Consider the following 57671-nt stretch of genomic DNA (forward strand, 5'->3'; position numbering starts at 1 on the left):
ATACCTACGGCAAGGCGAAGCTGATGTGGTTTGAAGAGATTTTCGAAGAGTATAAACTGCTTATAAACTAAAAAGGAGTCCTGATGGAACACATTATTTATCAGCTTGAAGAGGATTTGGCAATTATTACTTTAAACCGTCCTGAGGTTGCAAATGGCCTTCATATTCCTATGTGTGAGGAGATTTTAGAAGCGCTGACTCTGGTAGAAGAGAATCCAGCTGTGCATTTTATCTTAATCAATGCCAATGGCAAAGTCTTCTCAGTTGGGGGAGATTTGGTAGAGATGAAGCGAGCAGTGGATGAGGATGATATTCCATCATTGACAAAAATCGCAGAATTGGTCAATACGATTTCCTATAAAATCAAACAAATAGCCAAACCTGTTTTAATGGAAGTTGACGGTGCTGTTGCAGGTGCCGCAGCGAATATAGCTGTTGCGGCAGATTTCTGTCTTGCAACGGATAAGGCTAAGTTTATCCAAGCCTTTGTTGGCGTTGGCTTGGCTCCAGATGCAGGTGGGATTCATCTCTTGAGCCGCAGTATCGGTGTGACGCGTGCTGCTCAATTAGCTATGACAGGAGAGGCTTTGACCGCAGAAAAAGCTCTGGAGTGGGGGCTAGTTTACCGTGTTTCCGAAGCTGATAAACTTGAAAAGACGAGAGAACAGCTTCTTAAAAAATTAAGACGTGGTTCAAGTAATTCCTATGCTGCCATTAAGAAGTTGGTTTGGGAGAGCCAATTTAAAGACTGGCAGGATTACGCTACTTTAGAACTGAATCTACAGGAATCCTTAGCTCAAACAGAGGATTTCAAAGAGGGAGTTCGAGCTCATTCGGAGAGAAGACGGCCTAAATTTACAGGAAAATAAAAAAATACTTGCATCATTCTTTGAACTTTGATATAATTCTCTTGTCAAATGTTTTGATTGTAAAAGTTTTTTTGAGAAGGAGGGATATGAAAAATGGACTACCAACGAATTAATGAATATTTAACATCTATATTTAACAATGTCCTTGTCATTGAGGAAGTGAGCTTGAGAGGTAGTCGTTTCAAGGATATCTCCATCAAAGAAATGCATACGATTGATGTGATTGGGAAATTCCCAGACGTGACACCAAGTCAAGTGTCAAAAGAGTTGATGGTGACTCTTGGGACAGTTACGACTAGTTTGAATAATCTCGAACGCAAGGGTTACATTGAACGCATTCGCTCAGAGCAGGATCGTCGTGTGGTGCATCTACATTTGACAAAGAAGGGTCGCTTGGTTCATAGGCTCCATAAACGCTTCCACAAGGCCATGGTTGAAAAAATCATTGATGGTATGAGTAAGGAAGAAATTGATGTTATGAGCAAAGGTTTGACCAATCTTTATCAATTTTTGGAGGATTTGAAATAATGGCTTTTGCAAAAATAAGCCAGGTTGCTCATTATGTGCCAGAGCAAGTGGTTACAAATCACGACTTGGCTCAGATTATGGATACCAATGATGAGTGGATTTCAAGTCGGACGGGAATACGACAAAGGCATATTTCAAGAACAGAATCTACCAGTGATTTGGCTACAGAGGTTGCTAAGAAACTGATGACAAAAGCTGGAATCACAGGGGAAGAGCTGGATTTTATCATCCTAGCCACCATTACTCCAGATTCGATGATGCCCTCTACAGCTGCTCGTGTCCAAGCTAATATTGGTGCTAATAAGGCCTTTGCTTTTGACCTAACAGCGGCTTGCAGTGGATTTGTATTTGCTCTTTCAACTGCTGAAAAGTTTATCGCTTCTGGTCGCTTTCAAAAAGGCTTGGTGATTGGTAGTGAAACCCTCTCTAAGGCAGTCGATTGGTCAGACCGATCAACAGCTGTATTGTTTGGAGATGGTGCTGGTGGTGTCTTGCTAGAAGCTAGCGAGCAAGAGCATTTCTTAGCTGAGAGTCTCAATAGCGATGGAAGTCGCAGCGAGTGTCTAACTTATGGGCATTCAGGCCTGCATTCTCCATTTTCAAATCAAGAAAATGCAGATTCATTTTTGAAGATGGATGGACGCGCAGTCTTTGATTTTGCTGTTCGGGATGTAGCCAAGTCTATCAAGCAGACCATTGTGGAATCTCCTGTAGAGGCGACAGACTTGGATTATCTGCTACTTCATCAGGCTAATGACCGTATTTTGGATAAGATGGCTAGAAAAATCGGTGTCGACCGAGACAAACTTCCAGCCAATATGATGGAATATGGCAATACCAGTGCAGCAAGTATCCCGATTTTACTTTCAGAGTGTGTAGAACAAGGTCTCATCCCTTTAGATGGTAGCCAGACTGTTCTGTTATCAGGCTTCGGTGGAGGCTTGACCTGGGGCACGCTCATTCTTACAATTTAGGTAATCATGTGGTGAACACATTGTTATAAAAAACTATTTATTTTAAAGGAGTCCTATCATGGCAGTATTTGAAAAAGTACAAGAAATTATCGTTGAAGAACTTGGAAAAGACGCATCAGAAGTAACACTTGAATCAACTTTTGATGATTTGGACGCAGATTCATTGGACTTGTTCCAAGTAATCTCAGAAATCGAAGATGCTTTTGATATCCAAATCGAAGCAGAAGATGACTTGAAAACAGTTGGTGACTTGGTTGCCTACGTTGAAGAGCAAACAAAATAAACAGAATATAGATAGAAGGAGTAGGGAAACCCGCTCCCTCTTGTTTAGGCAATAGTTTGATTGTCAAATTATGACGGTATCGAACTATTACGTAAGCAAGAAACGATGGAGGCACTATGAAAACGCGTATTACAGAATTATTGAATATTGAGTATCCTATTTTCCAAGGAGGAATGGCTTGGGTTGCTGATGGTGATTTGGCAGGGGCTGTTTCCAAGGCTGGAGGACTAGGGATTATTGGTGGGGGAAATGCCCCGAAAGAAGTCGTCAAGGCAAATATTGACAAGATTAAATCGTTAACGGATAAACCCTTTGGTGTCAACATCATGCTCTTGTCTCCCTTTGTGGAAGATATTGTAGACCTTGTTATCGAGGAAGGGGTTAAGGTAGTGACAACAGGCGCAGGAAATCCTGGTAAATACATGGAACGTTTCCATGAAGCGGGGATTACAGTTATTCCTGTTGTACCAAGCGTTGCCCTAGCTAAACGCATGGAAAAAATCGGTGCGGATGCTGTTATTGCAGAAGGAATGGAAGCTGGGGGGCATATCGGTAAATTAACAACCATGACCTTGGTGCGTCAAGTGGCTGCTGCTGTATCTATTCCTGTTATTGCTGCAGGAGGGATTGCGGATGGTGAAGGTGCTGCGGCTGGCTTTATGCTAGGTGCAGAGGCTGTTCAGGTTGGAACGCGTTTTGTCGTTGCAAAAGAGTCTAATGCCCATCCAAATTATAAGGCGAAAATTTTAAAAGCTAGAGATATTGATACTACGATTTCAGCTCAACACTTTGGACATGCTGTTCGAGCTATTAAAAACCAGTTGACTCGTGATTTTGAAAAAGCTGAAAAAGATGCCTTTAAACAAGAAAATCCAGATTTGGAAATTTTTGAACAAATGGGAGCAGGTGCCCTAGCCAAAGCAGTTGTTCACGGAGATGTGGATGGCGGATCTGTCATGGCAGGTCAGATTGCAGGGCTTGTTTCCAAAGAAGAAACCGTTGAAGAAATCCTAAAAGATTTGTACTATGGAGCAGCTAAGAAAATTCAAGAAGAAGCCTCTCGTTGGGCAGGAGTTGTAAGAAATGACTAAAACAGCCTTTTTATTTGCTGGCCAAGGTGCCCAGTATCTAGGTATGGGACGGGATCTCTATGATCAGTATCCGATTGTCAAAGAAACGATTGATCAAGCTAGTCAGGTACTCGGTTATGATTTGCGTCATCTCATCGATAGGGAAGAAGACAAACTCAATCATACCCGCTATACGCAACCAGCTATTTTAGCGACTTCGGTTGCTATCTACCGTTTATTGCAAGAAAAGGGCTATCAGCCTGATATGGTTGCTGGTTTATCCCTTGGAGAATATTCTGCTTTGGTGGCCAGTGGTGCTTTGGATTTTGAAGATGCGGTTGCCTTGGTAGCTAAGCGTGGAGCTTATATGGAAGAAGCAGCTCCTGCTGGCTCTGGTAAGATGGTCGCAGTTCTCAATACGCCAGTAGAGGTCATTGAAGAAGCCTGTCAAAAAGCTTCTGAACTTGGAGTGGTTACTCCAGCCAACTATAATACACCTGCACAAATCGTGATTGGTGGAGAAGTGGCTGCAGTTGACCGAGCTGTCGAACTCTTGCAGGAAGCAGGTGCCAAACGCTTGATTCCTCTCAAGGTGTCAGGACCTTTTCATACCGCTCTCCTTGAGCCTGCTAGCCAGAAACTAGCTGAAACTCTAGCTCAAGTAAGTTTCTCAGATTTCACCTGTCCCCTAGTTGGTAATACAGAAGCTAAGGTCATGAAAAAAGAAGACATTGCTCAACTCTTGATGCGTCAGGTCAAGGAACCAGTTCGTTTCTATGAAAGTATTGCGGTTATGCAAGAAGCAGGCATAACCAACTTTATCGAGATTGGCCCGGGAAAAGTTTTGTCAGGCTTTGTGAAAAAAATTGATAAAACGGCTAAACTAGCCAATGTTGAAGATCAGGCTAGCTTGGAAGCCTTGCTAGAAAACAAGTAATCCCTTCTCCCATAAAGACAAGAGGAAACAGGAGAAAAGAATGCAATTAAAAAATAAAAATATCTTTATTACAGGTTCTAGTCGTGGTATTGGTCTTGCTATCGCCCACAAGTTTGCTCAAGCAGGAGCCAATATTGTTTTAAACAGTCGTGGGTCTATCTCAGAAGAATTGCTCGCTGAGTTTTCAAACTATGGTGTCAAGGTGGTTCCCATTTCAGGAGATGTATCAGATTTTGCAGACGCTAAGCGTATGGTTGAGCAAGCTATTGCAGATCTGGGTTCAGTAGATGTTTTGGTCAACAATGCAGGAATTACTCAAGATACCCTGATGCTCAAGATGACAGAAGTAGATTTTGAAAAAGTGCTTAAAGTGAATCTGACTGGTGCCTTTAACATGACACAATCAGTCTTGAAACCGATGATAAAAGCCAGAGAAGGTGCTATCATTAATATGTCTAGTGTTGTTGGTTTGATGGGAAATATTGGTCAAGCTAACTATGCTGCTTCTAAGGCTGGTTTGATTGGTTTTACCAAGTCTGTGGCGCGTGAAGTGGCTAATCGCAATATCAGAGTTAATGCTATTGCACCTGGAATGATTGAGTCCGATATGACAGCTGTCCTATCAGACAAGGTCAAAGATGCCATGCTGGCGCAAATTCCTATGAAAGCATTTGGGCAGGCAGAGCAGGTTGCAGATTTGACGGTATTTTTAGCAGGCCAAGATTATCTAACTGGTCAAGTGGTTGCCATTGATGGTGGCTTAAGTATGTAGCAGAAGCTAGAGGTGAAAAAGATGAAACTAAATCGCGTAGTAGTAACAGGTTATGGAGTAACATCTCCAATCGGAAATACACCAGAAGAATTTTGGAACAGTTTGACAACTGGAAAAATCGGAATTGGTCAAATAACAAAATTTGATCACAGTGACTTTGATGTGCATAATGCGGCAGAAATCCAAGATTTTCCTTTTGATAAATACTTTGTAAAGAAAGATACCAACCGTTTTGATAACTATTCTTTATATGCCTTGTATGCAGCTCAAGAGGCTGTTAATCATGCAGGTCTTGATGTAGAGACTCTTGACAAGGATCGTTTTGGTGTTATTGTGGCCTCTGGTATTGGTGGAATCAAGGAAATTGAAGATCAAGTGCTTCGTCTCAACGAAAAAGGACCAAAACGTGTGAAACCATTGACCCTTCCAAAAGCCTTGCCAAATATGGCTTCAGGAAATGTTGCCATGCGTTTTGGAGCAAACGGTGTTTGTAAATCCATTAACACTGCCTGCGCTTCATCAAATGATGCGATTGGGGATGCCTTCCGCTCGATTAAGTTTGGTTTCCAAGACGTTATGTTGGTAGGCGGTTCAGAAGCCTCTATCACACCTTTTGCTATTGCTGGTTTCCAAGCCCTGACAGCTCTCTCTACTACAGAGGATCCAACTCGTGCTTCTATTCCATTTGATAAGGACCGTAACGGTTTTGTTATGGGTGAAGGTTCAGGGATGTTGGTTCTTGAAAGTCTGGAACACGCTGAAAAACGTGGGGCAACTATCCTTGCTGAAGTGGTTGGTTATGGAAATACCTGTGATGCCTACCACATGACTTCACCACATCCAGAAGGTCAAGGAGCTATCAAGGCCATCAAACTAGCCTTGGAAGAAGCTGAGATTTCTCCAGAGCAAGTAGCCTATGTCAATGCTCACGGAACATCAACTCCTGCTAATGAAAAAGGAGAAAGTGGTGCGATCGTAGCTGTTCTTGGTAAGGAAGTGCCTGTATCATCAACCAAGTCTTTCACAGGACATTTGCTAGGTGCTGCAGGTGCGGTAGAAGCTATCGTCACAATTGAAGCTATGCGTCATAACTTTGTACCAATGACAGCTGGCACAAGCGAAGTATCAGACTATATCGAAGCCAATGTCGTTTATGGACAAGGCTTGGAGCAAGAAATTCCATACGCTATTTCAAATACCTTTGGTTTTGGTGGCCACAATGCAGTTCTTGCTTTCAAACGTTGGGAGAATAAATAAGTATGAATTTAAACGATATTAAAGACTTGATGGCCCAATTTGACCGGTCAAGTTTGAGAGAATTTTCTTATAAAAATGGGACGGATGAGTTGCAGTTCAGCAAGAATGAAGCTAGACTTGTGCCTGAAGTTACAGCTCAAGTCGCTCCAGCACCCGTTCAAGCAACACCGAGTCCAGTAGCTCCTACATCTGCTCCAGCAGAAACTGTAGTGGAAGAAACTTCAGCGCCAGCTGAAGCAAGTGTGGCTGCTGAGGGAGATATTGTAGAGAGCCCACTTGTTGGGGTGGCTTACTTGGCTGCTGGCCCAGATAAACCTGCCTTCGTTACAGTTGGTGATAGTGTCAAAAAAGGTCAAACACTAGTGATTATCGAAGCCATGAAAGTCATGAATGAAATCCCAGCTCCTAAGGATGGTGTGGTAACGGAAATTCTTGTTTCTAACGAAGAAATGGTTGAGTTTGGTAAAGGATTGGTACGCATCAAATGATCGATATTCAAGGAATCAAAGAAGCCCTTCCCCACCGTTATCCTATGCTCCTAGTGGACCGTGTGTTGGAAGTGAGCGAGGATACTATTGTTGCTATCAAAAATGTGACCATCAACGAGCCTTTCTTTAACGGTCACTTTCCTCAATATCCAGTTATGCCAGGTGTTCTGATTATGGAAGCCTTGGCGCAAACTGCTGGTGTGTTGGAGTTGTCAAAACCTGAAAATAAAGGAAAACTGGTCTTTTACGCTGGTATGGATAAGGTCAAATTCAAGAAGCAAGTTGTACCAGGCGACCGATTGGTTATGACAGCGACTTTTGTAAAACGTCGTGGCACCATAGCCGTGGTTGAAGCAAAGGCTGAAGTGGATGGCAAGCTTGCAGCTAGTGGTACTCTTACCTTTGCAATTGGGAACTAAGGAGGTTCTCCATGTTTCGAAAAATTTTAATTGCCAATCGTGGTGAAATTGCGGTTCGTATTATCCGTGCTGCGCGTGAATTGGGGATTGCGACGGTAGCGGTTTATTCAACTGCCGATAAGGAAGCCCTGCATACGCTTTTGGCAGATGAAGCAGTTTGTATCGGTCCTGGCAAGGCAACAGAGTCTTATCTTAATATCAATGCGGTTCTATCAGCTGCAGTCTTGACTGAGGCAGAAGCCATTCACCCAGGTTTCGGATTTCTCAGTGAAAATTCCAAATTTGCAACCATGTGTGAAGAGGTGGGGATCAAGTTTATCGGTCCATCTGGTCATGTCATGGATATGATGGGAGACAAGATCAATGCGCGTTCTCAGATGATTAAAGCAGGTGTGCCTGTCATTCCAGGTTCAGATGGAGAAGTGCATAACTCTGAGGAAGCTTTGATTGTTGCTGAAAAAATTGGCTATCCTGTTATGCTCAAGGCTTCAGCAGGTGGAGGTGGTAAAGGGATTCGTAAGGTTGAAAAACCAGAAGACCTCGTTTCAGCCTTTGAAACTGCCTCTAGTGAAGCCAAGGCCAATTATGGCAATGGTGCCATGTACATAGAACGGGTTATCTATCCAGCTCGTCACATCGAGGTTCAAATCCTAGGAGACGAACACGGAAATGTGATTCATTTAGGTGAACGGGATTGTTCTCTTCAACGGAATAACCAAAAGGTTTTGGAAGAAAGTCCTTCGATTGCAATTGGTAAAACGCTACGTAATGAAATTGGTGCTGCTGCTGTTCGAGCTGCAGAGTCTGTTGGTTATGAGAATGCAGGGACCATTGAGTTTCTTCTTGATGAAGCCAGTGGCAATTTCTATTTCATGGAAATGAATACACGTGTTCAGGTAGAGCATCCAGTAACAGAGTTTGTTTCAGGTGTTGACATCGTTAAGGAACAGATTCGCATTGCAGCAGGTCAGCCCCTGTCTGTTAAGCAAGAAGATATTGTCCTACGCGGTCATGCCATCGAGTGTCGTATCAATGCAGAAAATCCAGCCTTTAACTTTGCTCCAAGTCCAGGTAAGATCACCAATCTCTATCTTCCAAGTGGAGGAGTTGGCTTGCGCGTGGATTCAGCAGTTTATCCAGGTTATACCATTCCGCCTTATTATGATAGTATGATTGCCAAAATCATCGTTCACGGTGAAAATCGTTTTGATGCCTTGATGAAAATGCAACGTGCCCTCTATGAATTAGAGATTGAAGGGGTGCAGACCAATGCAGATTTCCAGCTTGACCTCATTTCAGATCGCAATGTCATTGCTGGAGATTACGATACTTCCTTCTTGATGGAAACCTTCTTACCCAAATATCAAGAAAAAGAATAAAATGACTTCAAGAGTTTAAACCGAAAAGGGGAATTAATGGCTCTATTTAGTAAAAAAGATAAGTATATTCGAATCAATCCCAATCGTTCGGTTAGGGAAAAACCTCAAGCTAAGCCAGAGGTTCCAGATGAATTATTCTCCCAGTGTCCAGGCTGTAAGTATACCATTTATCAGAAGGATCTGGGAAGTGAGCGTATCTGTCCGCACTGTAGCTACACTTTTCGTATTTCTGCTCAAGAACGCTTGGCTTTGACGATTGATATGGGAACCTTCAAGGAATTGTTTACAGGGATTGAAAGCAAGGATCCCTTGCATTTCCCTGGTTATCAAAAGAAACTAGCAACTATGCGTGAAAAAACAGGGCTGGATGAAGCCGTTGTGACAGGAACTGCTCTTATTAAGGGTCAGACTGTGGCTCTTGGGATTATGGATTCCAACTTTATCATGGCTTCTATGGGTACGGTTGTAGGGGAAAAAATCACTCGCTTGTTTGAGTATGCGACTGTTGAAAAATTGCCAGTTATCCTCTTCACAGCCTCTGGTGGAGCCCGTATGCAGGAAGGAATCATGAGTCTCATGCAGATGGCTAAGATTTCTGCAGCAGTTAAACGCCATTCAAATGCAGGTCTCTTTTACCTGACCATTTTGACAGATCCAACGACAGGTGGTGTGACAGCTTCTTTCGCTATGGAAGGCGATATTATTCTGGCTGAACCACAGAGCTTGGTCGGTTTTGCTGGGCGTCGTGTCATTGAAAATACGGTTCGTGAAAGCTTGCCTGAGGATTTCCAAAAGGCAGAATTCCTATTGGAACATGGCTTTGTGGATGCTATTGTCAAAAGAAGAGACTTGCCAGATACCATTGCTAGCCTAGTCAGATTGCACGGAGGGGGTCCTAGATGAATATTGCAAAAATAGTCAGAGAAGCGCGTGAGCAGAGTCGCTTGACAACCTTGGACTTTGCGACAGGCATTTTTGATGACTTTATCCAATTACACGGTGACCGTTCTTTTCGTGATGATGGTGCAGTTGTTGGTGGTATTGGCTGGCTTGGTGATCAAGCTGTAACAGTGGTTGGTATCCAAAAAGGCAAGAGTTTACAAGATAACCTCAAGCGGAATTTTGGTCAACCGCATCCAGAAGGCTACCGCAAGGCACTACGTTTGATGAAACAGGCTGAAAAGTTTGGTCGTCCAGTTGTGACCTTTATCAATACAGCAGGTGCCTATCCTGGTGTCGGCGCGGAAGAACGTGGACAGGGAGAAGCTATTGCTCGCAATCTCATGGAAATGAGTGACCTGAAAGTTCCTATTATTGCTATCATTATCGGTGAAGGTGGTTCAGGTGGTGCTCTGGCTTTGGCAGTCGCAGACCGTGTCTGGATGCTGGAAAATTCTATCTATGCCATTCTCAGTCCAGAAGGCTTTGCTTCCATTCTATGGAAGGACGGCAGTCGTGCCATGGAAGCGGCAGAACTGATGAAAATCACTTCGCATGAACTGTTAGAAATGGACGTGGTGGACAAGGTGATTTCTGAAGCAGGACTTTCTAGTAAAGAACTGATTAAGAATGTTAAAAAAGAACTCCAAGCTGAGCTAGCTCTACTTTCACAAAAACCGCTAGAAGAGTTGTTGGAAGAGCGCTATCAACGGTTTAGAAAATACTAATACAAAAACTAGAACTGGCAGTCAGTTCTAGTTTTTTGAGGTTCTTACTCTGTGCAGAGGGGAAAGTAAAAAAGTGCTTGGAAGACCAAACACCTTTTCGATTATTCATTTTCTTCAGTTACGAATTGACTGAGCAGTCCGTTGATAAAGCGGGCTGATTTTTGATCTGAAAAATTCTTAGCGAGTTCAATGGCTTCATTGACTGCTACTAGCTGAGGTGTATCAAATGATGTGATTTCAAAGATACCTAAGCGTAGTAAGTTTTTTTCGACCAAGGTCAAGCGTTCAACTGTCCAGCCTGACTTGAGGTGCTGGTTGATTTGTTTATCCAACTCGTCTTTCTGAGCTTGAACACCAGAAACCAAGTTTAGAAGAAAGGCAGGGATTTGCACATCTGCATCTTCACGGTCATGCGTGTAGGCAAAGAGACAAGCTGTTTCCATATCTGTACCGAATTCAAGGCTCATAAGAGCTTGAAAAGCACATTTACGAAGTTCACGTCTAGATTCTAATAATGGACTAGTCATTGAGGAAGTCCTCGTTAAATAAATCTTTCAACTCAGGTTTTGGTGTTTTATCTGGAACGATTCCTGCAACATGGATGTTGACAGCAGCAAGTTCCACATCAGCCATATCTCGGACAGCATCTTTGACTGCTTTTTGAATAGCAAGAGCCACTTTTGGTACTTTCACACCGTACTCAAGGTAGAGGTAGATGTCAGCAGTTAGCTCTTCATTGCTTTCTTTTAAGTAGACGCCGCGACCAAGAGAGAGTTTTGATAGGGTATCAGATACGGATTTATTTGAAAATGAGTGGACACCATCAACTTTAGCAGTTGCGATGGCAATGATTTTTTCAAGTACACGTGGAGCGATAACGATTTCGCCAAATTGTTCTTCAATTCCCATAGAATGACCTCTTTCTAGAGATTAGGCACGAGAAACGTAAGTTCCTTCTGCAGTGTTGATGATCAATTTTTGTCCAGCTTCGATGAAGTCAGGAACGTTGACAACAAGTCCAGTTTCCATAGTTGCTGGTTTACCAGAACCTGTAACAGTAGCACCTTTGATAGATGGTTGTGTTTCAGCGACTGTCAATTCAACAGTAGTTGGTACAGTTACACCGATTACTTCAGTTCCGTAGAATTGGATTTTCACATCAGAGTTTTCAAGGATGTAAAGCAATTCATTTTCAACGTTTACGACTGGGATTTCGTATTGGTCGTAAGTTTCAGTGTTCATGAAGTAGGCAGTTTCATCCATTTTATACAAGTATTGAGCTGGAACAGTTTCGATAATAGCTTGTTCGAATTTTTCTTCTGGACGGTAGCTTGTATCAAATGTAGAACCAGTACGGACATCACGCAATTTCATACGCATGATCGTGTTTCCTTTACCTGGTTTGTGGTGGCTAGCTTCCAAAACGCGGATCAATTTTCCGTCTGCAGTTTCAAATGTCATACCAGCTTTCAATTTGCTTGCTTCAATCATGTTTTTACCTCTTTAATAAATATTATTACTCTTCATTTTACCATAAAATCTTCTGGAAATAAAGCCAAAATAGTTATTGGGAGATGGTAGGGGAGAAAAAAACCAACCTCAGGGCTGGTTTCTTTTACATATTAATCTTCTTTCAACTTCGCTAATTCCTGTGCAAGTAGTTTAAGGGCAACTTGTGGGTTGGCTTGGCCTTTGGTTGCTTTCATAAGGAATCCTGTGAAGGCCTTGTCTGCGTTACGTTTGCCTGACTTGAAGTCGGCAACAGCAGCTTCGTTATCGGCAAAGACTTGGTGGATGATTGGGATCAGGATTTCAGAATCTGAGATTTGAACCATGCCTGCTTTTTCCACGTATTCACGCGCGCCACCGCCATTTTTAGCTAGGTGGACAAAGACTTTTTTGGCAATCTTAGATGAGATAGTTCCGTCTTCGATGATGGCAATCATTTCAACCAAGTTTTCTGGTGTCAACTCGATTTGTTCCAGTGTCTTGCCTTCAGCATTCAAGAATTGAGCGACTTCTCCTTGAAGCCAGTTAGAAACTTGTTTAGCATCGCCACCGAGAGCCACAGCTTTTTCAAAGAAATCAGAAGTGACTTTGTTTGCAGTCAACTGGCTAGCATCGTAGTCTGATAAACCAAGGTCAGATACATAACGCGCACGGCGTTCTTTTGGAAACTCTGGCAACTCTGTCCGCATTTCCTCGATCCACTCGTCTGAAATTTCAAAGAGAGGTAGGTCTGGTTCTGGGAAGTAGCGGTAGTCTGCAGCCCCTTCCTTGACACGCATGAGGATGGTTGCTTTGTTAGCTTCATCGTAACGGCGTGTTTCTTGGCGAATTTGACCACCTGAGCGAAGAATTTCAGCCTGGCGTTGAACTTCGTATTCAAGACCTTTACGAACGTTTGAGAAGGAGTTGAGGTTTTTCAACTCTGTCTTGGTACCGAATTTCTCTTGACCATAAGGGCGAAGAGAGATATTGGCATCCACACGCATCGAACCTTCTTCCATCTTAACATCAGAAATACCAGCGTACTGGATAACTTCCTTGAGGGCTGTTAGATAAGCATAGGCTTCTTCAGGAGAACGCATGTCAGCTTCAGATACAATCTCAATCAATGGCACCCCTTGGCGGTTGAGGTCAACGTAAGAGTAGCCGTCTGTACCGTGGGTGTTTTTACCAGCGTCTTCTTCTAGGTGGGCACGTTCGATACCGATTTTCTTAGTCGTACCGTCTTCTAGCTTGACTTCAATCCAGCCGTTATAACCGATTGGCTCATCAAACTGAGAAATTTGGTAGGCTTTAGGATTATCAGGGTAGAAGTAGTTCTTGCGGTCAAAGTGCATCTTTTTATGGATGTCCATGTTGAGGGCAAGAGCAGCCTTGATACCGGCATCGACAACACCTTTATTGAGAACTGGCAGAACTCCTGGGAAAGACCAGTCAATCACATTTGTATTGGCATTTTGGTCATTTCCAAAGTGGGCAGAAGTGGGTGAGAAGATTTTTGAATTGGTGTTGAGCTCTACGTGGACTTCAAGTCCAATGACTGTTTCAAAGTTCATTAGTTATCACCTCCAAAAATCACGGGTTGTTGTTTGTGGTAGTCTGTTGTCGCCTCAAAAGCAGCAGCAGCTTGGTAAATAGTTTCCTCAGAATACTTAGGACCAATCAATTGCAGACCGACAGGTAGACCTTGAGAGAATCCAGCAGGAATCGAAATCCCTGGAAGTCCTGCCAAGTTGACTGGGATGGTCAAGAGGTCAGCCAAGTACATGGCAACTGGGTCGTGGTTGAGTGAATCCAAGTCATAGGCAACACTTGGAGCAGTTGGACCCAAAATCAAGTCGTAATCCGCGAAGACTTTTTCGAAATCTTGAATGATGAGGGTACGGACCTGTCCAGCCTTCTTATAGTAGGCATCGTAGTAACCTGATGAAAGGCTGAAAGTACCTAGCATGATACGGCGTTTCACTTCTTCACCGAAACCTTGGCTACGGCTGTTTACATAGATTTCATCAAGATTAGTCGCATCTTCTGCGCGGTAGCCGTAACGGATACCATCAAAACGTTGCAAGTTTGATGAAGCTTCTGATGAAGCGATGATGTAGTATACGGCAACTCCGTATTTAGAGTGAGGAAGGCTGACTTCTTCGACGATAGCACCCAATTTTTCAAAGTGTTTGGCTGCATTCAGAATGGTTTCCTTAACCTCTGGGTCAATCCCTTCGCCTAGATATTCCTTAGGTAAAGCAATTTTCATGCCCTTGATGTCTTGACCGATTTTTGAAGTAAAGTCGGCGATTCGGACAGGAGCAGAAGTAGAGTCTTTAGCGTCTTCGCTGGCAATAGCGTTGAGCAAGAGGGCATTTTCCTTAACAGTTGGTGCGAAAGGTCCGATTTGGTCTAATGAGCTACCAAAGGCAATGAGACCGAAACGTGAAACTGTTCCGTAGGTTGGTTTGAGACCAACGATTCCGTTGAAGGCAGCAGGTTGGCGGATAGAACCACCAGTATCAGAACCTAGTGACAAGCGGACTTGTCCTGAGGCTACGGCTGAAGCAGAACCACTTGATGAACCACCAGGAACCTTGGTCTGGTCCCAAGCATTTTTAGTGGCACCATAGTGAGAAGTTTCGCCTGAACCACCCATGGCAAATTCGTCCATGTTGGTTTTCCCAACAACAATCATGCCTTTAGCTTTTGCATTGGCAACGGCTGTTGCGTCAAAGATTGGCTCATAGTTGTAGAGCATTTTTGAGGCTGCAGTTGTGAGAATACCGTCTGTAGAGATGTTATCCTTAACAGCCAATGGAATCCCTGAGAGGACATTATCAGCATCAATTCCAGCTTCATCAATAGCCTTAGCTTGCGCAAGGGCTTGCTCCTCAGCGATGGTGACAAAAGCGTTGATAGCTGTCTCTCGAGACTTGATATCTTCAAGCGTTGCTTGGGTTAATTCTGTTGCAGAAATTTCCTTAGAGACAAGGAGATTGTGCAAGTCTTCAATGGTTTTATTGTTGAAAGTCATTAGGCATCTCCTCCATCGTCTAGGATAGCTGGTACCTTGATATAGTAGTTGTCTTTTTCAGGTACGTTTTTAAACAAGCGATCGCGGTCTGTTCCTTCTTCGGCCACATCAGGGCGGAGTACAGTCTTGCGGTCAGCCATAGTCGTAGTAGGTGCGACACCAGTTGTGTCAACTTCGGCCAGTAACTCAACCATGTCAACAATCTTAGACAAGGTAGTCGCAAAGGCAGCAGTTTCTTCTTCAGAGAATCTTAATTTTGAAAGATTGGCAACGTGTGTTACCTCTTCTTGCGTAATTTTCATCTTGCATCCTTTCGTGAAATGATGATTTTTAGTCTGTTCTATTTTACCATATTTTCCTATAAATAAGGGAGGGATAAGTGAAAAGAAATAGAAATTGAAAAAAATGCTAAAATCCGATATAATGGAGTGTTGAAAGGAATGGTAAAATCCAATGTAAAAATCATTCTTAGCTATCGAAACAAGGAAAATAGAGAATCTAAAGAAAGAGAACTTATGAATATTCAAGAAGAAATTAAGAAACGTCGTACCTTTGCCATCATCTCCCACCCGGACGCGGGGAAAACAACCATAACGGAGCAGTTGCTCTACTTTGGGGGTGAGATTCGTGAGGCTGGTACCGTAAAAGGAAAGAAAACAGGGACTTTTGCCAAGTCTGACTGGATGGATATCGAGAAGCAACGTGGGATTTCGGTGACTTCATCTGTTATGCAGTTTGATTACGATGGCAAGCGCGTCAACATCCTAGACACCCCAGGGCACGAGGACTTTTCAGAAGATACCTATCGTACCTTGATGGCGGTGGATGCTGCGGTCATGGTTGTGGACTCTGCCAAGGGTATCGAGGCGCAAACCAAGAAATTGTTTGAGGTTGTGAAACACCGTGGCATTCCAGTCTTTACCTTTATGAACAAGCTGGACCGTGACGGTCGTGAGCCACTGGACCTCTTGCAAGAATTGGAAGAAGTATTGGGCATTGCGAGCTATCCGATGAACTGGCCAATCGGGATGGGGAAAGCTTTTGAAGGCTTGTATGACCTCTATAATCAACGCTTGGAGCTCTACAAGGGGGATGAGCGTTTTGCTAGTTTAGAAGATGGGGATAAGCTTTTTGGTAGCAATCCTTTCTACGAGCAAGTCAAAGATGATATTGAACTTTTAAATGAAGCTGGAAATGAGTTTTCAGAGGAAGCTATCCTTGCTGGAGAATTGACACCTGTCTTCTTTGGTTCAGCTTTGACAAACTTTGGTGTGCAGACCTTCCTTGAGACCTTCCTCAAGTTTGCTCCAGAACCACATGGACACAAGAAAACAGACGGTGAAGTTGTGGATCCGTACGACAAGGATTTCTCAGGATTTGTCTTTAAAATCCAAGCCAACATGGACCCTCGTCACCGTGACCGTATTGCCTTTGTCCGTATCGTATCAGGCGAATTTGAGCGTGGTATGAGTGTCAACCTGCCTCGTACTGGTAAGGGAGCTAAGCTGTCAAATGTTACTCAGTTTATGGCGGAAAGTCGTGAGAATGTAACCAATGCCGTGGCGGGTGATATTATCGGTGTATACGATACAGGTACTTATCAAGTTGGGGATACCTTGACAGTTGGGAAAAACAAATTTGAATTTGAACCACTGCCAACCTTTACACCTGAGATTTTCATGAAAGTTTCTGCCAAGAATGTCATGAAGCAAAAATCCTTCCACAAGGGGATTGAGCAACTGGTGCAAGAGGGGGCTATTCAGCTTTATAAGAATTACCAAACAGGCGAGTATATGCTGGGAGCTGTAGGTCAACTCCAGTTTGAAGTCTTTAAGCACCGTATGGAGGGCGAGTACAATGCGGAAGTCGTCATGAGCCCAATGGGGAAAAAGACCGTTCGTTGGATCAAGCCTGAGGACTTGGATGAACGCATGTCGTCAAGTCGCAATATCTTGGCTAAAGACCGCTTTGACCAACCAGTCTTCCTCTTTGAAAATGACTTTGCCCTCCGTTGGTTTGCGGACAAGTATCCAGATGTAGAGTTGGAAGAAAAAATGTAGATCGCCAAAGTTACTTGATTGTGTAACAATCTAAGTAACTAACGCCAAGTTTCTATGGAACTTGGCTAGGCGCTCCACTAGTAAAGTTTTACGAATAATATCGATTCGTAAAACTTTACGTCGTAACAGTTAGCAAGCGGTAACTGCCTCACTAACTACGTTTGGCAAATAGGATCGATTTGTAAAACTCCGTGTCGTAATGTAAAAAATAGCCTTACCTAAACGCTTCACTAGGCAAAGTCCACGAATGGTATAGATTCGTAAAACTTTCCGTCGTAACTGGTAGTGAGTGGTCTAGCTAACTGCTTTACTAACTACGTTTGGCAAATGGAATCGATTTGCCAAGCCCCGTGTCGTGGTGTAAAAAATAGCCTTATCTAAACGCTTTGCCGTCATAATGGAAAGTAAGCTCCCCAAACATATGATGGGAATAAAAAAGAAATGAGATAGAGAATGAGAGACGAGAAAAAAGCGATTGTCTTAGGCGCAGGTAATGCTCAGTATGAATAAAGTTGAAACAACAATAAAGTCCCTGTGTATTCGTTATGATAATCGGAAGTTTTATATTTTTAATGATGATTTTCCGATTGACAGTAGTATTCTGAAAGATTATCGTTTACCCTTTGAGGGACTTTCTTACGCTACCTTATTTAGGTATTTTATCCCTAAGTATGTAAGTGAGGTTCGTGTATTGTATTTAGACTTGGATATTATAGTGAGAAAACCGATAGATGAGCTGTGGTACTTAGACTTAACAGGCATCTCCTGAGTAGTAGTTAGAGATGATTTTTATACACCTATTTTCAATGTTGTTTTTTGTTAATCAACAATGACATGTGAAGAGCAGAAAATGTCACGTAAAATCTGATTTAAGACACAAATAAAAAATCTTCCAATTCTCTGTTTCCGTGTCTGAAGGCTTCTTTTCCTTTCTGTTGATAGACTAGTAGCAGACGATTGATTTGTCTTTCAGAAAGATTGAGTTCGACACAGGCTCGATTCTTTGTTTTCTTTCCTTGGTCTATAGCTTTTATCACAAGATATTTTTTCGTTTCATTCATATTCAGTTGGATCCTTTTCATATGACTATTCTACCAAATGGGACATTTTCACGTTCGATTTACTAAAGACATTATCGCATTCGAATCACAATAAATAAAAAAATCTTCCAATTCCCTTGCAAAAATGAAGAAAGTGTGATAACATAGTACGGTATGTGGTGCTAGCACATCCGCTATATTAGATCTAATAGGAGGAAAACACAATGGCTAAAGTATGTTACTTTACAGGTCGTAAGACTGTATCAGGAAACAACCGTTCACACGCGATGAACCAAACAAAACGTGCCGTAAAACCAAACCTTCAAAAAGTTACTGTTCTTATCGATGGTAAACCTAAAAAAGTTTGGGCTTCAGCTCGTGCTTTGAAATCAGGTAAAGTTGAACGCGTTTAATAATAAAAGCAAGGAGACCTCAGGGTCTTTTTCTTTTGTCATAGCGAAAAAATCATTTTAAAAGCAGAGTAAATATCCGCTGATACAGTATTCTGCTTTTACACTTGGGCTGAAATATGATAAAATAGAGTATCAACTAGTTGAGGTAAAAAGGATGACTGTAAAAATTAATACAAAAGATGGTCAAATCGAACTAACAGATGAAGTGATTGCAACTGTCGTAGGCGGTGCAACAACTGAGATTTTTGGTGTGGTCGGTATGGCTAGTAAAAATGCCCTCAAAGATAATTTCCAAGCCCTTCTAGGTAAGGAAAATTATTCCAAAGGTGTCGTCGTAAAGGCAGCCGAAGATGGAAGCATTGCAGTTGATGTGTATACCGTGTTGAGCTACGGAACAAAGATTAGTGAAGTGTCAAAAAACATTCAAGAGCGTGTTGCCTTTAGCTTGGAAAACCAGCTTGGAATTACTGCTCAGACTGTAAATGTCTACATTCAAAATATCAAAGTTGTAGGAGAATAACCGTGTCAAAAATTACTACTAGCTTATTTCAAGAAATGGTGCAGGCTGCATCAACTCGCTTGAATAAGCAAGCTGAATATGTCAATTCATTAAACGTCTTCCCTGTTCCAGATGGAGATACTGGGACAAATATGGGAATGACCATTGAAAATGGTGCTAAAGAAGTTGCAGACAAGCCAGCTTCTACAGTTGGCGAGGTAGCGAGCATTCTTGCCAAAGGTCTTTTGATGGGTGCGCGGGGGAACTCAGGAGTTATTACGTCTCAGCTTTTCCGTGGATTTTCACAAGCCATCAAGGATAAAGACGAGTTAACAGGTCAAGACTTGGCCCTTGCCTTCCAATCAGGTGTGGAAGTTGCCTATAAGGCAGTGATGAAGCCAGTTGAAGGAACGATTTTGACAGTTTCTCGTGGTGCTGCTATCGGTGCTAAGAAAAAAGCTGAGCAAACAGATGACGCTGTTGAAGTCATGCGCGCAGCTTTAGAAGGTGCTAAAACAGCTCTAGCTAAAACACCAGACATGCTTCCAGTCTTGAAGGAAGTTGGCGTTGTGGACTCGGGTGGTCAAGGATTGGTTTTCATCTACGAAGGTTTCCTTTCAGCCCTTACTGGCGAATATATTGCATCTGAGGACTTTGTAGCCACTCCTGCCAACATGAGTGAAATGATCAATGCAGAGCACCACAAGTCTGTGGCTGGTCATGTGGCGACTGAGGACATCAACTTTGGTTACTGTACTGAAATCATGGTAGCTCTTAAGCAAGGTCCAACCTATGCCAAAGATTTTGACTACGATGAATTCCGTAACTACTTGAATGAACTTGGAGATTCTCTCCTCGTTGTCAATGATGATGAAATCGTCAAAGTCCATGTCCATACAGAAGATCCAGGACTTGTCATGCAAGAAGGTCTCAAATATGGTAGCTTGGTCAAGGTAAAAGTTGACAATATGCGTAACCAACACGAAGCACAGGTTGAGAAAGAAGCTGCTCAAGTTAGCAAGCCAGCTGAAGAAAAAGAGTATGCTTTGATTGCCGTGGTGGCTGGTAAAGGTCTAGCAGATATCTTCCGTTCTCAAGGTGTGGATTATGTTATCGAAGGCGGTCAAACCATGAACCCTTCAACAGAAGACTTTATCAAGGCTGTTGAACAGGTCAACGCTCGTAACATTATCTTCCTGCCAAACAACAAAAACATCTTCATGGCAGCTCAATCTGCAGCAGAAGTTTTGGAGCAACCAGCAGTAGTGGTGGAAGCTCGCACTCTTCCTCAAGGTTTGACAAGTCTTCTTGCTTTTGATCCAAGTAAGTCCATCGAAGAAAACCAAGAGCGTATGACAGCTGCTCTTAGCGATGTCGTTAGCGGAAGCGTCACAACAGCTGTGCGTGATACAACCATTGATGGCTTAGAAATCCATGAAAATGATAATCTAGGTATGGTGGATGGGAAAATTCTCGTGTCAAACCCTGACATGCACCAAACCTTGACAGAAACTTTGAAACATATGTTGGATGAAGATAGTGAAATCGTAACCTTCTATGTCGGTGAAGACGGAAGCGAAGAACTTGCCAATGAAATTGCTCAAGAAATCGCAGAAGAATTCGAAGACGTTGAAGTCGAGATTCACCAAGGTCAACAACCTGTTTACCCATACCTATTTAGTGTAGAATAAGATTAATGAAGGACTGAGAAATCAGTTCTTTTTTTCTTTTTAAATAATGAAATCGGTATCTTTTAAATAAAAACCAAAATAACATTCATAAATAAACGTTAAAATAGAAAATTCAGAAAATTTCTTCTTTTGTCTTGAAAAATTTTGAAAAAGTGGTATGATAGTAACAAGTTATTTTTAAGAGGAAAGAAAGGGGAACAATGGAGAAAATCAGTTTAGAATCTCCTAAGACGGGGTCTGACCTAGTTTTGGAAACACTTCGTGATTTAGGAATTGATACCATCTTTGGCTATCCTGGTGGTGCAGTCTTGCCTTTTTATGATGCGATATATAATTTTAAAGGCATTCGCCACATTCTAGGACGCCATGAGCAAGGCTGTCTGCATGAAGCTGAAGGTTATGCTAAATCAACTGGAAAGTTGGGTGTTGCCGTCGTTACTAGCGGACCGGGAGCAACAAATGCCATTACAGGGATTGCGGATGCCATGAGCGATAGTGTTCCCCTTTTGGTCTTTACAGGTCAGGTGGCGCGAGCAGGGATTGGGAAGGATGCCTTTCAGGAGGCAGACATCGTGGGAATTACCATGCCAATCACTAAGTACAATTACCAAGTTCGTGAGACAGCTGATATTCCTCGTATCATTACGGAAGCTGTCCATATCGCAACTACAGGCCGTCCAGGGCCAGTTGTAATTGACCTACCTAAAGACGTATCTGCTTTAGAAACAGACTTCATCTATTCATCAGAAGTGAACCTACCAAGCTATCAGCCGACTCTTGAGCCAAATGATATGCAAATCAAGAAAATCTTGAAGCAATTATCCAAGGCTAAAAAGCCAGTCTTGCTAGCTGGTGGTGGAATTAGTTATGCTGAAGCTGCTGCAGAATTAAATGAATTTGCAGAACGCTATCAAATTCCGGTGGTAACCAGTCTTTTGGGACAAGGAACGATTGCAACGAGTCATCCACTCTTCCTTGGAATGGGAGGCATGCACGGGTCATTCGCAGCTAATATTGCCATGACGGAAGCGGACTTTATGATTAGTATTGGTTGCCGTTTCGATGACCGTTTGACGGGGAATCCAAAGACTTTTGCTAAGAATGCTAAGGTTGCTCACATTGATATTGACCCAGCTGAGATTGGTAAGATTATCAGTGCAGATATTCCTGTAGTTGGAGATGCTAAGAAAGCCTTGCAAATGTTGCTAGCAGAACCAACAGTTCATAACAATACTGAGAAATGGATTGAAAAAGTTACCAAAGACAAGAACCGCGTTCGTTCTTATGATAAGAAAGAGCGTGTAGTTCAACCGCAAGCTGTTATTGAACGAATTGGTGAATTAACTAACGGAGATGCCATTGTGGTCACAGACGTAGGTCAACACCAAATGTGGACAGCCCAGTATTATCCCTACCAAAATGAACGTCAGTTAGTGACTTCAGGTGGTTTAGGAACCATGGGATTTGGAATTCCAGCAGCAATCGGGGCTAAAATTGCTAACCCAGATAAGGAAGTAGTCTTGTTTGTTGGGGATGGCGGTTTCCAAATGACTAATCAGGAATTGGCGATTTTGAACATTTACAAGGTGCCAATCAAGGTGGTTATGCTGAACAACCACTCACTTGGAATGGTTCGTCAGTGGCAGGAATCCTTCTATGAAGGTAGAACATCTGAGTCAGTCTTTGATACCCTTCCTGATTTCCAATTGATGGCACAAGCTTACGGTATTAAAAACTATAAATTTGACAATCCTGAGACCTTGGCTCAAGACCTTGAAGTCATCACTGAGGATGTTCCTATGCTAATCGAGGTAGATATTTCTCGTAAGGAGCAGGTGTTACCAATGGTGCCAGCTGGTAAGAGCAATCATGAGATGTTGGGGGTGAAGTTCCATGCGTAGAATGTTAACAGCAAAACTACAAAATCGTTCGGGAGTCCTCAATCGCTTTACCGGTGTCCTGTCTCGCCGTCAGGTTAATATCGAAAGCATCTCTGTTGGAGCAACAGAAGATCCGAATGTATCGCGTATCACCATTATTATTGATGTAGCTTCACATGATGAAGTGGAGCAAATCATCAAGCAGCTCAATCGTCAGATTGATGTGATTCGCATTCGAGATATTACGGATAAACCACACTTGGAACGCGAGGTGATTTTGGTTAAGATGTCAGCGCCAGCTGAGAAGCGAGCTGAGATTCTAGCGATTATTCAACCTTTCCGTGCAACAGTGGTAGACGTAGCGCCAAGCTCGATTACCATTCAAATGACAGGAAATGCCGAAAAGAGTGAAGCTCTATTGCGAGTCATTCGACCATACGGTATTCGCAATATCGCTCGTACGGGTGCAACAGGATTTACCCGTGATTAAAAATCCAACTTAAATTTGTTAAACCAGCCTAAAAGGCAATAAATAATAGAAAAGAGAGAAAAACTATGGCAGTTCAAATGGAATACGAAAAAGATGTTAAAGTAGCAGCACTTGACGGTAAAAAAATTGCCGTTATCGGTTATGGTTCACAAGGACATGCGCATGCGCAAAATTTGCGTGATTCAGGTCGCGATGTCATCATCGGTGTACGTCCAGGTAAATCTTTTGACAAAGCAAAAGAAGACGGATTTGACACTTATACAGTAGCAGAAGCAACTAAATTGGCTGATGTTATCATGATTTTGGCACCAGACGAAATCCAACAAGAATTGTACGAAGCAGAAATCGCTCCAAACTTGGAAGCTGGAAATGCAGTTGGATTTGCCCATGGTTTCAACATTCACTTTGAGTTTATCAAAGTTCCTGCAGATGTAGATGTCTTCATGTGTGCTCCTAAAGGACCAGGACACTTGGTACGCCGTACTTATGAAGAAGGATTTGGTGTTCCAGCTCTTTACGCCGTATACCAAGATGCAACAGGAAATGCGAAAAACATTGCTATGGACTGGTGTAAAGGTGTTGGAGCAGCTCGTGTAGGTCTTCTTGAAACAACATACAAAGAAGAAACTGAAGAAGATTTGTTTGGTGAACAAGCTGTACTTTGTGGTGGTTTGACTGCCCTTATCGAAGCAGGTTTCGAAGTCTTGACAGAAGCAGGTTACGCTCCAGAATTGGCTTACTTTGAAGTTCTTCACGAAATGAAATTGATCGTTGATTTGATCTATGAAGGTGGATTCAAGAAAATGCGTCAATCAATTTCAAACACTGCTGAGTACGGTGACTATGTATCAGGTCCACGTGTAATCACTGAACAAGTTAAAGAAAACATGAAAGCTGTCTTGGCAGACATCCAAAATGGTAAATTTGCAAATGACTTTGTCAATGACTATAAAGCTGGACGTCCAAAATTGACTGCTTACCGTGAACAAGCAGCTAACCTTGAAATTGAAAAAGTTGGTGCAGAATTGCGTAAAGCAATGCCTTTCGTTGGTAAAAACGACGATGATGCATTCAAAATCTATAACTAATTAGAAAGCAAAGAATTTTGCTAAAATAGTAGCTTCAGCTATTCGTGGGATATTAGATGTACTTATTTAGGAGTTGAAATCATATGAACATTACCAATTTGTTTTCTATCAAGACAGGATGTGATGAGAATGATAGGCAACTGCAAAAATTATTTTTTCAGTTGGATTTACAATTGGGAGAATTGACAGATCAACTAAGAAAATTAGATTCTAATTTTGTTCCTCGTAGTCAATTTGTAGACACGCTGGATTTGAATGATGTAGAATATAAAGAAATTTTAAACTATTTTATCTTCCATCGTAATGATAGTGAAGAAAGTTTGGCAGAATGGTTATATGATTGGATTTCTACAAATCGTTATGAACTTCCTAAAGAGTTTTCAATTCGTATGGCTCATAAATATCATGAAAGTGTTGCTGAAGTTTTTGGAGATGAATAACTAAAAAAACAGTCATTAGTGACTGTTTTTTATAGAAAAAGAGGTTTTATATGTTAAGTTCAAAAGATATAATCAAGGCTCATAAAGTCTTGAACGGTGTGGTTGTGAATACACCGCTTGATTATGACCATTATTTATCGGAGAAGTATGGTGCTAAGATTTATTTGAAAAAGGAAAATGCCCAACGTGTTCGTTCCTTTAAAATTCGTGGTGCCTATTATGCTATTTCTCAGCTCAGCAAGGAAGAGCGTGAGCGTGGAGTAGTCTGCGCTTCTGCGGGAAATCATGCGCAGGGAGTTGCCTATACTTGTAATGAGATGAAAATTCCTGCTACTATTTTTATGCCCATTACTACTCCGCAACAAAAAATTGGGCAGGTTCGCTTTTTTGGTGGGGATTTCGTGACCATTAAACTAGTTGGAGATACCTTTGATGCCTCAGCTAAAGCAGCTCAAGAATTTACAGTCTCTGAAAATCGTACCTTTATTGATCCCTTTGATGATGCTCATGTCCAAGCAGGTCAAGGGACTGTTGCTTATGAGATTTTAGAAGAAGCTCGAAAAGAATCGATTGATTTTGATGCTGTCTTAGTTCCTGTTGGAGGTGGTGGTCTCATTGCTGGGGTTTCTACTTATATTAAGGAAACAAGTCCAGAGATTGAGGTTATCGGAGTAGAGGCGAATGGAGCGCGTTCTATGAAGGCTGCCTTTGAAGCTGGTGGACCTGTTAAGCTCAAGGAAATTGACAAATTTGCGGATGGGATTGCTGTGCAAAAGGTAGGACAGTTGACCTATGAAGCAACCCGTCAACATGTTCAAACCTTAGTAGGTGTTGATGAGGGATTGATTTCTGAAACCTTGATTGACCTCTACTCCAAGCAAGGGATTGTTGCAGAACCTGCTGGAGCGGCTAGTATCGCTTCTTTAGAAGTTTTAGCTGAATATATCAAGGGGAAAACCATTTGTTGTATCATTTCTGGAGGAAATAATGATATCAACCGTATGCCAGAAATGGAAGAACGTGCCTTGATTTATGATGGTATCAAGCATTACTTTGTGGTCAATTTTCCACAGCGTCCAGGTGCTCTGCGTGAGTTTGTAAATGATATCCTGGGACCAAATGATGATATCACACGTTTTGAGTATATCAAACGAGCTAGCAAGGGAACAGGGCCTGTATTGATTGGGATCGCTTTGGCAGATAAGCATGATTATGCAGGATTGATTCGTCGAATGGAAGGTTTTGATCCGGCTTATATTAACTTAAATGGGAATGAAACGCTTTATAATATGCTTGTCTGAGGGCTAATAAAAAAATATCATATTATTTGCACAACTGATGTATAGGTGCTATAATGAAGATGAAGAAAGGGGGCGATTCCTATGGTTTTAGGAAACTTATCGTGCAATTCTTACTTCTGTTCATTATAGCACTTATGATGTTTGGCTCAGATTTCCATCCTTCATTTTGATTTCCCGTCTATTTTGAAAAGTAAACTCACACGGTCTTTAAGATGTGATTTGCTTTCTTTTTGCTGACAAATATATCATATTAAAAGGATATATGAGCAACTGACTGAGCTTATCTGTCTTGTCATCTTTATTAAGGATGGTTTAGAGAATCGGGTGTTTGGTTTTAGGCTAGCACCTCAATATCCAAATGAGTGATGAATTTGAAGGATATAAGGAATAGCTATCTATCAGATGATTTTTTGAGGAAGAAAGATAGGAGTTTTTGAGCTAGTGAAGGCTTGGATTTCTAAAGGTTAGAACTGTCATCTTCAGTTCTTAAATCGAAGAAATAAGCTATCTTACGGAAATAGAGAAGCATTTTTTTAAAAGCTTGAATAATTTTGCGCCTCAAGAGGGTAATAATACAATATTTTTATTAGCAAATATTTATGGTGTAGAGGCTAGCAAAACCTATATATTATCGGCTTTAAAAAGGAAGTAAGAAAATTATGAACTAATTATTTTCGTTGAATATATGTTTTTTTATTGACAAAAGTAGTAAAAACGTATACAATTAAATATTGTAAAGAAGAAAATAGGAGAAAAACATGGCTAAGTCAAACTTTGAAAAAGTAGAATCAGTTGTTGGCTGGGTTCGTGATAAGAAAATCACAGGCTACCGTATCTCTAAAGAAACGAATGCGCGTGAAATGTCTATCATTGCTCTGGCGCAGGGTCGTGCAAAAGTAAAAAATATTTCATTTGAAACAGCCCTAGGCCTAATTGATTTCTATGAAAAAAATCATGAAAAATTTGAAGATTAATCTTTGGATAACGGCGGATTCCTGACCCTCAAGTAGTAGAGATAGAGAATCTGCCTTTTCATTTTGGACAGCAAAAAGACTGCACGGTTGATGCAGCCTTTTCTTTTTATTTGATACTCTTCGAAAATCAAATTCAAACCACGTCAGCTTAACCTTGCCGTACTCAAGTACAGCCTGCGGCTAGCTTCCTAGTTTGCTCTTTGATTTTCATTGAGTATGAGATAGCGTTGAAGGAACTCTTTTGTACGGTCTTCTTTAGGATTGGTGAAGAGGTCTTCTGGTTTGCCTTCTTCAGCGATTACACCCTTATCCATGAAGATAACACGGTGAGAGACATCACGGGCGAATTCCATTTCGTGAGTTACAACAATCATGGTCAAGCCTTCTTGAGCCAGGTCCTGCATGATTTTGAGGACTTCTCCAACCATTTCTGGATCGAGAGCTGATGTTGGTTCATCAAAGAGAATAGCGTCAGGATTCATTGAAAGGGCGCGAGCGATGGCCACACGTTGTTTTTGACCACCTGAGAGTTGTTTTGGTTTGGCTTGCCAGTAGCGTTCTCCCATGCCGACCTTTTCCAGGTTTTCTTTAGCAATTTTTTCAGCTTCTGTACGTTCGCGTTTAAGGACAGTTGTCTGAGCGACAATTGTGTTTTCAAGCACGTTGAGATTTTCAAAGAGGTTAAAGGATTGGAACACCATCCCCAACTTTTCACGGTATTGCGTGAGGTCGTAGCCTTTTTCGAGGACGTTTTGTCCATGATAAAGGATTTGTCCATCGGTTGGTGTTTCAAGAAGGTTAATGGAGCGTAGGAAGGTCGATTTCCCGCTTCCTGAGCTTCCGATGATAGAGATAACCTCTCCCTTGTGGACAGTCAGAGAAATGTCTTTTAGCACTTCGTTTTGGCCATAGGATTTTTTGAGGTGTTTAATTTCAAGGATTGCTTGTGTCATTATTTCAAATCCTCCGTTTGCATTTGGTTAGCACCTGTAGTATAGGTATCCATGTCCATGCGGCGTTCGATGAAGCGTAGGATACGTGTTACGGTGAAGGTGAGGACAAAGTAAATCACGGCGATGATTGTAAATGTTTGGAAGTATTGATAGGTTTGTGTTGCCACGGTATTTCCTGAGAAATAAAGTTCGACAACAGAGATAACGTTCAATACAGATGTATCTTTGATATTGATGACAAATTCATTACCAGTTGCTGGTAGGATGTTGCGGACAACCTGAGGTAGGACAATCTTACGCATGGTCTGGTTATGGGTCATACCAAGAGCAGTCGCAGCTTCAAATTGTCCCTTGTCAACCGCTAGGATACCACCACGGACGATTTCAGTCATGTAGGCACCGGTATTGATTGAAACGATGAAGATAGCAGCTAGTGTACGGTCAAGGTTGATCCCGAAAGCTTGGGCAGTTCCATAGTAGATAACCATCGATTGAACGATCATTGGTGTACCACGGAAAATTTCAATGTAGACATTGAGAATCCAGCCGACTAGTTTTTGTAGGCCGTAAATGACTTTGTTTTCAGAGAGAGGAGCAGTACGGAAAACACCAATGGCAAGACCGATAATGAGACCTATGATGGTTCCGACGATAGAGATTAAAAGAGTGATACCAGCACCACGCAAGAGTTGTTGCCAGTTTTCAGAAAGAATTTTAGTGACTTGGCTAAAGAAACTACTGCTAGTCTCTTCAGTTGTTGTAGCTTCGGCAGGTTGTTCCTTGATCATACGATCCATCAAGGCAACTTGGTCGTCTTTTGAAATGGTTTCAATGCTGGCATTGATTTGGCTAATACGATTGTCATCTTTACGAAGTCCAATAGCGATAGCTGTATCTTCTTCCCCAGTTTTAAAACCTGGCTCTACTTGAACCATCTTAAACTTAGAGTTAGCGGCTTCGGCAGTCAGTGCTTCAGGGCGTTCAGAAACATAGGCATCGATGACACCAGCCTCAAGAGCTTGGCGCATTTGAGCGAAGTCTCCCATGGCTGTTTCTTTTTTAGCGCCTGGGATTTGTGCAATCAAATCGTAAAGGTAGACACCTTGTTGAGAAGTGATTTTCGCACCATTAAAGTTATCTAAAGATTTTGCATTTGCGTAGGCAGAATCTTTTTTGACTAGTAGAACTGGTTCGCTAGTGTAGTAACTGCTTGAAAAGGCAATTTCTTGTTTGCGCTCAGCAGTAGGACTCATACCTGCGATAATCATGTCAATCTTACCAGAAGTAAGGGCAGGGACTAGACCTTCCCACTTGGTTTTAACAACCAAAGGTTCTTTCCCTAAGTCCTTAGCGATTTTCTTGGCGATTTGAACATCGTATCCGTTAGCATACTGGTTGGTTCCATCGATTTTAACAGCTCCGTTGCTATCATCATCCTGGGTCCAGTTAAAGGGAGCATATGCTGCTTCCATCCCGATGCGTAAATATTCATCGGCTTGGGCAACATTGACAAGTCCTAGCATCAGCAAGAGACTTGTGAAAATAGATAAGTATATTTTTTTCATGATTTCTCCTATTTCTAATCTATTAAAAAATAACTGTCTCCTATTTTATCGAAAAATGCGTAATTTTTCAACATAAGTAAGCCTTTACTTACGAAAAAATGCTATAATGATAAGAAAGATAAAAAGGGGGCTTAATTGATGAAAAAAACTTTTTTCTTATTTGTTTTAGGCTTGTTTTGCCTTCTGCCATTCTCTGTTTTTGCCATTGATTTCAAGATAAACTCTTATCAAGGGGATTTGTATATTCATGCAGATAATACGGCAGAATTTAGACAGAAGATAGTTTATCAGTTTGAGGAGGACTTTAAGGGCCAAATCGTGGGACTTGGACGTGCTGGCAAGATGCCTAGCGGATTTGAGATTGATTCTCATCCAAAGGTTCAGGCTGCGAAAAATGGTGCTGAACTGACAGATGTTACGAGCGAAGTGATAGAAGGAGCAGATGGTTATACTGTTAAAGTTTATAATCCAGGTCAAGAAGGCGACACAGTTGAAGTTGACCTCGTTTGGAACTTGAAAAATTTGCTTTTTCTATATGATGACATTGCTGAATTAAATTGGCAACCTTTAACAGATAGTTCAGGGGCTATTGGCAAGTTTGAATTTCATGTAAGGGGAGACAAGGGAGCTGAAAAACTCTTTTTCCATACAGGCAAACTTTTTAGAGAGGGAACGATTGAAAAGAGTAGCCTTGATTATACCATTCGTTTAGACGATCTTCCGGCTAAGCGTGGGGTTGAATTGCATGCATACTGGCCTCGAACTGATTTTGCTAGCGCTAGGGATCAGGGTTTGAAAGGAAATCATTTAGAAGAATTTAATAAGGTAGAAGACTCGATTGTTAAAGAAAAAGAGCAAAGTAAACAACTCCTTACTTGGGTCTTACCTTCGATACTTTCTATCTCCTTGTTATTGAGTGTCTGCTTCTATTTTATCTATAGAAGAAAGACCACTCCTTCAGTCAAATATGCCAAAAATCATCGTCTCTATGAGCCACCAATGGAATTAGAGCCTATGGTTTTATCAGAGGCTGTCTACTCTACCTCCTTGGAGGAAGTGAGTCCCTTGGTCAAGGGAGCTGGAAAATTCACCTTTGACCAACTTATTCAAGCTACCTTGCTAGATGTGATAGACCGTGGGAATGTTTCTATTATTTCAGAAGGAGATGCAGTTGGTTTGAGGCTAGTAAAAGAAGATGGTTTGTCAAGCTTTGAGAAAGACTGTCTAAATCTGGCCTTTTCAGGCAAAAAAGAAGAAACTCTTTCCAATTTGTTTGCGGATTACAAGGTATCTGATAGTCTTTATCGTAGAGCAAAAGTCTCTGATGAAAAACGGATTCAAGCAAAGGGGCGTCAGCTCAAATCTTCTTTTGAAGAAGTATTGAACCAGATGCAAGAAGGAGTGAGAAATCGGGTTATCTTCTGGGGACTTCCAGATTATTATCGTCCTTTAACTGGTGGGGAAAAGGCCTTGCAAGCGGGTATGGGACTCTCCACTATCTTGCCCCTATTTATTGGATTTGGTTTGTTCTTGTACAGTTTGGACGTTTATGGCTATCTTTACCTCCCCTTGCCAATACTTGGTTTTCTAGGTTTGGTTTTGGCTGTTTTCTATTATTGGAAGCTTCGATTAGATAATCGTGATGGTGTCCTAAATGAAGCAGGAGCAGAAGTCTACTATCTCTGGACCAGTTTTGAAAATATGTTACGTGAGATTGCACGATTGGATCAGGCTGAATTGGAAAGTATTGTGGTCTGGAATCGCCTCTTGGTCTATGCGACCCTATTTGGCTATGCGGACAAGGTCAGCCATTTGATGAAGGTTCATCACATCCAAGTAGAAAATCCAGATATCAATCTCTATGTAGCTTATGGCTGGCATAGTATGTTTTATCATTCAAGCGCGCAAATGGGCCATTATGCCAGCATCGCAAATACAGCAAGTACCTACTCCGTATCTTCTGGAAGTGGAAGTTCTGGCGGTGGCTTCTCTGAAGGCGGAGGTGGCGGCAGTATCGGCGCCTTTTAAAGAGAGCTATCACTGGCTGAAAAAATATGCTATAATGGAAGATAGAAAAAGGAGTAATCTATGTATCTTATTGAAATTTTAAAATCTATCTTCTTCGGGATTGTTGAAGGAATTACGGAATGGTTGCCCATTTCTAGTACAGGTCACTTGATTTTAGCAGAGGAGTTTATCCAATACCAAAATCAAAACGAAGCCTTTATGTCCATGTTTAATGTCGTGATTCAGCTTGGTGCTATTTTAGCAGTCATGGTGATTTACTTTAATAAACTAAATCCCTTTAAACAGACTAAGGACAAACAGGAAGTTCGTAAGACTTGGAGACTATGGTTGAAGGTCTTGATTGCGACCTTGCCTTTGCTTGGCGTCTTTAAATTTGATGATTGGTTTGACACCCACTTCCATAACATGGTTTCTGTTGCTCTCATGTTGATTATCTATGGGATTGCCTTTATCTATTTGGAAAAGCGCAATAAAGCGCGTGCTATCGAGCCAAGTGTAACAGAGTTGGACAAGCTTCCTTATACGACAGCCTTCTATATCGGCCTCTTCCAAGTTCTTGCCCTTTTACCAGGGACAAGCCGTTCTGGAGCAACGATTGTCGGTGGTTTGTTGAATGGAACTAGTCGTTCTGTTGTGACAGAATTTACCTTCTATCTTGGAATTCCAGTTATGTTTGGAGCTAGTGCCTTAAAGATTTTCAAATTTGTGAAAGCAGGACAGCTCTTGAGCTTTGGGCAATTGTTTTTGCTCTTGGTTGCGATGGGAGTAGCCTTTGCAGTCAGCATGGTAGCTATTCGTTTCTTGACAAGTTATGTGAAAAAACACGACTTTACCCTTTTCGGTAAATACCGTATCGTGCTTGGTAGTGTTTTGCTACTTTACAGTTTTGTCCGTTTATTTGTATAAGAAAAACCTTGAAGGGGCAGCTCTTCAAGGTTTTAAAATCCAGTCAGGGTAATCCCCAGCAGGCGGACACCTCTTTCTTTCTCGCTTAACTCTTCATAGAGTTGCAGGGCGATTTGGCTTATCTGACTAGCATCCTGTGTTTTTTGAGCCAGACTTTTTCGTTTAGTAAGAGTTGAAAAGTCCTCGTAGCGAATTTTCAGAATGACAATTTTTCCAGCTTTTTCTTGTTGACTGAGATTGAGAGCGACTCTTTCTGATAGAAGAGTCAGCTCTTTTTTAATGTCTTCCTCGGCACGGAGAATCTTCCCGTAGGTTTTCTCCTTGCCGATTGATTTACGGATGCGATTTGATTTAACTGGAGAGTTGTGAATGCCACGAGCCTTTCGATAAAGGTCATAGCCCAGTCTGCCAAATCGGTCTATTAGGGTCACTTCAGGAACTTCAAGTAGGTCAGCGCCAGTAAAAACACCCATGTGATGAAGACGTTCGACTGTCTTTTTTCCTACTCCATGAAATTTGGAAATATCCATTTGTTTGAGAAAATCCTCAGCTTGGTCAGGTAGAATCACTGTCAAACCATGTGGTTTTTGATAATCACTGGCCATTTTAGCCAAGAATTTGTTGTAAGAAACGCCAGCAGAAGCAGTTAGATGGAGTTCTTGCCAGATATCCTCTTGAATGAGGCGAGCAATTTTGACCGCTGACTTGATCCCGAGTTTATTTTCTGTCACATCCAAATAGGCTTCGTCAATGCTCATAGGTTCAATCAAATCTGTATAGCGCTTAAAGATAGATCGAATCTGGAGTCCCACAGATTTGTATTTCTCATAATTTCCTGAGATAAAGACGGCCTGGGGACAACGTTCGTAGGCTTCCTTGGAGCTCATGGCTGAATGGACACCAAAAACTCGAGCCTCATAGCTACAAGTGGAAACGACACCACGTCCACCTGTTTGCCGAGGGTCGCTTCCGATAATGACAGGTTTTCCTCTGAGTTTAGGATTATCCCTGATTTCTACCGCAGCAAAAAAGGCATCCATGTCAATATGGATGATTTTTCTTGACAAATCATTTAATAAGGGGAAAATCAACATGCCTAGCACCTTTTTACAGCTTATTTTCTTTTATTATACCCTTTTTTCTGAAAAAAGGAAAAAAGGGTATAATTTTTTCAAAAATATAATACAGTTTGGAGTAAAATATAGACTGTTTTAGAAAAGAAAGTGTAAAAATAGGGATTTTTCGCTTGTTGAAATCGGTTACTGTATGGTATACTTGACTCATGAATGTAACAGATGGTTGTTACTAGAAAGAAAAAAGAGGACATTAACATGGTTGTTAAAACAGTTGTTGAAGCACAAGATATTTTTGACAAAGCTTGGGAAGGCTTCAAAGGCGTAGATTGGAAAGAAAAAGCAAGTGTATCACGCTTCGTACAAGCTAACTACACACCTTACGATGGAGATGAAAGCTTCCTCGCAGGACCAACAGAACGTTCACTTCACATCAAAAAAATTGTAGAAGAAACTAAGGCTCACTACGAAGAAACTCGTTTCCCAATGGACACTCGTCCAACATCTATTGCTGACATTCCAGCAGGATTTATCGATAAAGAAAACGAAGTTATCTTCGGTATCCAAAACGATGAACTCTTCAAATTGAACTTCATGCCAAAAGGTGGTATCCGTATGGCTGAAACTACTTTGAAAGAAAATGGATACGAACCAGATCCAGCTGTTCACGAAATCTTTACTAAATACGTAACAACAGTTAACGACGGTATCTTCCGTGCCTACACTTCAAACATCCGTCGCGCTCGTCACGCTCACACTGTAACTGGTCTTCCAGATGCATACTCACGCGGACGTATCATTGGTGTTTACGCACGTCTTGCTCTTTACGGTGCAGACTACTTGATGCAAGAAAAAGTAAACGACTGGAATGCAATCGAAGAAATCGATGAAGAAACAATCCGTCTTCGTGAAGAAATCAACCTTCAATACCAAGCATTGCAACAAGTTGTTCGCTTGGGTGACCTTTACGGAGTTGATGTTCGCAAACCAGCGATGAACGTTAAAGAAGCAATCCAATGGGTTAACATCGCCTTCATGTCTGTCTGCCGTGTTATCAACGGTGCTGCAACATCTCTTGGACGTGTGCCAATCGTATTGGACATCTTTGCAGAACGTGACCTTGCTCGTGGTACATTTACTGAATCAGAAATCCAAGAATTCGTTGATGATTTCGTTATGAAACTTCGTACAGTTAAATTTGCTCGTACAAAAGCTTATGATCAATTGTACTCAGGTGACCCAACATTCATTACAACTTCTATGGCTGGTATGGGTAACGACGGTCGTCACCGTGTTACTAAGATGGACTACCGTTTCTTGAACACACTTGACAACATCGGTAACTCTCCAGAACCAAACTTGACAGTTCTTTGGACTGATAAATTGCCATACAACTTCCGTCGCTACTGTATGCACATGAGCCACAAACACTCTTCTATCCAATACGAAGGTGTAACAACAATGGCTAAAGACGGATATGGTGAAATGAGCTGTATTTCATGCTGTGTGTCTCCACTTGACCCAGAAAATGAAGAGCAACGCCACAACATCCAGTACTTCGGTGCGCGTGTAAACGTATTGAAAGCCCTTCTTACTGGTTTGAACGGTGGTTACGACGATGTTCACAAAGACTACAAAGTATTTGACATTGAACCAATCCGTGACGAAGTTCTTGAATTTGAATCAGTTAAAGCTAACTTTGAAAAATCTCTTGACTGGTTGACTGACACTTACGTAGATGCTTTGAACATCATCCACTACATGACTGATAAGTACAACTACGAAGCTGTTCAAATGGCCTTCTTGCCAACTAAACAACGTGCAAACATGGGATTCGGTATCTGTGGATTTGCTAACACTGTTGATACATTGTCAGCTATCAAATACGCTACAGTTAAACCAATCCGTGATGAAAATGGCTACATCTACGATTACGAAACAATCGGTGAATACCCACGTTGGGGTGAAGATGACCCACGTTCAAACGAATTGGCAGAATGGTTGATCGAAGCTTACACTACTCGTCTACGTAGCCACAAACTTTATAAAGACGCAGAAGCTACTGTATCACTTTTGACAATCACATCTAACGTTGCTTACTCTAAACAAACTGGTAACTCACCAGTCCACAAAGGTGTATACCTCAACGAAGATGGTTCTGTGAACTTGTCTAAACTTGAATTCTTCTCACCAGGTGCTAACCCATCTAACAAAGCTAAAGGTGGATGGTTGCAAAACTTGAACTCACTTTCTAGCCTTGACTTTAGTTATGCAGCTGATGGTATCTCATTGACTACACAAGTATCACCTCGCGCTCTTGGTAAGACTCGTGACGAACAAGTTGATAACTTGGTAACAATCCTTGATGGTTACTTCGAAAACGGTGGACAACACGTTAACTTGAACGTTATGGACTTGAACGATGTTTACGAAAAGATCATGTCAGGCGAAGACGTTATCGTACGTATCTCTGGATACTGTGTAAACACTAAATACCTCACTCCAGAACAAAAAACTGAATTGACACAACGTGTCTTCCACGAAGTTCTTTCAATGGATGATGCCTTGGATGCATTGAGCTAATCAAGTTTTTGAATAATGAAAAGGAACCCTCGGTCAATCGACTGAGGGTTTTGTGCTTGGGATAGTGTGAGCAATTCCTTCGGCGCAATATGCAATGTTTTTGGGAAGGAATAGTGGACCGAATCTGAAATATAATAGATTGAAACTAGAATAGTACACCTTTATTTCTAAAACATTGTTAGAAATCGATTTGACTGTCCTGATCGATTGGTCCTATTCTTATTTTATTTTACTATAGTCCGCTGAAACGGCTCAAACAGTGCTAGAAATTGACTGGAATTCTCTAAGCGATTTGTTCAGATTTTATTTCATTTCATCATAAAAACAAGACGACTGGCTAATTGACAATCATCTTGTTTTATACTGTTAATAAAATTCGCGAAGTTTATCTTGATTTTCTTTAAAAAATTTTTCTAACCAATCCATACCATAAGCATAACTAAAGCCTTCTAATAGAACAGAGAGGTCAATAGTATCAAATCCCATGTCTTTTAAATATTTAAAGGTATCGAATGGTGAATGAAAGTTTTTGTATTTAATAATTGCACCAATATCTTTCAAATCCTGCTCTCTGATACTCATCATCTTCATTCCTAACACATACTCAATAGGGACTACTAAAACAGTCAGATTCTCAAATGAGTACAAGGATTCACATAAACTTAAGGGAGGTTGTTTGTTCATATTTGCAACATGATTGTTGAGCCATAACTCTTCGTGGGTGTTAAGATTAAACTGTTTTCCTACACGAGCAATAATTTCATTGATTTTCTGATTTTGGTCATAAAAAGCATCAACATCTTGTGTGGCACGTAAACCATGATATTCTAAGACATAACCACCGACACAGATAATTGTTAAAGTCAGATTTTCCCGAATTAATTCCTTATTTAGGGCTTGGAAGACCGGTTTCATTTTATCCATGCTTGTATTTCTCCATCAATTTTTGAACATTGGTTAACTTAGCAGGTTTATTTAATGAAATCACATATTTATGAGTTGGAGTATGCTCTTGAAAGGCATACTTCAAGCTAATTTTTTGAAAATGAGTTAGTTCTTTGGAGTCTAGCAACTTTTCTACATCTTGGTTTGTTAAATAAGAATAGTCTTCAAAAATAACTTTTCGCAAATAGCGAAACCAATGGCTTGCGTTGAATTGTGATTGTTTGGATGCCTGTATCATATAATCGTACCAATCCATTGTCTTCCTCCTATGAAATTTAGTTTATCTTATTGTAGTTTATATTTAAAAATGTAGTTTTTCTTAATTAGCTCGTATTAGAAAAGAGTGTTTAGAATGCAAAATGAACCTTTTTTCTTATCCAAAAACCTTACTAAAGTATATAATTTAGGAAGTCAATTCTGTATGATAATGTTTGTACTATCGTCGAGTTTTTGCTTGATTGCCTAACGAGATAAATTTTAGAAGAATTTTCGGTGTGATTTGACAAGCTTCTGACTGGAAGGATAGTTACACTAGTATTGTTTATTAAAATGAGGAGATAGAGAAAATTTGGAATCCATTTGCTTATTATCAATCGTTTTTTTAGCTTATTTGTCTTAGAATGGTATAGAACTGATTTATGGATTGATCCTCTTGTATCTTATCCTGTTCCTAAATATGTTGGTAGAAAAATGAAGCAGTTGTTACGAGTGTCTGTATTGGGAAAAATTTTATCTATACAATTCTTTAAATGATATGAAGGCTAGGAATGCCAAAACACTGACATATTTCGTTTGAATCTCATCCGATCCCTTTACTTGTATTTGTAGAAATGCTATCAGTAATATATTCGCGAACACTATGATTTATAACAGTGTGGTCGTACATCTTTGTAACTTTATTATACAACAACCATTTACAGGTGTAAAGTTGAGCAGTGTCTTTAGTAAATTTAGGGACTTGTTTTGTCACAGTTTTGATACCTGTATTCGTTGTTTTATGAGCATTTAACGTTTCTTTTCATGTAGGCATTTCAATAATTAGAATGATATTTTTCCGAGGATGAACTTATATATTGTGACTTTTTAGAGTTACGATGTTTCTTGATCTGACTACCGCTATCAATTTCATCTATTTTTACAGTTTCATGCAACATAGCGAGAAGGCGGTTTCCTATATGGAAGTCGTCTTGTTTTCATATTGTCTAAAACGAGATATTTACTACAGGTTATAGTTGATTTAAACAGGTCTATAGATTTCTAATATATTAAGGTGAAATAATATCTTGTAATACATTGCTATGTTCTATGAAAAAAGCGACGATAGCTAATGCACAAGCTCCTATACTTCCACGATGTTTGTTGTAAGGTAAAATTTCAATTTCTATATTACGAGTAAAGGGAACAAAGTGGAGTTGATCTTGGATTTTATCCCTGACTTCATGAGTGAAAGGTTGATAATTAAGCAATTGACTGTTGATATAGATTTTATCAGCAGGATTGATGAGGAGAAGATTTGCAATAGAAGTGGCCAATAAATTGACTCCTTTATCAATTTGTTGACGTAAAGCGGAGTCGCCTAAGTTGTAAGCTGTTAAAAGGGTATCTAAATGAATGTCTTTTTCAGTCTTTACAAGGCTTTTTAGTACAGTTAGTTGAGAATTTTTAAATAATAATTGGGCATGTTTGATTAACCAAGCATCCGAAATATATGTTTGTAAACAACCTTTTTTTCCGCATTCACAATATTGCCCATTCAATTCGACAATGGTGTGTCCAATTTCTCCGATATAAGGATTTTTAGAGGCTCCTATTTTTTCTTTTGTGAAAAAGGAAGTGTAAATACCTAATCCAGCGTGTAGGAAAATAAAGTTATCGGGGGTATTGTGTGGATTAAAAAGGTATTGTCCTATAGCCATACAATCGATATTATTTTTTACAATAAAAGGAAAATTGAAATCTTTAATTACATTTAATAAATTAAAAGATTCCCATATGGGGTTGTTTGTAATGATGCTTCCGGAGTCTTTGTTATAATGTCCAGGTATTGATAAGCCAAATCCAAGTAATTTTGTTTCCAAAGGGACATACTTTGTAGCTGTTTTTATCATATTGGTAATGGTGGAATTGATTTCTGAAATAGGATAATCTTCATTCAAAATTTCTGTCTCGAAAAGATTTTTCCCTTGTAAGTCACATAGACTGAGAAAGATACCTAGGACGTTTATTTCAATACCTCCAACAACATATGGGATATTATCTGTAATAGAAATAGTTTTTCTCCGTCTTCCAGATCCGGAAAACTCGCTAAATTCATCACCAGTTTCGTATATGAGGGACTGTTCACTTAGCTCTTTGATGATGTTAGTCGTTGTTGCTGGAGTAAGTCCTGTTTCATTAACAATATCTGTACGAGATGTTGCTGGATTTCGATATAGAAACTCCAGTATAGTGGCTCTATTTTGTAAAAAGGCTGATTGTTTTGTAATCATTTGTTTCCTCCTTTGGTTTATTTTATATTAAACATAAGAAAAAATCAATTAAAATTATTATTCTATACAAAGAAAAAAATATTGTAAAAACAGCAAAAAAACATATTGACAACGCTTTCTGTTAGTGGTATATTTAATTTATAAAAAATAAAAAAAGGAGTTCTGGTGATGAACAATATTTTAACGTTTTTAGAAACGAAAGTCGCTCCGTTTGGTGAAAAAGTTGGCAACCAACGGCATTTGAAAGCTATTCGTGAAGGATTTATGATGGCAATGCCTTTGATTTTAGTCGGCTCTTTATTTCTTATTCTAATCAGTTGGCCTCAAGAGGCTTTTACAAATTGGCTGAATAGTGTTGGATTGCTAAGTATCTTGACAACTATGAATCAGTCAACAGTAGCGATTATTTCCTTGGTCGCTTGTTTCGGTATTGCCTACAGGTTGTCGGAAGGATATGGTACAGATGGTCCGTCTGCAGGGATTATAGCCTTATCTAGTTTTGTATTGATGGCACCTCGTTTTTCAAGTATGGTTTATGATAAAAATGGGGAGCAGGTCAAGCAGTTATTTGGCGGCGCAATACCATTTTCTAGCCTGAATGCATCTTCGTTGTTTATGGCGATTACTATTGGATTGGTTACAGCGGAGATTTATCGTATGTTTATCCAGCGCGGAATTACGATAAAAATGCCAAGTGGTGTCCCAGATGTAGTAAGTAAATCATTTTCAGCTCTTTTACCTGGTTTTACTACTTTTGTTTTGTGGGCTCTGGTCTTAAAAGGTCTTGAAGCGGCAGGAGTTGCAGGAGGTCTCAACGGACTTTTAGGTGCAATTGTTGGAACACCGCTTAAGTTAATTGCAGGAACGCTTCCAGGTATGATTCTATGTGTTATTGTAAACTCATTCTTTTGGTTCTGTGGAGTTAATGGGGGACAAGTTTTAAATGCTTTTGTAGACCCAGTTTGGTTACAATTTACTACAGAAAACCAAGAAGCTGTGGCTGCAGGACAAACCCTACAACACATTATTACATTACCGTTTAAAGATTTATTTGTATTTATTGGTGGCGGTGGAGCGACTATTGGTCTTGCAATTTGTCTCTTCCTATTTAGTAAGAGTCGTGCGAATAAAACATTAGGTAAGCTAGCTATTATACCGTCTATCTTTAATATCAATACAGCTATTCTATTTACGTTTCCAACGGTTTTAAATCCGATTATGCTGATTCCGTTTATTGCTACTCCTACAATCAATGCCTTAATTACCTATGTATCAATGGCTGTAGGATTAGTACCTTATACAACAGGTGTAATCCTTCCGTGGACAATGCCACCGATCATAGGAGGATTCCTTGCGACAGGGGCTAGTTGGCGAGGAGCTCTATTACAAGTTGTTTTGATTTTGGTTTCTGTGGCAATTTATTATCCATTCTTCAAAATTGCAGATAAACGCAATCTTGAAAAAGAAAAAGCTACTGTTGGAGGGAAATAAGATGGTTATCAGAGTATTTGATCAACAGAAAAATACTTATTCTAGCTTTGCCTTAGAGGAATTAAGTTACTATATGAATCGGGTCTTTAAGACTGACATAGAACTTGTCGAGGAGAAGGAAGCGGATATTTTTGTAGGATTAGTCAATAAAGAGGATGGAAAAGACCATATTTTCATCTCATTAAATAAGGGTAAGGGGAGAATTGAGTCCAATACAATTGTAGGTTTACTTATTGGAATTTACCGAATGTTTCATGAATTTGGGGTTGTGTATACTAGACCAGGGCGCGGACATGACTTTGTTCCAGAGCTACGATTTGAAGATTTTTTAGATAAAGAGCTATCTATAGATGAAACAGCCAGTTACTATCATAGGGGAGTATGTATAGAGGGAGCGGATTCATTTGAAAATATACTAGATTTCATTGATTGGCTACCTAAGATTGGGATGAACAGTTTTTTCATCCAGTTTGAAAATCCTTACTCTTTTTTGAAACGTTGGTATGAACATGAGTTTAATCCATATCTAAATAAAGAACAATTTTCAAATGAATTAGTACAAGAATTGAGTGATAGGTTGGATAAAGAATTGCAAAAAAGAGGTCTTATTCATCATCGTGTTGGTCATGGATGGACAGGTGAAGTTTTAGGTTACTCTTCAAAATTTGGCTGGGAATCAGGTCTTAGTATTTCAGAGGAGAAGAAACCCTATGTCGCTGAAATAAACGGGAAACGAGAATTGTTTAATACGGCTCCGATTTTAACCAGCCTGGATTTTTCAAATCCAGATGTAGCTGATAAGATGGTAGAAATTATCAAGGATTATGCCAAGAAAAGACCTGATGTGAACTACTTACATGTATGGTTGTCGGATGCTCGTAATAATATTTGTGAATGCGAAAACTGTAGACAAGAATTGGTTTCGGATCAGTATATTCGTATTCTCAATCAATTGGATAGGGCTTTAACGAGTGAGGGATTAGATACAAAGATTTGTTTTCTGCTTTACCATGAGTTGTTATGGGCACCTCAGAAAGAAAAATTAGATAATCCTGAACGCTTTACCATGATGTTTGCACCGATTACAAGAACATTTGAAATGAGTTATGCAGATGTATATTTTGACAATTCCATACCTACGCCTAAACCTTATCTGCGTAATAAAATTATACTTCCGAATTCTCTTGAGGAAAATTTATCTTATCTTTTTGAGTGGCAAAAAACATTTAAAGGAGATAGTTTCGTATATGACTATCCTTTAGGGCGTGCTCATTATGGCGATTTAGGCTATATGAAAATTAGTCAAACTATTTACAAAGATGTATCTTATCTTTCAAACCTACATTTGAACGGGTACATTTCGTGTCAAGAATTACGTGCCGGATTCCCTCATAATTTTCCTAATTATGTTATGGGGCAAATGCTCTGGAAGAAGACAAGAAGTTATGAAGAATTGATTGAAGAATACTTTTCTGCTTTGTATGGGTCAAATTGGCAGTCTGTTGTTGAATATTTAGAAAAATTATCTAGTTATTCCTCATGTGATTATTTTAATGCAATTGGCAGCCGTCAAAATGATGTTTTAGCGAATCATTATTATATAGCTTACAATCTAGCTGATAATTTTTTACCAATTATTGAGGAAAATATTTCTAAGTTATTAAATAGTCAAAAGGATGAATGGAAACAGCTCAGTTATCATCGTGAATATGTTGTTAAGATGGCGAAGGCTTTATATCTTCAAGCAACTGGAAAAACAAGGCAAGCTCAAGATGAATGGAGAAATGTGTTGAATTATATCCGTGGGCACGAATTACTATTCCAATCTAATTTGGATGTTTATCGTGTAATTGAAGTAGCAAAAAATTACGCTGGTTTCCACTTATAAATCATAAGTATAGAAAATGAACTAAGGTATTCAGAGAAGATTGATCCTAAATATTATGAAATTTAAGGATTTTTAAGATATTTAGGGTCAACTTTCTATTTGTATCGTAGCGAAGTCATTTTAATAATGATGTGTAAAAGATGGATCAAGATTGAGGAGGAAGAAAGATGAAATCAAAAGAAGAAATAAATATGCTTGGTTTTACAATTGTCGCTTACGCAGGAGATGCAAGGTCAGATTTGATGGATGCTTTGGCGTTTGCGAGAGATGGATATTTTGAACAGGCAAGAGAATTGGTTGAGTCTGCAAACGACTCAATAGTGTCTGCCCATCGAGAACAGACTAATTTATTAGCGGAGGAGGCATCTGGAGATAATTTTGAAGTGAGTTTTATCATGATTCATGGTCAAGATACCTTGATGACAACGATGCTATTGTATGATCAGGTCAAGTTTTTTATTGATGAATATGAACGAATTCGAAAGATTGAAGAACACATTGGCTTGCAATGAGGATCGGTTATGGAAAATTTACAGGTTAATGCCCTACCAAAAGAGTTTTTATTAGGAGCAGCCACCGCTGCTTACCAAGTAGAGGGTGCAACTAGGGTAGATGGCAAAGGAATAAATATGTGGGATGTTTATTTGCAAGAAAATAGTCCGTTCTTACCAGATCCAGCTAGTGATTTTTATCATCGTTACGAAGAAGATATAGCCTTGGCGGCAGAACATGGTTTACAGGCTTTGCGCTTATCTATTTCTTGGGTTCGCATATTTCCTGATATAGATGGGGAGCCTAATATATTGGCTGTTCAGTATTACCATAGAGTATTTCAGTCCTGCTTAAAACATAATGTGATTCCGTTTGTTTCTTTACATCATTTTGATTCGCCTCAGAAAATGTTAGAAACAGGGGATTGGTTGAATAGAGGGAATATTGATCGTTTCATACGATATGCTCGCTTTTGTTTTCAAGAATTTACAGAAATCAAACATTGGTTTACAATCAATGAACTGATGTCTCTTGCTGCAGGTCAATATATAGGAGGTCAGTTTCCTCCAAATCACCATTTTCAATTATCTGAAGCAATTCAAGCGAATCATAATATGTTGTTGGCGCATGCTCGTGCAGTCCTCGAATTTCATCAATTAGGAATTGAGGGAGAGATAGGTTGTATTCATGCTTTAAAACCAGGCTATTCTATTGATGGGAAAAAAGAAAATATTTTAGCAGCTAAACGGTATGATGTTTATAATAATAAGTTTCTATTAGATGGAACTTTTTTGGGGTACTACAGTGATGACACGCTTTTCCACTTGAATCAAATATTGGAAGCTAATAATTCTAGCTTTATTATTGAAGATGGTGATTTAGAAATTATGAAAAGAGCTGCACCTCTTAATACGATGTTTGGGATGAATTATTATCGTTCAGAATTTATTCGTGAATACGAAGGTAAAAATAGACAAGAATTTAATTCAACAGGAATAAAAGGACAGTCTTCTTTTAAATTAAATGCTCTAGGTGAATTTGTAAAAAAGCCTGGTATTCCGACAACAGATTGGGATTGGAATATTTATCCTCAAGGGTTATTTGATATGTTGCTTCGTATCAAAGAAGAATATCCTCAACATCCGGTCATTTATTTAACTGAAAATGGTACAGCCCTTAAAGAGGTTAAGCCAGAGGGCGAGAATGATATTATTGATGACAGTAAGAGAATCCGTTATATTGAGCAACATTTACACAAAGTTTTAGAGGCTCGAAATAGGGGAGTCAATATTCAAGGCTATTTTATATGGTCTTTGCAAGATCAATTTTCTTGGGCGAATGGCTACAATAAGCGATATGGTCTTTTCTTTGTTGATTATGAAACACAGAAGAGATATATTAAGAAAAGTGCTCTTTGGGTAAAAGGGCTAAAACGGAATTAAGGTTAGCGATTTGAATGATGTTTAATATGTTTTAAATATGAGGTTGAATTTTTTATAGGAGGAGTTTTATGGATAAGCTAGTCGCTGCCATTGAAAAACAACAAGGGAAATTTGAAAAAATTTCTACTAATAATTATATGATGGCTATTAAAGATGGATTCATTGCTACTATGCCTTTAATTATGTTTTCAAGCTTTTTGATGATTATTATTATGATTCCTAAAAATTTCGGAGTAGAGTTACCGAGTCCAGCTATTGCCTGGATGAGGAAAGTATATATGCTAACCATGGGAGTTTTGGGTGTTATTGTTTCAGGGACAGTTGCAAAGTCATTGGCTGGAAATGTTAATAGAAAAATGCCTCCTGGAAAGGTAATAAATGATACTTCTGCAATGTTGGCGGCCATATGTAGTTATCTGGTATTAACTGTAACGCTTGTAGTTGATGAGAAGACGGGATCTACAAGTTTGTCGACAAACTATTTAGGATCTCAAGGATTGATAACTTCGTTTGTCAGTGCCTTTATTACTGTAAATGTTTACCGATTCTGTATTAAGCGAGACATTACTATTTATTTACCTAAGGAAGTTCCTGGGGCTATATCACAAGCTTTTAGAGATATTTTTCCTTTTTCTTTTATTTTACTTATTAGTGGTTTGTTAGATATTGTATCTCGGTTTAGTTTAGATGTTCCTTTTGCCCAAGTATTTCAACAACTATTGACCCCTATTTTTAAGGGAGCAGAATCATATCCTGCTATGATGTTGATTTGGTTTATGTGTGCTTTGCTTTGGTTTGTTGGAATTCATGGACCATCTATTGTCTTACCTGCTGTTACAGCTTTACAACTAAGCAATATGGAAGAGAATGCTCAACTCCTTGCAAATGGGCAGTTCCCTTATCATTCTTTAACACCTAATTTCGGGAATTATATCGCTGCTATCGGAGGAACGGGGGCTACCTTTGTTGTACCATTTATTTTGATTTTCTTTATGCGGTCTAAACAATTAAAATCGGTAGGTAAAGCTACAATTACTCCTGTTTTATTTGCGGTAAATGAACCTCTTCTATTTGGTATGCCTGTTATTTTGAATCCCTATCTTTTTGTCCCTTTTTTGATGACTCCACCAGTGAATGTATTTCTAGGAAAGGTCTTTATTGATTTCTTTGGAATGAATGGATTTTATATCCAGTTACCTTGGGCCTTTCCTGGACCCTTGGGATTGTTAATTGGAACGAATTTTCAACCTATCTCCTTTGTATTTTTATTTTTGATTTTAGTTGTCGACATATTGATTTATTTGCCATTCTGTAGAGCGTATGATAGACAGTTACTGATGAAAGAAGATGTTGCAAGTTCAAATGATATTATTTTAGAGGAGGATACAAGTGAAATAATGCCTGGTGAGTTAGATGAAATAAAAAGTAAGGAGTTGAAAGTACTGGTTCTTTGTGCAGGATCTGGAACAAGTGCGCAATTAGCCAATGCAATTAACGAGGGCGCTCAATTAGCAGAAGTTAGAGTGATTGCGAATTCAGGAGCGTACGGAGCTCACTATGATATTATGGGTGTTTATGATTTGATCATTCTGGCTCCACAAGTTCGGAGTTATTATAGAGAGATGAAGGTGGATGCAGAAAGATTAGGTATTCAGATAGTTGCTACCAGAGGAATGGAATATATTCATTTAACAAAGAATCCAAGTAAAGCCTTACAATTTGTATTGGAGCATTACCAAGCTGTGTAGTAAGTTTTTCCATCTTTTATTTGAGTAAGGACTTTGCTTACAGACAGGCTTGGATTTAAAAACGTTCCCCCTTTTTAATATAAAAATCCCTCTTTCACAATTGTAAAAAGAGGGATTTTGTATTTTATCTCTTAGACCAAGTTCTCTTCATAAAGAGAAGTAAGATAGGATAAATCTCCAAGCGCCCTGCAATCATTGCAAAGGAGAGGAGGATTTTTGAGATAGGGCTAAAGATTGAGAAACTAGAAGTGGTTCCTAGGATAGGTCCGATATTATTGAAACAGCTAAAGACAGCGCTGGTCACAACCAGAAAATCATTGCTATCTAGGCTGACAATGAAGATAAGCGCTAGCAAAATCATAGAATAGATGACAAAGTACTTGAGAATCTTATGCTGGGTATCTTTGTCAATCACCGTTTTATTAACATGGAGGGTCAAAACACGGTGGGGCGATAGGATTGACAAAATTTGGTTTTTGGCAATTTTTGAAAGGATGAGGCCTCGAATAATCTTGAGTCCACCTGCAGTTGATCCAGCAGAGCCACCGATTACCATGAGGAAGAGGAGGATAAACTGGGAGAAGAGGGGCCAGTTGGTAATATCTCCGTATCCAAAACCAGTTGTTGTAATGATGTTGGAAACCTGGAAGAAGGCCATTTCAAAGCTTTTTGAAAATCCTGGGTAGAGATAGAGGGTATTGAGGCTAATCAATCCTGTAGAAAGCAGTACAATGACCAAGTAAGCACGAAGTTCCTCGTCACCAAAGAAGGCTTTGACGCGACGGAGCATGAGGTAGTAGTAGAGGTTGAAATTCACCCCAAACACCAGAACTCCGATACTAACCAGATAGGTAATCAATGAGCTGCCATAGTGAGCAATTCCGTCGTTATAGACGGTAAATCCTCCTGTACCTGCTGTTCCCATGGCAATGACAAAACTATCAAATAGGGGCATACCAGCTAGATAATAGATGATGACAAAGAGGGAGAAGAGAGCTAGATAAAGGAGATAGAGAATCTGGGCAGTATTTTTGAGTTTGGATACAACCTTACCGAAGACGGGACCAGGAACCTCAGCCTTCATCACTTCTAGGTGGCTATTTTTGGCATTGTCCATAATAGCAAGTGCAAAAACAAGCACTCCCATCCCTCCAATCAAGTGGGTAAAACTTCGCCAGAAGAGGAGGGAACGACTGAGGACCGAAACGTCGTTCAGAATAGTTGCTCCGGTAGTTGTAAAGCCAGAACTGATCTCAAAAAAGGCATCTATAACACTGGGAATTTGTCTAGCAAAGACAAAGGGGAGACCGCCAAAGAAAGACCAAAGGATCCAACAGAGGGCCACAATTAAGACTCCCTCCTTGGCATAAATCCGTTGATTTTTTGGCTTTTGTAAAATTCCTGAACCGCCTAGTAATACGAGAATCCCAATGGTCGAAAAGAGGGCTGTAAAGACTTGGCTCGATTCACGGTAATAGACAGCGACAGACACAGGAACCAAGAGGAGAACAGCTTCAATCAAAAGTAACTTTGAAAGGAGGTAACGAATCATACTTTTATTCATTTCTTACCTCGCGATTAAGTCATAAATCTTGGTGATGTTTGGCAACAAGGTTGTTACTAGGAGCTTGTCTCCAACTTCCAACATATCCTCCCCAGTAGGGAAAATAGTCTTGCCCTTTCGAATGATGGCTGCAATAAGAACTCCTTTTTTTAGTTTCAGTTGAGAAAGAGGTTTGGCAGTCATTTTATTGGCTTCCTTGATATGGAATTGCAGGGTTTCGATTTGGCCATTGGCTAGATGGTGCATGGCTTGAAGGTCTGAATACTGGGCATTAACACGACCACGAATAAAGTGCATAATCGTATCTACAGCGATGCTTTTAGGTGTGATGATACTTGAAAAATCAGGCGCATTGATAATTTCGAGGAGACTGGTACGATTGACCTTGGTAATATTTTTCTGTACACCTACCCTGTCAAGGAACATCGAAGTAATCAGATTTTCCTCATCGACTCCTGTTAGAGTCGCAACGGCATCATAGTTTTGAGCACTTTCTTCTAGCAGAATATCTTTTGCGGTACCATCTCCTTGAACGATGTAGAGATTAGGGAATTTCTCACTAAAGAAACGTGCCCTTTCAGAGTTAATCTCGATGACTTTGGTATCGATACGACTGTCTTTGAGAATACCTAGTAGATAATAGGCAATTCTACCTGCTCCAACGATGAGAAGGCTCTTCACAGCACGAGATTTGAAATAATTATGGAAGAGCATCATATCAACACGGTTACCAGTGACAAAGATTCTATCTTTATCATGTATGGTCATATCACCACTTGGGATGATAATTTGATGATCCCTCTCTATGGCGCAGACAATGACGTTGCCAAATTTTTTCCGAAAATCAGAAATGGGCATTTGGCAAAGACCGCTAGTGGATTTGACGACAAATTCCATGAGGCTAACGCGTCCACCAGCAAAGCGTTCGACAGATAGAGCGTTGGGAAAGTCAATGATGTTGGCGATAGCGCGGGCAGCCAAGAGCTCAGGGTTAACGATAAGAGAAAAACCGAGAATATTCTTTTCCTTGAAATAAGAGTTAGAATATTCAGGGTTCCGCACCCGAACGATGGTCTCTTTAGCTCCCATTTTTTTGGCTAAAACGGCTGCAATCATGTTGACTTCATCGTATTCAGTCAGGGCGATAAAGATATCACAATCCTGGACACTGGCTTGCTCAAGGATGGTAAAATCGGCCCCGTTACCAAGGATACCCATGATATCAAAGCGATTGACAATATGATTGAGGACAGCTTCGTCTTGCTCAATCAGCAAAACATCATGCTTTTCTGCAACCAAGGAGCGACAGAGGGCAGAACCAACTTTTCCCCCTCCGACAAGGATAATTTTCATAATAAAACCTACTTCTTCATTATGTAACTATCATACCTTTTTTCAAGAAAAAATGCACCTACTAGCTAATAACCAGAGTTTTTAGTAGGAAATTTGCTATAAGGTAAAACTATACCCTAATCAATTGAAATAGCTATTAGCACCTTTCTCTGAAATATGGTATGATAAAGGATATACAAGGAGATAAAATGAATAATAATTTACTGGTATTACAATCAGACTTTGGTCTGGTTGATGGTGCGGTATCGGCTATGATTGGAGTGGCTTTAGAAGAATCTCCAACCTTAAAAATTCATCACTTGACGCACGATATCACGCCTTATAATATTTTTGAGGGGAGTTACCGTCTCTTTCAGACGGTGGATTACTGGCCTGAGGGAACGACATTTGTATCGGTGGTCGATCCAGGTGTTGGCTCGAAACGTAAGAGTGTGGTTGCCAAGACTGCAAAAAATCAATATATTGTCACGCCAGATAATGGGACTCTTTCTTTTATCAAGAAACACGTTGGTATTGTAGCCATTCGTGAAATTTCTGAGGTAGCTAATAGGCGTCAAAACACAGAGCATTCTTATACCTTCCACGGTCGTGATGTTTATGCTTATACTGGTGCTAAACTAGCCAGCGGTCACATTACTTTTGAGGAAGTGGGGCCAGAGCTCAGTGTGGATCAGATTGTGGAACTTCCAGTCGTAGAGACCATCATTGAAGATCATCGGGTGAAGGGAGCTATTGATATTCTGGATGTGCGTTTTGGTTCGCTTTGGACCTCTATCACGCGAGAAGAGTTTTACAAGCTGGAACCAGCATTCGGTGACCGTTTTGAAGTGACTATCTATCACGCTGATATGCTGGTCTATCAAAATCAGGTTGTCTATGGTAAATCATTTGCAGATGTGAGAATTGGGCAACCCATCCTTTACATCAACTCTCTCTATCGTTTAGGTTTGGCTATCAATCAAGGTTCCTTTGCCAAGGCCTATAATGTGGGTGTCGGTTCATCTTGGACTATTGAAATAAAGAAAATAGAATCATAAAATAGGAGAATAAATAGTATGGAAATCAAATTTACAATTAAACAAGTTGTTGCTGTCGGAATTGGCGCTGCCCTCTTTGTCGTCATCGGGATGATCAACATTCCGACCCCTGTTCCAAATACAAGCATCCAGCTTCAGTATGCGGTACAAGCGCTACTTTCTATTATTTTTGGACCGATTATCGGTTTGCTTGTCGGGTTGATTGGTCATGCAATCAAGGACTCTCTTGCTGGCTATGGTCTATGGTGGACTTGGATTATCGCTAGCGGCCTCTTTGGTTTAGTTGTGGGACTTTTTAGAAAGTACGTTCGAGTGATCAATGGTGTCTTTGACTGGAAAGATATTCTTATTTTTAACCTCATTCAACTACTTGCAAATGCCCTTGTTTGGGGTGTCTTGGCGCCACTTGGAGATGTTGTGATTTATCAAGAAGCGGCAGAAAAAGTATTTGCCCAAGGGATTGTTGCGGGAATTGCTAATGGTGTATCTGTAGCTATTGCAGGAACTCTTCTCTTGCTTGCCTATGCGGGAACTCAAACTCGTGCAGGAAGTTTGAAAAAGGACTAAAATGATGGGGAAGGCTGGACAACCAGTCTTTTTCGATGTTTATAGATTAGTTAGGAAAGTAAGCTAGGATAGGAATCTTTTTGGCGCTAAGATTTTAAGAGAAGAGACTGCAAGAAGGGTTCGATTTATGATAAAATAGAAGTCTAAGAAGCGAATGAAGAGAGTAAGATGAAAGAAGCTATAATTGAGTGGAAGGATTTCTCTTTCCGGTATGAAACACAACAAGAACCGACCTTGCAAGGGGTAGACTTGACCATTTACAAGGGAGAGAAAGTCTTAATTGTTGGACCATCTGGGTCAGGTAAATCTACCTTGGGTCAGTGTTTGAATGGTATTATTCCCAATATTTACAAGGGTCAGATGTCTGGAGAATTTTTGATCAAGAGTCAAGCAGCCTTTGATATGAGCATCTATGATAAATCTCATTTAGTCAGCACAGTTTTACAGGATACAGATGGGCAGTTTATCGGCTTGTCCGTGGCAGAAGATTTGGCTTTTGCTCTGGAAAATGATGTGACAGCCCTAGAAGAGATGAAAAGCCGTGTTCATAAATGGGCTGAAAAGCTGGACCTTCTTTCTTTACTGTCTCAGCGTCCCCAGGATTTGTCAGGTGGACAAAAGCAGCGAGTCAGTCTGGCTGGTGTCTTGATTGATGAGAGTCCGATTCTCTTGTTTGATGAGCCACTCGCCAATCTGGATCCCAAGTCAGGTCAGGATATTATCGAATTGATTGATCAGATTCATAAGGAGGAGGGGACGACGACTCTTATTATCGAGCACCGTTTGGAGGACGTTCTGCATCGTCCTGTGGATCGGATTGTCTTGATAAACGATGGCCGTATCCTCTTTAATGGGAGTCCTGATCAGTTATTGGCGACTGATTTGTTGACCCAAAATGGAATTCGCGAACCCCTTTATCTAACTACTCTCCGTCAATTAGGTGTGGATTTAGCTAAGGAAGAACAATTAGCAAATCTGGATAACTTGTCTATCTCAAAAGGTCAGGTTCAGTTGCAGAATGAACTGGTAAAAGAAAGCCCAGAATTGCAGTCACTCTTTAGATTAGAGGACGTGCCATTTTCTTATGATGATAGACCGATTTTAAAGTCCCTACATTTGGATATTAAAAAGGGTGAAAAGATTGCCATTGTCGGGAAAAATGGGGCTGGGAAATCAACCCTTGCCAAGGCCTTAAGTAGCTTTATCCAGACGGAAGGTTCTTATCTTTGGAAAGGTCAGGATATAAAAGGAGATTCTGTTGCAGAGCGGGCGGAACGAGTAGGCTATGTGCTGCAAAATCCCAATCAAATGATTTCAACTAATATGATTTTTGATGAGGTGGCTCTAGGACTCCGTTTGCGAGGTGTGGATGAGAAGGAAATTGAAACGAGAGTCTATGAAACCTTGAAAATCTGCGGTCTTTTTGAATTCCGTAATTGGCCCATTTCTGCCCTGTCATTTGGTCAGAAAAAACGTGTCACCATTGCTTCAATTTTGGTCTTAGGAGCTGAAATTATTCTCCTAGATGAACCGACTGCAGGCCAAGACCAGAAGAACTATACTGAGATTATGGAATTTCTTGAAGAACTGCATCAAAAAGGTCATACCATTGTCATGATTACCCATGATATGCAATTGATGCTGGATTATTCTGATCGTGCTCTTGTCATGGTTGATGGAGAATTGATTGCCGATACCGATCCAGCTAGTCTTTTGAGCAATCCTGAGCTGTTAGTAAAAGCCAACCTAAAAGAAACTTCAATCTTCAACTTGGCCAAGAAACTAGACGTGGATCCACTTGCTTTAACGGCATTTTACAAAGAAAGGAGAGAAGGATGCAAGCTAAATTAATTGGTTACCAGCATAGAGATACTGTGATTCATCGCTTGTCAGGAGCTGGTAAACTCCTCTTTTTCATTCTCGTGTCATTGGCTGCCATGATTAGCTATGATACCAGACTGCTTGTTCTGATTGCTATTTTTTCGGTCTTTCTCCTCTATTTGTCAGAAATCCGTTTTAAAGATGTTTCCTTTGTAGCAGTTTTTGCGACGGTATTTGCCGTTTTAAACGTCTTGATGGTCTATCTCTTTTCTCCTGAGTATGGGGTTGGACTTTACGGAGAGAGAAGTGTGATTTGGCAGGGAATCGGGTCCTACACTCTAACCAGCCAGGAGCTCTTTTATCTGCTAAATCTGGCCATTAAGTACCTTTGCACCATTCCTCTGGCTATTATCTTTTTGATGACAACCCACCCTAGTCAGTTTGCTTCCAGTTTAAATCAAATCGGTGTGCCTTATAAGATTGCCTATTCAGTCAGCCTGACCTTGCGCTATATTCCAGATTTGCAGGAAGAATTCTTTACCATCAAGATGTCTCAGGAAGCGCGTGGGATGGAATTATCCAAGAAAGCTTCTCTAATGCAACGAATCAAAGGCAATCTGCGCATTATCACTCCCTTGATTTTTAGCTCGCTAGAACGCATTGATACCATCGCGACCGCCATGGAGCTTCGTCGCTTTGGGAAAGAGAAAAAACGCACTTGGTATAGTTATCAGGCCTTGAAAAAAGGAGACTATCTTACCTTGTTCTTGGCAGCCTTGTTTTTAGTAGCTAGTTTACTACTTATCTTGCAGAATCAGGGACGATTTTACAACCCTTGGAAATAGCTTGAAAAAATTGAAAAAATCAAGTCGTTTCTATTGACAATGATTCTGAAAGTGTTATACTAAGAAAGTAGTTTCGCTGATTTACTTCAAACCTGTTGTGAGGTAAGTTAACGATGCCTTAACCACGCTGTTTGCTGAGCTTGACTCCGGGCAGTGTGGCTATTTTTTTGCAATGGTGAAAGGAAGCAAGTCATGACAAATCACATTGTATTATTTGAGCCACAAATTCCACAAAATACAGGCAATATCGCGCGTACTTGCGCTGCAACCAATTCTCCCCTCCACATCATCAAGCCCATGGGCTTTCCTATCGATGACCGCAAGATGAAGCGGGCTGGGTTGGATTATTGGGATAAGCTAGAGATTTATTTTTACGAGAGTTTGGAAGATTTCATGTCTCAGATGAAGGGAAAACTCTATCTAATTTCGAAATTCGCTGAAAAAGTCTATTCTGAGGTGGATTTATCGACTGACGAGGACCACTATTTCCTCTTTGGACGTGAAGACAAGGGCTTGCCTGAGGACTTTATGCGCGAACATCCTGAGAAGGCTCTCCGTATTCCTATGAATGATGAACATGTCCGCAGTCTCAATGTGTCGAATACCGTCTGCATGATTGTCTACGAAGCCCTCCGTCAACAGAACTTTGCAGGTCTTGAGCTTGTTCATACCTATGAAGTGGATAAATTGAAATAAAAAATGAAAATGAAAATGAACAAAATGCTTGCGCTTGCAAGCGTTTTTTGTTATGATAAAAGAGTCTTCAGGGCAGGGTGTGATTCCCGACCGGCGGTAAATTTGACTATCTATTTTAGCTTTCTCGTCGTTGTCTTGTCTCGATATACTTTAAGTATTATCTTCGACTGCGACGCCTAGATAAATCTAAAATATCTTAGCCAAATAAGTCCGCGAGCGCAAGCTGATGTGGTGAGATTCCACAACCGACAGTATAGTCTGGATGGGAGAAGACGAAAGAATAGCTTTGTCTGTTCTGATAGATTTATAGCTAAACTGTAACCGCTTACTTGAATTTCCTTAATAGAGTGAGAGGGAACTTTTGGGATATAAAAAGTGAGAATAGATAGAGGAATCCTTTCTAACTTCTTCTGATTTTATAGAAAATTGGAGGAACCTGTTATGACAAACACACGTCGACTTTCGACCATTGCAATCTTATCAGCCATCTCATTTGTGCTGATGTACTTTGACTTTCCGCTCTTACCAGCGGCATCCTTCCTCAAGATCGAATTTAGTATCTTGCCCGTCCTTGTGGGTCTGGTGGTCATGGATTTGCCTGCTGCTCTAGGAGTTCTCTTGCTTCGCTCACTCTTGAAATTGCTTCTTAACAGTCAGGGAGTGAATACTTACATTGGCTTGCCGATGAATATCGTGGCTTTGGGAATTTTTGTCATCGTATTTGCTTTGATTTGGAAAAAGGAACGGACAACCCTTCGTTTCCTACTAGGATCTCTAGCTGGAACTATTGGCTTGACCGTGGCTATGTTGGTTCTCAACTATGTTTATGCTGTTCCTTTGTACGCTAAGTTTGCTAACTTTGATATTGGAAAAATTTTGGGACTGTCCAACTACCTAATGACCATGGTATTACCTTTTAACTTGATTGAGGGTGTAATCTTTTCCGTTTCATTCTGGTTGTTGTACGTCCTTTTGAAACCAACCTTAAAACACTATGAAAGATAAACAAACATTTTTAATGAAGGGCAGTTTTGCCCTTTTACTTTTCGTTATTCTTGGCTACATGGTCAAATTTTACCCTGAAACGCTGGTCGGTTTTGACCAACCGATACAGACTGCCGTTCGAGGAGACTTACCAGATTATTTGACTATTCTTTTCCGAGCCATCACACGCTTGATTGATATTCCGGTGATTATCACTTGGGTTGTTATTACAGCTTTTGTCTTTTATCGTAAGCGGTGGAAGATAGAAAGTTTCTTCATGCTGGGAAATCTGGCTTTGGCAGGTCTTTTAATCGTGACCTTTAAAAATATTTACCAGCGCCCACGACCAGCTATTTTACACTTGGTAGATGAGAAGGGATTTTCCTTCCCAAGTGGCCATTCTCTGGCTGTAACCTTGATGGTCGGTTCTCTGATTGTTATTCTTAGTCAGCGGATTAAAGATTCGGTCGAGAGAAAAATCGTACAAATCGTCCTTGGCCTCTACCTAGTCAGTGTGTTGGTATCAAGGGTCTATCTGGGAGTTCATTATCCATCAGACGTTCTTGCCAGTCTCTGTGTGGGCTTGGGAGTCCTGTTTATAGAGTTTCCCTTCTATGACAAGCTCCGCTTCCAATGGCGATTTAAAGGCAAGCAGAAGTGAGTATCGAATTCCCTTGAGGAGAAAGAAATGAAAGTCAATATAAAAGATCTCCATCCGACTCAACTATACTTATCAGAAAAGAAACTAGCAGGCATCCAGACACTTTATCAGTCGGCAGAAATAATCAATGTTGCTCCAATCAGTATTCTTGCGTTCGGAGATTGCTTGTTGATTACAGATGGGCATCACAGGGCTTATCAGGCTTTATTGGCAGGTCGGGATACGATTTCTGCTGAGTGGGATAGAGACGGCGGTGATGAACTATATCATCTCTATGCGCAAGCTTGTGAGGAAAGAAAGATTTACTCTGTTCTGGATTTAAAAAATCATATCTTACCTCAAGGTGAGTATGAAGCAAAATGGTATAACTGGTGTGATGGTTTTAATCAAGCAGCAACTCTCTTATTGAAAAGGAAAGCAGATGAAAGAGATCTTACAAATAGATAATGCACTGCGTCTTGTTCCTTATTGTAAGGTCAATCATTGTGAGGAAGCTTTTGCTTGGTATCAGAATGTGGACTTGGTTTACCTCGTAGATGGGGTGAAGCTTCCTTATAGTCAAGAAACTTTGGAAGCCATGTATTCCTATTTGGATCAGCATGGTGAACTTTTTTGGATTGAAGTCAAGGAGAAGGGAGAATGGTTTCCAATTGGGGATGTTACACTATCTCAGGATAATCTCCCCATTGTGATTGGGAGTTCCGCTTACCAACATCGAGGACTTGGAAAAAAGATTCTAAGTACTTTGATTGAATTGGCTCGAGTAAAAGGATGGAAAGAATTGAGAGTCAAGGAAATCTACACCTACAATCATGCTTCTAGGAGGTGTTTCAAGTCGCTTGGATTTGTGGAAAATGGAGCAACAGAAAAAGGAAGGAGTTTTGTACTGAAATTAGTCTAATCCTGCCACTTTCTCCCCCTTAACCTTTGACTATTCCGCAAAATTATCGTAAAATAAAGAGTAAATGATAAAATGAGGTCAGAGTCTGTTCGCTCTGGCGATAGTAGTATAAATGAGGAGAAACGCTTTGGAATTAGAAGTATTTACTGGGCAAGAAAAAAGTGAACTATCTATGATTGAGGTAGCGCGTGCTATCTTGGAACTTCGTGGTCGTGATCATGAGATGCATTTTAGCGATCTTGTAAACGAAATTCAAAACTACCTTGGAACATCAAACAGCGATATCCGTGAAGCCTTGCCTTTGTTCTACACAGAGTTGAACTTTGACGGTAGCTTCATCTCACTTGGAGACAACAAATGGGGTCTTCGTTCATGGTATGGTGTGGATGAAATCGATGAAGAAATTATCGCTCTTGAGGAAAATGATGACGATGAAGTAGCACCAAAAGCTAAGAAAAAACGCATCAATGCCTTTATGGACGGCGATTCAGATGCTATTGACTACAATGCAGATGATCCAGAAGACGAAGATGCATACGAAGCAGATCCAGCTCTTTCATATGATGATGAAAATCCAGATGATGAGAAA

At 40.4% G+C, this 57671-nt stretch carries 56 protein-coding genes, 2 pseudogenes and 1 riboswitch (1 of these 59 cut by a window edge); of the genes and pseudogenes, 43 read left to right on the forward strand and 15 right to left on the reverse strand.

Features of this window, described 5'->3' with window-relative positions:
• Positions 1 to 83 precede the first annotated feature (83 nt).
• The 13 genes from HT698_RS03015 (at position 84) to HT698_RS03075 (ending at position 10643) form a co-directional block, all read left to right on the forward strand.
• Positions 84 to 869, forward strand: coding sequence for an enoyl-CoA hydratase (locus HT698_RS03015; protein ID WP_173217951.1), 786 nt, complete (start codon positions 84 to 86; stop codon positions 867 to 869).
• 93 nt (positions 870 to 962) lie between these two features.
• Complete coding sequence (locus HT698_RS03020) at positions 963 to 1397, forward strand: MarR family transcriptional regulator (RefSeq protein WP_000386353.1); 435 nt, start codon at positions 963 to 965, stop codon at positions 1395 to 1397.
• Complete coding sequence (locus HT698_RS03025) at positions 1397 to 2371, forward strand: beta-ketoacyl-ACP synthase III (RefSeq protein ID WP_173217949.1); 975 nt, start codon at positions 1397 to 1399, stop codon at positions 2369 to 2371. The genes HT698_RS03020 and HT698_RS03025 overlap by 1 nt, the downstream gene beginning before the upstream one ends.
• A 58-nt stretch (positions 2372 to 2429) precedes the next feature.
• Entirely contained in the window at positions 2430 to 2654 is a 225-nt protein-coding gene (locus HT698_RS03030) for an acyl carrier protein (protein ID WP_000257838.1), read from the forward strand.
• 116 nt (positions 2655 to 2770) lie between these two features.
• On the forward strand, positions 2771 to 3745 hold the full coding sequence (fabK, locus tag HT698_RS03035; protein WP_112444397.1) for an enoyl-[acyl-carrier-protein] reductase FabK: 975 nt from the start codon (positions 2771 to 2773) through the stop codon (positions 3743 to 3745).
• The gene (gene fabD, locus HT698_RS03040; RefSeq protein ID WP_173217947.1) at positions 3738 to 4661 is read left to right on the forward strand and encodes an ACP S-malonyltransferase; all 924 of its coding nucleotides are present in this window, start codon (positions 3738 to 3740) and stop codon (positions 4659 to 4661) included. Before fabK ends, fabD begins: the two co-directional genes overlap by 8 nt.
• Before the next feature lie 40 nt (positions 4662 to 4701).
• A complete protein-coding gene (fabG, locus tag HT698_RS03045) occupies positions 4702 to 5433 on the forward strand; it encodes a 3-oxoacyl-[acyl-carrier-protein] reductase (protein ID WP_173217945.1) in 732 nt (243 codons plus the stop codon).
• A gap of 21 nt (positions 5434 to 5454) precedes the next feature.
• Positions 5455 to 6690, forward strand: coding sequence for a beta-ketoacyl-ACP synthase II (gene fabF, locus HT698_RS03050; protein WP_173217943.1), 1236 nt, complete (start codon positions 5455 to 5457; stop codon positions 6688 to 6690).
• A gap of 2 nt (positions 6691 to 6692) precedes the next feature.
• Positions 6693 to 7178, forward strand: a complete 486-nt coding sequence (accB, locus tag HT698_RS03055) for an acetyl-CoA carboxylase biotin carboxyl carrier protein (protein ID WP_112444405.1) — start codon at positions 6693 to 6695, stop codon at positions 7176 to 7178.
• Entirely contained in the window at positions 7175 to 7597 is a 423-nt protein-coding gene (fabZ, locus tag HT698_RS03060) for a 3-hydroxyacyl-ACP dehydratase FabZ (protein ID WP_173217941.1), read from the forward strand. The genes accB and fabZ overlap by 4 nt, the downstream gene beginning before the upstream one ends.
• 11 nt (positions 7598 to 7608) lie before the next feature.
• Positions 7609 to 8976 carry an acetyl-CoA carboxylase biotin carboxylase subunit gene (locus HT698_RS03065; protein ID WP_173217939.1) on the forward strand — a complete coding sequence of 456 codons (1368 nt, stop codon included), beginning with the start codon at positions 7609 to 7611 and terminating at the stop codon, positions 8974 to 8976.
• A 36-nt stretch (positions 8977 to 9012) separates the two neighbouring features.
• Positions 9013 to 9879: an acetyl-CoA carboxylase, carboxyltransferase subunit beta gene (gene accD, locus HT698_RS03070; protein WP_173217937.1), complete on the forward strand. Its 867-nt coding sequence runs from the start codon at positions 9013 to 9015 to the stop codon at positions 9877 to 9879.
• Positions 9876 to 10643 carry an acetyl-CoA carboxylase carboxyl transferase subunit alpha gene (locus tag HT698_RS03075; RefSeq protein ID WP_173217935.1) on the forward strand — a complete coding sequence of 256 codons (768 nt, stop codon included), beginning with the start codon at positions 9876 to 9878 and terminating at the stop codon, positions 10641 to 10643. The genes accD and HT698_RS03075 overlap by 4 nt, the downstream gene beginning before the upstream one ends.
• 101 nt (positions 10644 to 10744) lie before the next feature.
• On the opposite strand, the gene nusB is transcribed toward HT698_RS03075, so the two are convergent.
• The 6 genes from nusB to gatC form a co-directional block, all read right to left on the reverse strand.
• A complete protein-coding gene (nusB, locus tag HT698_RS03080) occupies positions 10745 to 11170 on the reverse strand; it encodes a transcription antitermination factor NusB (protein WP_173217933.1) in 426 nt (141 codons plus the stop codon).
• A complete protein-coding gene (locus HT698_RS03085) occupies positions 11163 to 11552 on the reverse strand; it encodes an Asp23/Gls24 family envelope stress response protein (RefSeq protein ID WP_000510575.1) in 390 nt (129 codons plus the stop codon). Before HT698_RS03085 ends, nusB begins: the two co-directional genes overlap by 8 nt.
• Positions 11553 to 11573: 21 nt before the next feature.
• On the reverse strand, positions 11574 to 12134 hold the full coding sequence (gene efp, locus HT698_RS03090) for an elongation factor P (protein ID WP_000568643.1): 561 nt from the start codon (positions 12132 to 12134) through the stop codon (positions 11574 to 11576).
• A gap of 131 nt (positions 12135 to 12265) precedes the next feature.
• Positions 12266 to 13708 (reverse strand): Asp-tRNA(Asn)/Glu-tRNA(Gln) amidotransferase subunit GatB, encoded by a 1443-nt coding sequence (gatB, locus tag HT698_RS03095; RefSeq protein ID WP_173217931.1) that lies wholly within the window; start codon positions 13706 to 13708, stop codon positions 12266 to 12268.
• The gene (gene gatA / locus HT698_RS03100; protein ID WP_173217929.1) at positions 13708 to 15174 is read right to left on the reverse strand and encodes an Asp-tRNA(Asn)/Glu-tRNA(Gln) amidotransferase subunit GatA; all 1467 of its coding nucleotides are present in this window, start codon (positions 15172 to 15174) and stop codon (positions 13708 to 13710) included. Before gatA ends, gatB begins: the two co-directional genes overlap by 1 nt.
• A complete protein-coding gene (gatC, locus tag HT698_RS03105; protein WP_057487535.1) occupies positions 15174 to 15476 on the reverse strand; it encodes an Asp-tRNA(Asn)/Glu-tRNA(Gln) amidotransferase subunit GatC in 303 nt (100 codons plus the stop codon). Before gatC ends, gatA begins: the two co-directional genes overlap by 1 nt.
• 213 nt (positions 15477 to 15689) lie before the next feature.
• Here gatC and HT698_RS03110 point away from each other — a divergent pair, with 213 nt between their 5' ends.
• Together HT698_RS03110 and HT698_RS03115 are read left to right on the forward strand one after the other, a co-directional pair.
• On the forward strand, positions 15690 to 17234 hold the full coding sequence (locus HT698_RS03110) for a peptide chain release factor 3 (protein ID WP_173218060.1): 1545 nt from the start codon (positions 15690 to 15692) through the stop codon (positions 17232 to 17234).
• A 502-nt stretch (positions 17235 to 17736) separates the two neighbouring features.
• Positions 17737 to 18003: a glycosyltransferase gene (locus HT698_RS03115; RefSeq protein WP_240147164.1), complete on the forward strand. Its 267-nt coding sequence runs from the start codon at positions 17737 to 17739 to the stop codon at positions 18001 to 18003.
• Positions 18004 to 18133: 130 nt separating this feature from the next.
• Here HT698_RS03115 and HT698_RS03120 read toward each other — a convergent pair.
• Positions 18134 to 18295, reverse strand: a pseudogene (locus tag HT698_RS03120) (helix-turn-helix domain-containing protein); the annotation flags it as partial.
• 203 nt (positions 18296 to 18498) lie between these two features.
• Here HT698_RS03120 and rpmB point away from each other — a divergent pair.
• The 10 genes and pseudogenes from rpmB to HT698_RS03165 all read left to right on the forward strand — a co-directional run bounded on the left by rpmB (position 18499) and on the right by HT698_RS03165 (position 27050).
• Complete coding sequence (gene rpmB, locus HT698_RS03125; RefSeq protein ID WP_001140948.1) at positions 18499 to 18687, forward strand: 50S ribosomal protein L28; 189 nt, start codon at positions 18499 to 18501, stop codon at positions 18685 to 18687.
• A 154-nt stretch (positions 18688 to 18841) separates the two neighbouring features.
• Complete coding sequence (locus HT698_RS03130) at positions 18842 to 19207, forward strand: Asp23/Gls24 family envelope stress response protein (protein WP_050089938.1); 366 nt, start codon at positions 18842 to 18844, stop codon at positions 19205 to 19207.
• Between the two features lie 2 nt (positions 19208 to 19209).
• A complete protein-coding gene (locus HT698_RS03135; RefSeq protein WP_173217927.1) occupies positions 19210 to 20877 on the forward strand; it encodes a DAK2 domain-containing protein in 1668 nt (555 codons plus the stop codon).
• A 200-nt stretch (positions 20878 to 21077) separates the two neighbouring features.
• Positions 21078 to 22778 (forward strand): acetolactate synthase large subunit, encoded by a 1701-nt coding sequence (locus HT698_RS03140; protein WP_060805182.1) that lies wholly within the window; start codon positions 21078 to 21080, stop codon positions 22776 to 22778.
• The gene (gene ilvN / locus HT698_RS03145) at positions 22771 to 23247 is read left to right on the forward strand and encodes an acetolactate synthase small subunit (protein WP_001253803.1); all 477 of its coding nucleotides are present in this window, start codon (positions 22771 to 22773) and stop codon (positions 23245 to 23247) included. The genes HT698_RS03140 and ilvN overlap by 8 nt, the downstream gene beginning before the upstream one ends.
• Positions 23248 to 23312: 65 nt before the next feature.
• Positions 23313 to 24335: a ketol-acid reductoisomerase gene (gene ilvC, locus HT698_RS03150; RefSeq protein WP_000290683.1), complete on the forward strand. Its 1023-nt coding sequence runs from the start codon at positions 23313 to 23315 to the stop codon at positions 24333 to 24335.
• A gap of 83 nt (positions 24336 to 24418) precedes the next feature.
• A complete protein-coding gene (locus HT698_RS03155) occupies positions 24419 to 24775 on the forward strand; it encodes a ketol-acid reductoisomerase (RefSeq protein ID WP_173217925.1) in 357 nt (118 codons plus the stop codon).
• A gap of 50 nt (positions 24776 to 24825) precedes the next feature.
• On the forward strand, positions 24826 to 26076 hold the full coding sequence (ilvA, locus tag HT698_RS03160; protein WP_000952975.1) for a threonine ammonia-lyase IlvA: 1251 nt from the start codon (positions 24826 to 24828) through the stop codon (positions 26074 to 26076).
• A gap of 538 nt (positions 26077 to 26614) precedes the next feature.
• Positions 26615 to 26728: pseudogene (locus HT698_RS10275) on the forward strand (SPFH domain-containing protein); the annotation flags it as partial.
• Positions 26729 to 26834: 106 nt separating this feature from the next.
• Positions 26835 to 27050, forward strand: coding sequence for a hypothetical protein (locus HT698_RS03165; protein ID WP_001130036.1), 216 nt, complete (start codon positions 26835 to 26837; stop codon positions 27048 to 27050).
• A 188-nt stretch (positions 27051 to 27238) separates the two neighbouring features.
• Here HT698_RS03165 and HT698_RS03170 read toward each other — a convergent pair whose 3' ends face one another.
• Together HT698_RS03170 and HT698_RS03175 are read right to left on the reverse strand one after the other, a co-directional pair.
• Complete coding sequence (locus tag HT698_RS03170) at positions 27239 to 28003, reverse strand: amino acid ABC transporter ATP-binding protein (RefSeq protein ID WP_000189476.1); 765 nt, start codon at positions 28001 to 28003, stop codon at positions 27239 to 27241.
• On the reverse strand, positions 28003 to 29568 hold the full coding sequence (locus tag HT698_RS03175; RefSeq protein ID WP_173217923.1) for an ABC transporter substrate-binding protein/permease: 1566 nt from the start codon (positions 29566 to 29568) through the stop codon (positions 28003 to 28005). The genes HT698_RS03170 and HT698_RS03175 overlap by 1 nt, the downstream gene beginning before the upstream one ends.
• Positions 29569 to 29706: 138 nt before the next feature.
• Here HT698_RS03175 and HT698_RS03180 point away from each other — a divergent pair, with 138 nt between their 5' ends.
• Together HT698_RS03180 and HT698_RS03185 are read left to right on the forward strand one after the other, a co-directional pair.
• Positions 29707 to 31596, forward strand: a complete 1890-nt coding sequence (locus HT698_RS03180; RefSeq protein ID WP_173217921.1) for a DUF2207 domain-containing protein — start codon at positions 29707 to 29709, stop codon at positions 31594 to 31596.
• A gap of 60 nt (positions 31597 to 31656) precedes the next feature.
• Positions 31657 to 32502, forward strand: a complete 846-nt coding sequence (locus HT698_RS03185; RefSeq protein WP_173217919.1) for an undecaprenyl-diphosphate phosphatase — start codon at positions 31657 to 31659, stop codon at positions 32500 to 32502.
• Between the two features lie 32 nt (positions 32503 to 32534).
• On the opposite strand, the gene dinB is transcribed toward HT698_RS03185, so the two are convergent.
• The gene (dinB, locus tag HT698_RS03190) at positions 32535 to 33596 is read right to left on the reverse strand and encodes a DNA polymerase IV (protein ID WP_173217917.1); all 1062 of its coding nucleotides are present in this window, start codon (positions 33594 to 33596) and stop codon (positions 32535 to 32537) included.
• Positions 33597 to 33833: 237 nt separating this feature from the next.
• On the opposite strand from dinB, the gene pflB reads away from it, so the two are divergent.
• Positions 33834 to 36158: a formate C-acetyltransferase gene (gene pflB, locus HT698_RS03195; RefSeq protein WP_000260631.1), complete on the forward strand. Its 2325-nt coding sequence runs from the start codon at positions 33834 to 33836 to the stop codon at positions 36156 to 36158.
• A gap of 366 nt (positions 36159 to 36524) precedes the next feature.
• On the opposite strand, the gene HT698_RS03200 is transcribed toward pflB, so the two are convergent.
• From HT698_RS03200 to HT698_RS03210, 3 genes are all read right to left on the reverse strand, one after another.
• Positions 36525 to 37082 carry a DUF6036 family nucleotidyltransferase gene (locus tag HT698_RS03200; RefSeq protein WP_173217915.1) on the reverse strand — a complete coding sequence of 186 codons (558 nt, stop codon included), beginning with the start codon at positions 37080 to 37082 and terminating at the stop codon, positions 36525 to 36527.
• Positions 37075 to 37359, reverse strand: a complete 285-nt coding sequence (locus tag HT698_RS03205; RefSeq protein ID WP_050259685.1) for a hypothetical protein — start codon at positions 37357 to 37359, stop codon at positions 37075 to 37077. Before HT698_RS03205 ends, HT698_RS03200 begins: the two co-directional genes overlap by 8 nt.
• A 1009-nt stretch (positions 37360 to 38368) precedes the next feature.
• Positions 38369 to 39592, reverse strand: coding sequence for an ROK family transcriptional regulator (locus tag HT698_RS03210; RefSeq protein WP_173217913.1), 1224 nt, complete (start codon positions 39590 to 39592; stop codon positions 38369 to 38371).
• A gap of 168 nt (positions 39593 to 39760) precedes the next feature.
• On the opposite strand from HT698_RS03210, the gene HT698_RS03215 reads away from it, so the two are divergent.
• The 5 genes from HT698_RS03215 to HT698_RS03235 all read left to right on the forward strand — a co-directional run bounded on the left by HT698_RS03215 (position 39761) and on the right by HT698_RS03235 (position 46653).
• Positions 39761 to 41083, forward strand: a complete 1323-nt coding sequence (locus tag HT698_RS03215; RefSeq protein WP_050090535.1) for a PTS sugar transporter subunit IIC — start codon at positions 39761 to 39763, stop codon at positions 41081 to 41083.
• A gap of 1 nt (position 41084) precedes the next feature.
• Positions 41085 to 42971: a DUF4838 domain-containing protein gene (locus HT698_RS03220; RefSeq protein WP_173217911.1), complete on the forward strand. Its 1887-nt coding sequence runs from the start codon at positions 41085 to 41087 to the stop codon at positions 42969 to 42971.
• Between the two features lie 167 nt (positions 42972 to 43138).
• Positions 43139 to 43483, forward strand: a complete 345-nt coding sequence (locus tag HT698_RS03225) for a PTS lactose/cellobiose transporter subunit IIA (RefSeq protein WP_000836780.1) — start codon at positions 43139 to 43141, stop codon at positions 43481 to 43483.
• A gap of 9 nt (positions 43484 to 43492) precedes the next feature.
• Positions 43493 to 44905, forward strand: a complete 1413-nt coding sequence (gene lacG, locus HT698_RS03230) for a 6-phospho-beta-galactosidase (RefSeq protein ID WP_173217909.1) — start codon at positions 43493 to 43495, stop codon at positions 44903 to 44905.
• A gap of 68 nt (positions 44906 to 44973) precedes the next feature.
• Positions 44974 to 46653: a PTS transporter subunit EIIC gene (locus HT698_RS03235; protein WP_173217907.1), complete on the forward strand. Its 1680-nt coding sequence runs from the start codon at positions 44974 to 44976 to the stop codon at positions 46651 to 46653.
• A gap of 124 nt (positions 46654 to 46777) precedes the next feature.
• On the opposite strand, the gene HT698_RS03240 is transcribed toward HT698_RS03235, so the two are convergent.
• Together HT698_RS03240 and trkA are read right to left on the reverse strand one after the other, a co-directional pair.
• Positions 46778 to 48217, reverse strand: a complete 1440-nt coding sequence (locus HT698_RS03240; RefSeq protein WP_173217906.1) for a TrkH family potassium uptake protein — start codon at positions 48215 to 48217, stop codon at positions 46778 to 46780.
• A 3-nt stretch (positions 48218 to 48220) separates the two neighbouring features.
• Entirely contained in the window at positions 48221 to 49570 is a 1350-nt protein-coding gene (gene trkA, locus HT698_RS03245) for a Trk system potassium transporter TrkA (protein WP_173217904.1), read from the reverse strand.
• A gap of 188 nt (positions 49571 to 49758) precedes the next feature.
• Between trkA and HT698_RS03250 the strand changes: the two genes are divergently transcribed.
• The 10 genes from HT698_RS03250 to rpoE form a co-directional block, all read left to right on the forward strand.
• Positions 49759 to 50607, forward strand: a complete 849-nt coding sequence (locus HT698_RS03250; RefSeq protein WP_173217902.1) for an S-adenosyl-l-methionine hydroxide adenosyltransferase family protein — start codon at positions 49759 to 49761, stop codon at positions 50605 to 50607.
• 18 nt (positions 50608 to 50625) lie between these two features.
• Complete coding sequence (locus HT698_RS03255) at positions 50626 to 51174, forward strand: ECF-type riboflavin transporter substrate-binding protein (protein ID WP_000403162.1); 549 nt, start codon at positions 50626 to 50628, stop codon at positions 51172 to 51174.
• Positions 51175 to 51342: 168 nt separating this feature from the next.
• On the forward strand, positions 51343 to 53025 hold the full coding sequence (locus tag HT698_RS03260; RefSeq protein ID WP_173217900.1) for an ABC transporter ATP-binding protein: 1683 nt from the start codon (positions 51343 to 51345) through the stop codon (positions 53023 to 53025).
• Positions 53010 to 53840, forward strand: a complete 831-nt coding sequence (locus HT698_RS03265; RefSeq protein ID WP_084923254.1) for an energy-coupling factor transporter transmembrane component T — start codon at positions 53010 to 53012, stop codon at positions 53838 to 53840. Before HT698_RS03260 ends, HT698_RS03265 begins: the two co-directional genes overlap by 16 nt.
• A 192-nt stretch (positions 53841 to 54032) precedes the next feature.
• Positions 54033 to 54536, forward strand: coding sequence for a tRNA (cytidine(34)-2'-O)-methyltransferase (locus HT698_RS03270; protein WP_000181388.1), 504 nt, complete (start codon positions 54033 to 54035; stop codon positions 54534 to 54536).
• A 59-nt stretch (positions 54537 to 54595) separates the two neighbouring features.
• Positions 54596 to 54814: riboswitch (FMN riboswitch) on the forward strand.
• 163 nt (positions 54815 to 54977) lie between these two features.
• Positions 54978 to 55541 (forward strand): ECF transporter S component, encoded by a 564-nt coding sequence (locus HT698_RS03275; protein ID WP_156012675.1) that lies wholly within the window; start codon positions 54978 to 54980, stop codon positions 55539 to 55541.
• The gene (locus HT698_RS03280; protein ID WP_112444438.1) at positions 55531 to 56181 is read left to right on the forward strand and encodes a phosphatase PAP2 family protein; all 651 of its coding nucleotides are present in this window, start codon (positions 55531 to 55533) and stop codon (positions 56179 to 56181) included. The genes HT698_RS03275 and HT698_RS03280 overlap by 11 nt, the downstream gene beginning before the upstream one ends.
• 27 nt (positions 56182 to 56208) lie before the next feature.
• Positions 56209 to 56628, forward strand: coding sequence for a chromosome partitioning protein ParB (locus tag HT698_RS03285; protein WP_173217898.1), 420 nt, complete (start codon positions 56209 to 56211; stop codon positions 56626 to 56628).
• Positions 56629 to 56632: 4 nt separating this feature from the next.
• The gene (locus HT698_RS03290) at positions 56633 to 57082 is read left to right on the forward strand and encodes a GNAT family N-acetyltransferase (protein WP_173218056.1); all 450 of its coding nucleotides are present in this window, start codon (positions 56633 to 56635) and stop codon (positions 57080 to 57082) included.
• A 127-nt stretch (positions 57083 to 57209) separates the two neighbouring features.
• Positions 57210 to 57671: the 5' portion of a DNA-directed RNA polymerase subunit delta gene (gene rpoE / locus HT698_RS03295; RefSeq protein ID WP_173217897.1), read on the forward strand. It continues 126 nt past the right edge of the window; the window shows 462 of its 588 coding nt (coding positions 1-462); the start codon lies at positions 57210 to 57212; the stop codon falls past the right edge of the window.

The sequence above is a fragment of the Streptococcus sp. 3109 genome (assembly GCF_013276905.1).
In the GTDB taxonomy this organism is placed as follows: Bacteria; Bacillota; Bacilli; order Lactobacillales; family Streptococcaceae; genus Streptococcus.

Bases quoted from the DNA above. Each gene is read 5' to 3' on its own strand.
- HT698_RS03015 (WP_173217951.1), top strand. From the start codon at position 84: ATGGAACACATTATTTATCAGCTTGAAGAGGATTTGGCAATTATTACT.
- HT698_RS03020 (WP_000386353.1), top strand. From the start codon at position 963: ATGGACTACCAACGAATTAATGAATATTTAACATCTATATTTAACAAT.
- HT698_RS03025 (WP_173217949.1), top strand. From the start codon at position 1,397: ATGGCTTTTGCAAAAATAAGCCAGGTTGCTCATTATGTGCCAGAGCAA.
- HT698_RS03030 (WP_000257838.1), top strand. From the start codon at position 2,430: ATGGCAGTATTTGAAAAAGTACAAGAAATTATCGTTGAAGAACTTGGA.
- fabK (WP_112444397.1), top strand. From the start codon at position 2,771: ATGAAAACGCGTATTACAGAATTATTGAATATTGAGTATCCTATTTTC.
- fabD (WP_173217947.1), top strand. From the start codon at position 3,738: ATGACTAAAACAGCCTTTTTATTTGCTGGCCAAGGTGCCCAGTATCTA.
- fabG (WP_173217945.1), top strand. From the start codon at position 4,702: ATGCAATTAAAAAATAAAAATATCTTTATTACAGGTTCTAGTCGTGGT.
- fabF (WP_173217943.1), top strand. From the start codon at position 5,455: ATGAAACTAAATCGCGTAGTAGTAACAGGTTATGGAGTAACATCTCCA.
- accB (WP_112444405.1), top strand. From the start codon at position 6,693: ATGAATTTAAACGATATTAAAGACTTGATGGCCCAATTTGACCGGTCA.
- fabZ (WP_173217941.1), top strand. From the start codon at position 7,175: ATGATCGATATTCAAGGAATCAAAGAAGCCCTTCCCCACCGTTATCCT.
- HT698_RS03065 (WP_173217939.1), top strand. From the start codon at position 7,609: ATGTTTCGAAAAATTTTAATTGCCAATCGTGGTGAAATTGCGGTTCGT.
- accD (WP_173217937.1), top strand. From the start codon at position 9,013: ATGGCTCTATTTAGTAAAAAAGATAAGTATATTCGAATCAATCCCAAT.
- HT698_RS03075 (WP_173217935.1), top strand. From the start codon at position 9,876: ATGAATATTGCAAAAATAGTCAGAGAAGCGCGTGAGCAGAGTCGCTTG.
- nusB (WP_173217933.1), bottom strand. From the start codon at position 11,170: ATGACTAGTCCATTATTAGAATCTAGACGTGAACTTCGTAAATGTGCT.
- HT698_RS03085 (WP_000510575.1), bottom strand. From the start codon at position 11,552: ATGGGAATTGAAGAACAATTTGGCGAAATCGTTATCGCTCCACGTGTA.
- efp (WP_000568643.1), bottom strand. From the start codon at position 12,134: ATGATTGAAGCAAGCAAATTGAAAGCTGGTATGACATTTGAAACTGCA.
- gatB (WP_173217931.1), bottom strand. From the start codon at position 13,708: ATGAACTTTGAAACAGTCATTGGACTTGAAGTCCACGTAGAGCTCAAC.
- gatA (WP_173217929.1), bottom strand. From the start codon at position 15,174: ATGACTTTCAACAATAAAACCATTGAAGACTTGCACAATCTCCTTGTC.
- gatC (WP_057487535.1), bottom strand. From the start codon at position 15,476: ATGAAAATTACGCAAGAAGAGGTAACACACGTTGCCAATCTTTCAAAA.
- HT698_RS03110 (WP_173218060.1), top strand. From the start codon at position 15,690: ATGAATATTCAAGAAGAAATTAAGAAACGTCGTACCTTTGCCATCATC.
- HT698_RS03115 (WP_240147164.1), top strand. From the start codon at position 17,737: ATGAATAAAGTTGAAACAACAATAAAGTCCCTGTGTATTCGTTATGAT.
- rpmB (WP_001140948.1), top strand. From the start codon at position 18,499: ATGGCTAAAGTATGTTACTTTACAGGTCGTAAGACTGTATCAGGAAAC.
- HT698_RS03130 (WP_050089938.1), top strand. From the start codon at position 18,842: ATGACTGTAAAAATTAATACAAAAGATGGTCAAATCGAACTAACAGAT.
- HT698_RS03140 (WP_060805182.1), top strand. From the start codon at position 21,078: ATGGAGAAAATCAGTTTAGAATCTCCTAAGACGGGGTCTGACCTAGTT.
- ilvN (WP_001253803.1), top strand. From the start codon at position 22,771: ATGCGTAGAATGTTAACAGCAAAACTACAAAATCGTTCGGGAGTCCTC.
- ilvC (WP_000290683.1), top strand. From the start codon at position 23,313: ATGGCAGTTCAAATGGAATACGAAAAAGATGTTAAAGTAGCAGCACTT.
- HT698_RS03155 (WP_173217925.1), top strand. From the start codon at position 24,419: ATGAACATTACCAATTTGTTTTCTATCAAGACAGGATGTGATGAGAAT.
- ilvA (WP_000952975.1), top strand. From the start codon at position 24,826: ATGTTAAGTTCAAAAGATATAATCAAGGCTCATAAAGTCTTGAACGGT.
- HT698_RS03165 (WP_001130036.1), top strand. From the start codon at position 26,835: ATGGCTAAGTCAAACTTTGAAAAAGTAGAATCAGTTGTTGGCTGGGTT.
- HT698_RS03170 (WP_000189476.1), bottom strand. From the start codon at position 28,003: ATGACACAAGCAATCCTTGAAATTAAACACCTCAAAAAATCCTATGGC.
- HT698_RS03175 (WP_173217923.1), bottom strand. From the start codon at position 29,568: ATGAAAAAAATATACTTATCTATTTTCACAAGTCTCTTGCTGATGCTA.
- HT698_RS03180 (WP_173217921.1), top strand. From the start codon at position 29,707: ATGAAAAAAACTTTTTTCTTATTTGTTTTAGGCTTGTTTTGCCTTCTG.
- HT698_RS03185 (WP_173217919.1), top strand. From the start codon at position 31,657: ATGTATCTTATTGAAATTTTAAAATCTATCTTCTTCGGGATTGTTGAA.
- dinB (WP_173217917.1), bottom strand. From the start codon at position 33,596: ATGTTGATTTTCCCCTTATTAAATGATTTGTCAAGAAAAATCATCCAT.
- pflB (WP_000260631.1), top strand. From the start codon at position 33,834: ATGGTTGTTAAAACAGTTGTTGAAGCACAAGATATTTTTGACAAAGCT.
- HT698_RS03200 (WP_173217915.1), bottom strand. From the start codon at position 37,082: ATGGATAAAATGAAACCGGTCTTCCAAGCCCTAAATAAGGAATTAATT.
- HT698_RS03205 (WP_050259685.1), bottom strand. From the start codon at position 37,359: ATGGATTGGTACGATTATATGATACAGGCATCCAAACAATCACAATTC.
- HT698_RS03210 (WP_173217913.1), bottom strand. From the start codon at position 39,592: ATGATTACAAAACAATCAGCCTTTTTACAAAATAGAGCCACTATACTG.
- HT698_RS03215 (WP_050090535.1), top strand. From the start codon at position 39,761: ATGAACAATATTTTAACGTTTTTAGAAACGAAAGTCGCTCCGTTTGGT.
- HT698_RS03220 (WP_173217911.1), top strand. From the start codon at position 41,085: ATGGTTATCAGAGTATTTGATCAACAGAAAAATACTTATTCTAGCTTT.
- HT698_RS03225 (WP_000836780.1), top strand. From the start codon at position 43,139: ATGAAATCAAAAGAAGAAATAAATATGCTTGGTTTTACAATTGTCGCT.
- lacG (WP_173217909.1), top strand. From the start codon at position 43,493: ATGGAAAATTTACAGGTTAATGCCCTACCAAAAGAGTTTTTATTAGGA.
- HT698_RS03235 (WP_173217907.1), top strand. From the start codon at position 44,974: ATGGATAAGCTAGTCGCTGCCATTGAAAAACAACAAGGGAAATTTGAA.
- HT698_RS03240 (WP_173217906.1), bottom strand. From the start codon at position 48,217: ATGAATAAAAGTATGATTCGTTACCTCCTTTCAAAGTTACTTTTGATT.
- trkA (WP_173217904.1), bottom strand. From the start codon at position 49,570: ATGAAAATTATCCTTGTCGGAGGGGGAAAAGTTGGTTCTGCCCTCTGT.
- HT698_RS03250 (WP_173217902.1), top strand. From the start codon at position 49,759: ATGAATAATAATTTACTGGTATTACAATCAGACTTTGGTCTGGTTGAT.
- HT698_RS03255 (WP_000403162.1), top strand. From the start codon at position 50,626: ATGGAAATCAAATTTACAATTAAACAAGTTGTTGCTGTCGGAATTGGC.
- HT698_RS03260 (WP_173217900.1), top strand. From the start codon at position 51,343: ATGAAAGAAGCTATAATTGAGTGGAAGGATTTCTCTTTCCGGTATGAA.
- HT698_RS03265 (WP_084923254.1), top strand. From the start codon at position 53,010: ATGCAAGCTAAATTAATTGGTTACCAGCATAGAGATACTGTGATTCAT.
- HT698_RS03270 (WP_000181388.1), top strand. From the start codon at position 54,033: ATGACAAATCACATTGTATTATTTGAGCCACAAATTCCACAAAATACA.
- HT698_RS03275 (WP_156012675.1), top strand. From the start codon at position 54,978: ATGACAAACACACGTCGACTTTCGACCATTGCAATCTTATCAGCCATC.
- HT698_RS03280 (WP_112444438.1), top strand. From the start codon at position 55,531: ATGAAAGATAAACAAACATTTTTAATGAAGGGCAGTTTTGCCCTTTTA.
- HT698_RS03285 (WP_173217898.1), top strand. From the start codon at position 56,209: ATGAAAGTCAATATAAAAGATCTCCATCCGACTCAACTATACTTATCA.